Annotated in this window: 57 protein-coding genes (1 of these 57 running past the window's edge); 33 read left to right on the plus strand and 24 right to left on the minus strand. The window is 58.5% G+C overall.

Annotation, left to right across the window (positions count from 1 at the left end):
- Positions 1–74 precede the first annotated feature (74 nt).
- The 18 genes from ruvC to ACR0JF_RS10160 all read left to right on the plus strand — a co-directional run bounded on the left by ruvC (position 75) and on the right by ACR0JF_RS10160 (position 16489).
- Entirely contained in the window at positions 75–572 is a 498-nt protein-coding gene (ruvC, locus tag ACR0JF_RS10075) for a crossover junction endodeoxyribonuclease RuvC (RefSeq protein ID WP_170659933.1), read from the plus strand.
- Positions 569–1246, plus strand: a complete 678-nt coding sequence (gene ruvA / locus ACR0JF_RS10080; RefSeq protein WP_170659934.1) for a Holliday junction branch migration protein RuvA — start codon at positions 569–571, stop codon at positions 1244–1246. Before ruvC ends, ruvA begins: the two co-directional genes overlap by 4 nt.
- Before the next feature lie 4 nt (positions 1247–1250).
- On the plus strand, positions 1251–2270 hold the full coding sequence (gene ruvB, locus ACR0JF_RS10085) for a Holliday junction branch migration DNA helicase RuvB (protein ID WP_170659935.1): 1020 nt from the start codon (positions 1251–1253) through the stop codon (positions 2268–2270).
- 63 nt (positions 2271–2333) lie between these two features.
- Positions 2334–2957: a hypothetical protein gene (locus ACR0JF_RS10090; RefSeq protein ID WP_170659936.1), complete on the plus strand. Its 624-nt coding sequence runs from the start codon at positions 2334–2336 to the stop codon at positions 2955–2957.
- Positions 2954–3337: a tol-pal system-associated acyl-CoA thioesterase gene (ybgC, locus tag ACR0JF_RS10095; RefSeq protein WP_170472006.1), complete on the plus strand. Its 384-nt coding sequence runs from the start codon at positions 2954–2956 to the stop codon at positions 3335–3337. Before ACR0JF_RS10090 ends, ybgC begins: the two co-directional genes overlap by 4 nt.
- Before the next feature lie 107 nt (positions 3338–3444).
- A complete protein-coding gene (gene tolQ / locus ACR0JF_RS10100; RefSeq protein ID WP_170659937.1) occupies positions 3445–4140 on the plus strand; it encodes a protein TolQ in 696 nt (231 codons plus the stop codon).
- 3 nt (positions 4141–4143) lie between these two features.
- Positions 4144–4614: a protein TolR gene (tolR, locus tag ACR0JF_RS10105; RefSeq protein ID WP_170472004.1), complete on the plus strand. Its 471-nt coding sequence runs from the start codon at positions 4144–4146 to the stop codon at positions 4612–4614.
- Positions 4615–4629: 15 nt separating this feature from the next.
- Complete coding sequence (locus ACR0JF_RS10110) at positions 4630–5733, plus strand: energy transducer TonB (protein WP_170659938.1); 1104 nt, start codon at positions 4630–4632, stop codon at positions 5731–5733.
- Positions 5730–7049, plus strand: coding sequence for a Tol-Pal system beta propeller repeat protein TolB (gene tolB, locus ACR0JF_RS10115; protein ID WP_170489481.1), 1320 nt, complete (start codon positions 5730–5732; stop codon positions 7047–7049). The genes ACR0JF_RS10110 and tolB overlap by 4 nt, the downstream gene beginning before the upstream one ends.
- Positions 7050–7133: 84 nt before the next feature.
- Complete coding sequence (gene pal / locus ACR0JF_RS10120; protein ID WP_170377811.1) at positions 7134–7640, plus strand: peptidoglycan-associated lipoprotein Pal; 507 nt, start codon at positions 7134–7136, stop codon at positions 7638–7640.
- 4 nt (positions 7641–7644) lie between these two features.
- Positions 7645–8469, plus strand: a complete 825-nt coding sequence (gene ybgF / locus ACR0JF_RS10125) for a tol-pal system protein YbgF (RefSeq protein WP_170659939.1) — start codon at positions 7645–7647, stop codon at positions 8467–8469.
- The gene (gene tilS, locus ACR0JF_RS10130) at positions 8460–9719 is read left to right on the plus strand and encodes a tRNA lysidine(34) synthetase TilS (RefSeq protein ID WP_480669231.1); all 1260 of its coding nucleotides are present in this window, start codon (positions 8460–8462) and stop codon (positions 9717–9719) included. Before ybgF ends, tilS begins: the two co-directional genes overlap by 10 nt.
- Positions 9720–9795: 76 nt before the next feature.
- Positions 9796–11712 (plus strand): ATP-dependent zinc metalloprotease FtsH, encoded by a 1917-nt coding sequence (gene ftsH, locus ACR0JF_RS10135; RefSeq protein WP_170639309.1) that lies wholly within the window; start codon positions 9796–9798, stop codon positions 11710–11712.
- A 95-nt stretch (positions 11713–11807) separates the two neighbouring features.
- Positions 11808–12383, plus strand: coding sequence for an MOSC domain-containing protein (locus ACR0JF_RS10140; RefSeq protein WP_170660075.1), 576 nt, complete (start codon positions 11808–11810; stop codon positions 12381–12383).
- Between the two features lie 165 nt (positions 12384–12548).
- Positions 12549–14225, plus strand: coding sequence for a formate--tetrahydrofolate ligase (locus tag ACR0JF_RS10145; protein ID WP_170377819.1), 1677 nt, complete (start codon positions 12549–12551; stop codon positions 14223–14225).
- A gap of 60 nt (positions 14226–14285) precedes the next feature.
- A complete protein-coding gene (locus ACR0JF_RS10150; RefSeq protein ID WP_170659941.1) occupies positions 14286–14591 on the plus strand; it encodes a chorismate mutase in 306 nt (101 codons plus the stop codon).
- A gap of 51 nt (positions 14592–14642) precedes the next feature.
- Complete coding sequence (folD, locus tag ACR0JF_RS10155) at positions 14643–15533, plus strand: bifunctional methylenetetrahydrofolate dehydrogenase/methenyltetrahydrofolate cyclohydrolase FolD (RefSeq protein ID WP_170554688.1); 891 nt, start codon at positions 14643–14645, stop codon at positions 15531–15533.
- Positions 15534–15736: 203 nt separating this feature from the next.
- Positions 15737–16489, plus strand: a complete 753-nt coding sequence (locus ACR0JF_RS10160) for a LytTR family DNA-binding domain-containing protein (protein WP_170660076.1) — start codon at positions 15737–15739, stop codon at positions 16487–16489.
- Between the two features lie 24 nt (positions 16490–16513).
- On the opposite strand, the gene pdeM is transcribed toward ACR0JF_RS10160, so the two are convergent.
- The 15 genes from pdeM to ACR0JF_RS10235 all read right to left on the minus strand — a co-directional run bounded on the left by pdeM (position 16514) and on the right by ACR0JF_RS10235 (position 32133).
- Positions 16514–17176, minus strand: coding sequence for a ligase-associated DNA damage response endonuclease PdeM (gene pdeM, locus ACR0JF_RS10165; protein WP_170659942.1), 663 nt, complete (start codon positions 17174–17176; stop codon positions 16514–16516).
- A 41-nt stretch (positions 17177–17217) separates the two neighbouring features.
- A complete protein-coding gene (locus ACR0JF_RS10170) occupies positions 17218–19629 on the minus strand; it encodes a ligase-associated DNA damage response DEXH box helicase (RefSeq protein ID WP_170659943.1) in 2412 nt (803 codons plus the stop codon).
- Positions 19630–19669: 40 nt separating this feature from the next.
- Positions 19670–20977: an ATPase gene (locus ACR0JF_RS10175; RefSeq protein ID WP_170377831.1), complete on the minus strand. Its 1308-nt coding sequence runs from the start codon at positions 20975–20977 to the stop codon at positions 19670–19672.
- A 117-nt stretch (positions 20978–21094) separates the two neighbouring features.
- The gene (locus ACR0JF_RS10180; protein WP_170659944.1) at positions 21095–21640 is read right to left on the minus strand and encodes a prepilin peptidase; all 546 of its coding nucleotides are present in this window, start codon (positions 21638–21640) and stop codon (positions 21095–21097) included.
- A 3-nt stretch (positions 21641–21643) separates the two neighbouring features.
- Positions 21644–22495 (minus strand): tetratricopeptide repeat protein, encoded by an 852-nt coding sequence (locus tag ACR0JF_RS10185; RefSeq protein WP_170659945.1) that lies wholly within the window; start codon positions 22493–22495, stop codon positions 21644–21646.
- Positions 22496–22525: 30 nt separating this feature from the next.
- On the minus strand, positions 22526–23107 hold the full coding sequence (locus tag ACR0JF_RS10190) for a tetratricopeptide repeat protein (RefSeq protein WP_480669235.1): 582 nt from the start codon (positions 23105–23107) through the stop codon (positions 22526–22528).
- 10 nt (positions 23108–23117) lie between these two features.
- On the minus strand, positions 23118–24092 hold the full coding sequence (locus tag ACR0JF_RS10195; protein WP_170659946.1) for a type II secretion system F family protein: 975 nt from the start codon (positions 24090–24092) through the stop codon (positions 23118–23120).
- Between the two features lie 10 nt (positions 24093–24102).
- Positions 24103–25071, minus strand: coding sequence for a type II secretion system F family protein (locus ACR0JF_RS10200; RefSeq protein WP_170377839.1), 969 nt, complete (start codon positions 25069–25071; stop codon positions 24103–24105).
- Positions 25072–25082: 11 nt separating this feature from the next.
- On the minus strand, positions 25083–26513 hold the full coding sequence (locus ACR0JF_RS10205; RefSeq protein WP_170659947.1) for a TadA family conjugal transfer-associated ATPase: 1431 nt from the start codon (positions 26511–26513) through the stop codon (positions 25083–25085).
- A 24-nt stretch (positions 26514–26537) separates the two neighbouring features.
- The gene (locus ACR0JF_RS10210) at positions 26538–27773 is read right to left on the minus strand and encodes an AAA family ATPase (RefSeq protein ID WP_170659948.1); all 1236 of its coding nucleotides are present in this window, start codon (positions 27771–27773) and stop codon (positions 26538–26540) included.
- A 199-nt stretch (positions 27774–27972) separates the two neighbouring features.
- Positions 27973–28599: an OmpA family protein gene (locus ACR0JF_RS10215; RefSeq protein ID WP_170659949.1), complete on the minus strand. Its 627-nt coding sequence runs from the start codon at positions 28597–28599 to the stop codon at positions 27973–27975.
- A gap of 17 nt (positions 28600–28616) precedes the next feature.
- The gene (locus ACR0JF_RS10220) at positions 28617–30023 is read right to left on the minus strand and encodes a type II and III secretion system protein family protein (RefSeq protein WP_170659950.1); all 1407 of its coding nucleotides are present in this window, start codon (positions 30021–30023) and stop codon (positions 28617–28619) included.
- 193 nt (positions 30024–30216) lie between these two features.
- Complete coding sequence (cpaB, locus tag ACR0JF_RS10225; protein ID WP_170659951.1) at positions 30217–31125, minus strand: Flp pilus assembly protein CpaB; 909 nt, start codon at positions 31123–31125, stop codon at positions 30217–30219.
- 241 nt (positions 31126–31366) lie between these two features.
- Positions 31367–31597, minus strand: a complete 231-nt coding sequence (locus ACR0JF_RS10230; protein ID WP_170659790.1) for a hypothetical protein — start codon at positions 31595–31597, stop codon at positions 31367–31369.
- A gap of 299 nt (positions 31598–31896) precedes the next feature.
- Positions 31897–32133, minus strand: a complete 237-nt coding sequence (locus tag ACR0JF_RS10235) for a hypothetical protein (RefSeq protein ID WP_170659952.1) — start codon at positions 32131–32133, stop codon at positions 31897–31899.
- A 353-nt stretch (positions 32134–32486) separates the two neighbouring features.
- Between ACR0JF_RS10235 and ACR0JF_RS10240 the strand changes: the two genes are divergently transcribed.
- Positions 32487–33353 carry a lytic transglycosylase domain-containing protein gene (locus ACR0JF_RS10240; RefSeq protein WP_170659953.1) on the plus strand — a complete coding sequence of 289 codons (867 nt, stop codon included), beginning with the start codon at positions 32487–32489 and terminating at the stop codon, positions 33351–33353.
- A 33-nt stretch (positions 33354–33386) separates the two neighbouring features.
- Here the strand turns inward: ACR0JF_RS10240 and ACR0JF_RS10245 are convergent, their stop codons facing one another.
- The 5 genes from ACR0JF_RS10245 to tldD form a co-directional block, all read right to left on the minus strand.
- Positions 33387–34013, minus strand: coding sequence for a CoA transferase subunit B (locus ACR0JF_RS10245; RefSeq protein ID WP_170554670.1), 627 nt, complete (start codon positions 34011–34013; stop codon positions 33387–33389).
- Entirely contained in the window at positions 34013–34717 is a 705-nt protein-coding gene (locus tag ACR0JF_RS10250; RefSeq protein WP_170659954.1) for a CoA transferase subunit A, read from the minus strand. Before ACR0JF_RS10250 ends, ACR0JF_RS10245 begins: the two co-directional genes overlap by 1 nt.
- 101 nt (positions 34718–34818) lie before the next feature.
- On the minus strand, positions 34819–37470 hold the full coding sequence (gene topA, locus ACR0JF_RS10255) for a type I DNA topoisomerase (protein ID WP_170659955.1): 2652 nt from the start codon (positions 37468–37470) through the stop codon (positions 34819–34821).
- 179 nt (positions 37471–37649) lie between these two features.
- Positions 37650–38774: a DNA-processing protein DprA gene (gene dprA, locus ACR0JF_RS10260; RefSeq protein ID WP_170659956.1), complete on the minus strand. Its 1125-nt coding sequence runs from the start codon at positions 38772–38774 to the stop codon at positions 37650–37652.
- A gap of 239 nt (positions 38775–39013) precedes the next feature.
- Positions 39014–40435, minus strand: coding sequence for a metalloprotease TldD (gene tldD / locus ACR0JF_RS10265; protein ID WP_170659957.1), 1422 nt, complete (start codon positions 40433–40435; stop codon positions 39014–39016).
- Positions 40436–40611: 176 nt separating this feature from the next.
- Here tldD and coxB point away from each other — a divergent pair, with 176 nt between their 5' ends.
- From coxB to ACR0JF_RS10320, 11 genes are all read left to right on the plus strand, one after another.
- The gene (gene coxB / locus ACR0JF_RS10270) at positions 40612–41523 is read left to right on the plus strand and encodes a cytochrome c oxidase subunit II (RefSeq protein WP_170471948.1); all 912 of its coding nucleotides are present in this window, start codon (positions 40612–40614) and stop codon (positions 41521–41523) included.
- An 81-nt stretch (positions 41524–41604) separates the two neighbouring features.
- Positions 41605–42558 carry a heme o synthase gene (gene cyoE / locus ACR0JF_RS10275; protein WP_170659958.1) on the plus strand — a complete coding sequence of 318 codons (954 nt, stop codon included), beginning with the start codon at positions 41605–41607 and terminating at the stop codon, positions 42556–42558.
- Positions 42558–42719 carry a hypothetical protein gene (locus ACR0JF_RS10280; protein WP_170659959.1) on the plus strand — a complete coding sequence of 54 codons (162 nt, stop codon included), beginning with the start codon at positions 42558–42560 and terminating at the stop codon, positions 42717–42719. Before cyoE ends, ACR0JF_RS10280 begins: the two co-directional genes overlap by 1 nt.
- Complete coding sequence (locus ACR0JF_RS10285; RefSeq protein ID WP_170659960.1) at positions 42719–43294, plus strand: cytochrome c oxidase assembly protein; 576 nt, start codon at positions 42719–42721, stop codon at positions 43292–43294. Before ACR0JF_RS10280 ends, ACR0JF_RS10285 begins: the two co-directional genes overlap by 1 nt.
- Positions 43295–43316: 22 nt before the next feature.
- Positions 43317–44132: a cytochrome c oxidase subunit 3 gene (locus tag ACR0JF_RS10290; protein WP_170659961.1), complete on the plus strand. Its 816-nt coding sequence runs from the start codon at positions 43317–43319 to the stop codon at positions 44130–44132.
- A 154-nt stretch (positions 44133–44286) separates the two neighbouring features.
- Positions 44287–44964 (plus strand): SURF1 family protein, encoded by a 678-nt coding sequence (locus ACR0JF_RS10295; RefSeq protein ID WP_170659962.1) that lies wholly within the window; start codon positions 44287–44289, stop codon positions 44962–44964.
- A complete protein-coding gene (gene thrC / locus ACR0JF_RS10300; RefSeq protein WP_170659963.1) occupies positions 44961–46349 on the plus strand; it encodes a threonine synthase in 1389 nt (462 codons plus the stop codon). The genes ACR0JF_RS10295 and thrC overlap by 4 nt, the downstream gene beginning before the upstream one ends.
- Entirely contained in the window at positions 46346–47608 is a 1263-nt protein-coding gene (locus tag ACR0JF_RS10305; RefSeq protein WP_170659964.1) for a M16 family metallopeptidase, read from the plus strand. The genes thrC and ACR0JF_RS10305 overlap by 4 nt, the downstream gene beginning before the upstream one ends.
- Positions 47608–48192 (plus strand): GNAT family N-acetyltransferase, encoded by a 585-nt coding sequence (locus ACR0JF_RS10310; RefSeq protein ID WP_170659965.1) that lies wholly within the window; start codon positions 47608–47610, stop codon positions 48190–48192. The genes ACR0JF_RS10305 and ACR0JF_RS10310 overlap by 1 nt, the downstream gene beginning before the upstream one ends.
- An 84-nt stretch (positions 48193–48276) precedes the next feature.
- The gene (locus tag ACR0JF_RS10315; RefSeq protein ID WP_170659966.1) at positions 48277–49113 is read left to right on the plus strand and encodes an MBL fold metallo-hydrolase; all 837 of its coding nucleotides are present in this window, start codon (positions 48277–48279) and stop codon (positions 49111–49113) included.
- A gap of 38 nt (positions 49114–49151) precedes the next feature.
- On the plus strand, positions 49152–50567 hold the full coding sequence (locus ACR0JF_RS10320; RefSeq protein ID WP_480669244.1) for an FAD-binding oxidoreductase: 1416 nt from the start codon (positions 49152–49154) through the stop codon (positions 50565–50567).
- Positions 50568–50603: 36 nt separating this feature from the next.
- On the opposite strand, the gene ACR0JF_RS10325 is transcribed toward ACR0JF_RS10320, so the two are convergent.
- Together ACR0JF_RS10325 and ACR0JF_RS10330 are read right to left on the minus strand one after the other, a co-directional pair.
- Positions 50604–51086, minus strand: a complete 483-nt coding sequence (locus ACR0JF_RS10325) for a fasciclin domain-containing protein (RefSeq protein WP_170377886.1) — start codon at positions 51084–51086, stop codon at positions 50604–50606.
- Between the two features lie 169 nt (positions 51087–51255).
- Positions 51256–51795, minus strand: coding sequence for an adenine phosphoribosyltransferase (locus tag ACR0JF_RS10330; RefSeq protein WP_170477435.1), 540 nt, complete (start codon positions 51793–51795; stop codon positions 51256–51258).
- A gap of 323 nt (positions 51796–52118) precedes the next feature.
- On the opposite strand from ACR0JF_RS10330, the gene ACR0JF_RS10335 reads away from it, so the two are divergent.
- Positions 52119–52292, plus strand: coding sequence for a hypothetical protein (locus tag ACR0JF_RS10335; RefSeq protein ID WP_170659968.1), 174 nt, complete (start codon positions 52119–52121; stop codon positions 52290–52292).
- Here ACR0JF_RS10335 and ACR0JF_RS10340 read toward each other — a convergent pair.
- Positions 52289–52918, minus strand: a complete 630-nt coding sequence (locus ACR0JF_RS10340; protein WP_170659969.1) for a LysE family translocator — start codon at positions 52916–52918, stop codon at positions 52289–52291. The two genes, ACR0JF_RS10335 and ACR0JF_RS10340, sit on opposite strands and share 4 nt — an antisense overlap.
- A 167-nt stretch (positions 52919–53085) precedes the next feature.
- Between ACR0JF_RS10340 and ACR0JF_RS10345 the strand changes: the two genes are divergently transcribed.
- Entirely contained in the window at positions 53086–53922 is an 837-nt protein-coding gene (locus tag ACR0JF_RS10345) for an alpha/beta fold hydrolase (RefSeq protein ID WP_170659970.1), read from the plus strand.
- Positions 53923–53924: 2 nt separating this feature from the next.
- Here the strand turns inward: ACR0JF_RS10345 and ACR0JF_RS10350 are convergent, their stop codons facing one another.
- Positions 53925–54797 carry an S-methyl-5'-thioadenosine phosphorylase gene (locus ACR0JF_RS10350; RefSeq protein WP_170659971.1) on the minus strand — a complete coding sequence of 291 codons (873 nt, stop codon included), beginning with the start codon at positions 54795–54797 and terminating at the stop codon, positions 53925–53927.
- A gap of 218 nt (positions 54798–55015) precedes the next feature.
- Between ACR0JF_RS10350 and ACR0JF_RS10355 the strand changes: the two genes are divergently transcribed.
- Positions 55016–56379 carry the 5' portion of a SulP family inorganic anion transporter gene (locus ACR0JF_RS10355; RefSeq protein WP_170659972.1) on the plus strand. It continues 271 nt past the right edge of the window, so 1364 of the gene's 1635 nt are visible here — the first part of the coding sequence; it begins with the start codon at positions 55016–55018; the stop codon falls past the right edge of the window.

Genomic DNA, 56379 nt, shown 5'->3' on the forward strand with positions numbered 1-56379 from the left:
CGCTTGGAAAATGTTCACGCTTCGTGCTATCCGTTGAAAAAAGATCACAAAACCCGAGCGGGCTGAGGCGAAGCATGCGAATTCTGGGCATTGATCCGGGTCTTAGGACCATGGGATGGGGCGTCATCGAATCAAATGGCAGCCGGTTGAGCCACGTTTCGAACGGTTTGTGCAAATCTGACGGGGATGATCTGGGTGAGCGGCTGCTGTCTCTGCACAATCAGATTGTCGAGGTCATCGCCGAATTTAGGCCCGACCAAGCTGCGATTGAGCAGACTTTCGTGAACAAGGATGGTGCCGGGACGCTCAAACTCGGTCAGGCGCGTGGCGTGGCCTTGCTGACGCTGGCGCAGGCCGGGCTGCCGGTGGGCGAATATGCCCCGAACCGGGTCAAGAAAACCGTCGTTGGCGTTGGGCATGCCGAGAAAGAGCAGGTCCTGCACATGGTCAAGCTGCAGCTGCCAGGGTGTTTGCCCAAGGGCGCGGATGCGGCGGATGCATTGGCGATCGCGATCTGTCATGCGTATTACGGCAAGACACAACAGCCGCGTGTGAAAGAGGTGAGGGCATGATCGGTAAACTGACAGGGCGTCTGGACTATCGCGCCGCAGACCACGTCCTGATCGACGTGCGGGGCGTGGGTTACATCGTTTACTGCTCGGACAGGACCATGGCTGCCTTGCCGGGCGTGGGTGAGGCGGTCTCGATCTACACCGACATGGTTGTGCGTGAGGACCTGATGCAGCTTTACGGGTTTCTCTCACTGATCGAGAAGGAATGGCATAGACTGCTGTGTTCGGTTCAGGGCGTCGGGGCCAAGGTCTCGCTGGCCATTCTCAGCGCGTTGGGACCGGATGGGGTAAGCCGCGCGATTGCTCTGGGCGATTGGGGCGCGGTGAAGGCTGCCAAGGGGGTCGGTCCGAAGACCGCGCAGCGCATCGTGCTGGACCTCAAGGACAAGGCGCCGGGCGTTATGGCGATGGGCGGCACTGTGACCGAGGCGATGGATGGCCCAGCGTTGGAAGTTGTTGAACCCGTCGAGCCGCAACCAGCACCGAAACGGACCGCAAAACCGGCCTCGGGGTCGGCGGCGGCCTCTGCGGGGGCGTTGTCGGCCTTGTCTAATCTGGGATATGGCCCATCCGAGGCGGCCTCGGCCGTGGCGGAGGCGGCGGCCAATCTGCCCGACGCGGGCGAGGCTGAGTTGATCCGCGCGGCGCTCAAGCTGCTGGCTCCGAAAGGGTGATTGAATGGTAGACGCCGATCCCACGCTGCGGCCTGACCCTCTGCCCGAGGATAATGACCGCGCCCTACGCCCGCAGGGCTTGGATGAGTTCATTGGGCAGGCCGAGGCGCGTGCAAACCTGCGCATCTTCATCCAATCCGCCAAGCAGCGCGGCGAGGCGATGGATCATACGCTGTTCCATGGTCCCCCGGGTTTGGGGAAAACCACGTTGGCGCAGATCATGGCGCGCGAGTTGGGCGTGAATTTCCGTATGACCTCCGGCCCGGTTCTGGCCAAGGCGGGCGACCTGGCGGCGATCCTGACCAATCTGGAAGCGCGGGATGTTCTGTTCATCGATGAAATCCATCGCTTGAACCCGGCGGTTGAGGAAGTTCTCTATCCTGCGATGGAAGATTTCGAACTCGATCTGGTCATTGGCGAAGGTCCAGCAGCGCGAACCGTTCGGATTGAATTGCAGCCGTTTACGCTGGTTGGAGCCACCACGCGGATGGGTCTGCTGACCACGCCGCTGCGCGACCGTTTTGGTATTCCGACTCGGTTGCAGTTCTACACGGTCGGTGAATTGCACGAGATCGTCACCCGCAACGCACGCAAACTGGGCGCGCCAGCAGACGACGACGGCGCGCGTGAAATTGCGCGCAGGTCGCGTGGGACGCCTCGGATCGCGGGTCGTTTGCTGCGGCGCGTGGTGGATTTTGCCATCGTCGAAGGCGACGGGCGGATTACGCGCGAATTGGCCGATGGGGCGCTGACCCGCTTGGGTGTGGATCATCTCGGGTTGGACGGCGCGGACCGTCGGTATCTGAAACTGGTCGCCGAGAATTATGGTGGTGGTCCGGTTGGGATTGAGACGATGTCGGCGGCCTTGTCGGAAAGTCGCGACTCGCTTGAGGAAGTGATCGAGCCATATTTGCTGCAGCAGGGGCTGATCCAGCGCACACCACGCGGGCGGATGTTGGCGCAAAAGGCTTGGGCGCATTTGGGCATGGCTGCGCCAAAGGATCAGAGCGATCTGTTTGGTTGAAGGCAGCGCCCAGAGATTTTAAGCCTTCTGTGAGAGCATTGTTATAAAGATGAAAGGCTGGGCGTGACAACGGACGAGATCGAGGCGCTGTTTACGCGCGAAAGCGGAGAGTTCCTGTTTGCGCGGTGGGGTCGTCCCATCGTACCGATCGTTTTCGGTGTCGAGGATGAGACGCTGGCAACCGTCAAAGGCGCGTTCGAGGCCGTGGTGACGCTGGCCGGTCACAAGATGGCCGAAACGGACCCAGAGCTGGGCGCCAATTGCATGGTCTTTTTCTTCCGCGACTGGCAGGAACTGCTGGAGGTCCCGGATCTGGATCGCCTTATCCCCGATCTTGCGCCTTTGGTTGAGCGTCTGGTCGCGGCGGATGCCAATCAGTACCGGATCTTCCGGTTCGAAGAAGATGGCGCGATCCGCGCGGCCTTTGTATTTCTCCGCATGGATAAAGAACTGTCCAAAGTCCCGGCCGAGACTCTGGCGCTCAGTCAGGTGGTGCAGACCATTCTGCTGTGGTCGGACAAGGCGTTTCGAACCCAGTCGCCTCTGGCTGTGGCGGGTGAGGCGACGATCCTGCGTCCGGATATTGCAGGCCTGATCCGGGCCGCTTACGATCCGATCTTGCCGGGGGCGGCGCAGGATGCCTCGCACGCGCTGCGCCTGTTTGCCCGGTTGGAGCTGCCGCAATGAAGCATATCTTTCCGGTTCGCGTTTACTATGAAGACACCGACATGGGCGGTGTCGTCTATCACGCGAACTACCTGCGTTACATCGAACGTGCGCGCTCGGATTGGGTGCGCCGTTTGGGCAATGACCAGAACGCCATGCGGGATGAGGGGATCGTTTGGGTCGTACGGCGGGTCGAGGCTGACTACCTGTCGCCTGCCAAGTTTGATGACGAATTGATCGTCGAAACAGAAGTGACCGAGATTTCCGGCGTGCGCCTGACCATGGCGCAACTGGTGAAACGGGGTGAGACCGATATTTTCCGCGCTTCGGTCACGGCGGTTTGCATCAACAAAGACGGAAAGCCGATCCGCCTCCCGGCAGAGATTCGCGCATTGATGTAACATTTTCGCAGCCCGGGGTGGTTCTGTTGGCTTTTCAGCCCCAACTGCGTTAGCGTTTGGCAAAACAAGGCCAAACAAACGGCCATCAGGCAAAAAAGAGCAGGTTCATGGAAGCTGAAACGCTGGCGCTGGCGCAGGAGATCGATTTCTCCATGTGGGGGCTGTATGCCCGCGCGACCTTTATCGTAAAACTGGTGATGCTGATGCTGATCGCGGCGTCGATCTGGTCTTGGGGCATCATCATTCAGAAACTCATCAACTATCGCGCGGCCCGTCGTGAGGCGCAAAAGTTTGATGAGAGCTTCTGGTCTGGGAACCCTCTGGATGAGCTGTTTGGGCAGATCGGTTCGCAGCCCGATGGCAGTTCCGAGAAGATATTTGCGGCTGGCATGATCGAATGGCGCAGGTCGCACCGCACAGATGGAGGCTTGATCGCCGGGGCGACAGCTCGGATCGACCGGTCCATGGATGTGGCCATCGCGAAAGAGGCGGAGACACTGCAGAAAGGTCTGCCGATCCTGGCGACTGTCGGCTCAACCGCTCCGTTCATTGGTCTGTTCGGCACAGTCTGGGGCATCATGAACGCCTTTATCGAGATTGCCGAGCAGCAGAATACCAACCTCGCGGTTGTGGCGCCCGGCATTGCCGAGGCGCTGCTGGCAACTGGTCTCGGCCTGCTGGCCGCGATCCCGGCGGTGATTTTCTACAACAAGCTTAGCGCGGATAGTGACCGGATCGTTGGAGGCTATGAGGCCTTTGCCGATGAATTCGCCACCATCCTGTCGCGCCAGTTGGACAGCTAAGCGATGGGTGCGGCGGTTCAGCAAAGCTCGGGCGGGAACGGACGCAGGCGCGGACGGCGACGCGGTCGCGCTCAGCCTATGGCTGAAATCAACGTCACGCCTTTTGTCGACGTCATGCTGGTGCTGTTGATCATCTTCATGGTCGCAGCACCTTTGCTGACCGTTGGTGTGCCGGTTGATCTGCCCAAGACTGCAGCAAGCGCCTTACCTGGCGATAGTGAGGAACCACTGACCGTCACGCTGACCGCCGATGGCCGCATTCAGATCCAGACCACGGATATCGCGCGCGAAGAGTTGATTGGACGGCTGCGCGCCATCGCGGCAGAGCGCAGCAGTGACCGTGTCTTCCTGCGGGCGGATGGGGCGATCCCCTACGCTCAGGTGATGCAGGTGATGGGCGCACTAAATGCGGGCGGATTTTCCAATGTGGGTCTGGTGACGGATACCGGCGGGCCGACGCTGGACGATGGGTAAAGGTGGGGTCGCGCGGTGGATACCGGCACCAAGATTTCAGCGATTGCGCATGTCAGCCTGATCGGCTGGGCGTTGTTCGGCGGCACCTTCCGGTCCGAGCCGCTGCCGACACAAGTGCAGGATGTTTCCGTGATTTCGGCTGAGCAATTCGCAGCGCTCACGGCGCAGCGCGATGCGCCTGAGCTGCCGGAGTCTCCGGGCACTCTGGAACAACCCGACGCGCCAGAGCCTGAGGTCAGCACTCCTGAGGTGACACCGGAAGAACAGCCACGTCCTGAACCCGTAACACCCGAAGAGCCGGAACCTGAAACTGACCCCGAAACGGTCGAGGTTCCGCCTGAACCTGAGTTGCCCGAAGAACCTCCGACATTGACGGAACCGGAAACGGCCGCCTTGCCGGTGCCGCCGGGACCTGAAGCGCAACCCAGCCCGGCTGAGCGTGTCGCCCCCGAGGCCATCGCGCCGCCTCCGCCCGAGGCTGAACCGGATGAGGTGGAAACGCCCCCGGTTTCCTTGGACGAAGGCGCTGAGACGCAGCAAGAGCAGCAGGATCAGACGGCCCCGGAAGAAGCCGCGCCCGAGATTGTGACCGAGGCCGAAGAGACCAACGAGCCAGCGCCACTGACCTCTCCGCGTCCGCGTGTGCGGCCCAACCGTCCTGAACCCGCGCCTGAGGTTGCAGAAACTCCGGAACCGACCGCGGAAACCCCCACGCCAACGCCTGCGCCGGATAATAGTGACGCAATCAATGACGCACTGTCCGAGGCATTGGCGGGCGGAACTGAACCCGCCGGCCCACCGCTCACCAGCGGTGAAAAAGACGCGATGCGCGTTGCCGTGTCGCGGTGCTGGAATGTCGGATCGCTGTCGACCGATGCGCTGAACGTGGTGGTGACGGTTGCGTTCTCGCTCAATCGTGATGGCACGATTATCAGCGAGAGCATTCGGTTGCTGAACAGCTCTGGCGGTGCTTCGGGTGCCGAAAATCAAGCCTATCAGGCGGCCCGACGCGCAATTTTGCGCTGTGGCGCGCGTGGATATGATCTGCCTGCTGACAAATACGATCACTGGCAGGATATTGAGATTACATTCAATCCCGAGAGGATGCGGATCAAATGATGAAACTTCTGACCAGCCTCTTTCTTGGGCTGACCCTGGTGTCGGCCCCGGTTTACGCTCAGAACAGCCCCCTGCGGTTGGAAATCGACGAAGGCATCATCGAGCCGATGCCCTTTGCGGTTCCCAACTTCGTGCCCGACGGCCCAGCAGCGACGCAGTTCGCCAACGATATCTCGCGTGTTGTTGCGGCGGATTTGACCGGAACGGGGTTGTTCCGCGAAATCTCCTCAGACGCGTTTATCAGCCGAGTTAGCAGCTTTGACGCTCCGGTCCAGTTCGCAGATTGGAAAGCGATCAACGCACAGGCATTGGTGACAGGGGCGGTGAATGTTTCGGGCAAGCGGCTGACGGTTCGGTTCCGGGTCTGGGATGTGTTCTCGGGGCAGGAACTTGGGAACGGTCTGCAGCTGGCGGGCACCACGGATGGCTGGCGGCGCATGGCGCATAAGGTTGCTGATCAGGTTTACAGCCGTATCACCGGTGAAGGCGCCTATTTCGATAGTCGCGTTGCGTTCGTGTCAGAAAGCGGCCCGAAGAACCAGCGCCTCAAGCGTCTGGCGATCATGGATTATGATGGGGCCAATGTTCAGTATATGACGGATAGCGCGGCCATCGTTCTGGCCCCGCGCTTTTCGCCGACGGGCGAGCAACTGCTCTACACCAGCTACGAAAGCGGCAGCCCGCGGATCTACATTCTGGATGTCGGTCGTGTGCAGCGGCGCGAGCTGCGAACGCAAGACGGCACTATGAGCTTTTCTCCGCGCTTTTCGCCGGACGGGCGGTCGATTGTGTATTCACTGATTCAGGGTGGCAATACCGATCTGTGGCGGATGGATCTGGCCTCGGGTCAGAGTACGCGCTTGACCAATACGCCTGCGATCGAAACCGCGCCCAGCTATTCGCCAGATGGCAGCCAGATCGTGTTTGAAAGCGACCGCTCAGGTACGCCGCAGCTTTATGTGATGGCGGCAAACGGCGGCGAAGCGACGCGGATCAGCTTTGGTCAGGGGCGGTATGGTACCCCGGTCTGGTCGCCGCGTGGTGATCTGATTGCATTCACCAAGCAGAACAAAGGCCGCTTCCATATCGGAGTAATGCGCACCGATGGCAGCGAGGAACGCCTGCTTACATCCTCCTTCCTGGACGAAGGCCCGACCTGGTCGCCAAACGGTCGCGTCATCATGTTCACCCGCGAAACACAGGGCGCAAGCGGTCGGGCGACGCTCTATTCCGTGGATATCTCGGGTCGGAACCTGCGCCCCGTGCGAACGCCGGATGGCGGTAGCGACCCGTCCTGGGGGCCATTGCAGAATTGATCGCCGCCAATGCGCGGCAAAGTTCACAAGAAACAGTCGCTGTGATAGACAGGCGGCAACAAACAAAACAACGAGGCACTTGAGATGAACGTATTGGGCAAAATCCTGGCCTTGGGCGCGCTGAGCGTGGTCGCGGCCTGCACAAACAACGATCCTTCGGCTTTGGGTGGCGGCGGCGCTGGTGGTAGCGGTTCGATCGTGGCGGGTTCTCCTAGTGATCCGCGCTCGCCCGCGTATTTCCAGCAGACGGTCGGGGATCGTGTCCTGTTCGCGGTCGATCAGTCCACCCTGTCGCCGCAGGCGCAGACGGTTCTGCAAGGGCAGGCGGAATGGCTGCTGGCCAACCCGGATTACGTGGCAACCATCGAAGGTCACGCGGATGAGCAGGGCACGCGGGAGTACAACCTTGCGCTGGGCGCACGTCGGGCCAACGCGGCGCGTGAATACCTGATTTCGCGTGGCGTGGCGGGCAACCGTCTGACGACCGTGAGCTTCGGAAAAGAACGCCCGATCGAGATTTGCAGTACCGAAGACTGCTATTCCAAAAACCGCCGCGCGGTGACGGTGCTGACCGGTTCAACCTTGGGGTAAGACGATGAGAGTTGCAGGATGGGTTCTGGCCGCAGTTGTGGCAACAGCGGGCGTGGCGCAGGCGCAGGATCAGCAGACCCTGGCGGATATCCGTCAGGAGCTGACCGTGCTGCATGTCGAGATACAGCGCCTGAAGCGTGAGTTTTCGACCACCGGCTCTCCTGCGCCGAACCTGTCTGGTAGCTCGATCCTTGAACGCGTGGATGCGATTGAGGCCGAGCTGCAGCGCCTGACTCGTCAGACCGAGCAACTGAACCAGCGTGTCCAGAACATCGTGGCCGACGGCACCAACCGGATCGGCGATCTTGAATTCCGTCTGGTCGAGCTGGAAGGCGGCGATCTGTCGACACTGGGTGAGACCTCCACCTTAGGTGGCGAAGGGGAATCCACCGCTGCCATCACACCCGCTCCAACGGAACCGAACACTTCGGACCAGGGCGAACTGGCCGTTGGCGAGCGAGCGGATTTTGACGATGCGTCGCAGGCGCTGGCCGATGGTGATTTCCAGACTGCTGCCACGATGTTCGCACAATTTGACACTTCATATCCCGGCAGCCCGCTTGCGCCCGAGGCGCATTTGAACCGCGGCAAAGCGCTCGAAGGGCTTGGGGACACGCGCGAGGCCGCGCGTGCATTCCTCGCCAGCTTCACCGGAGATTCCGAAGGAGCTGTGGCGCCCGAAGCTCTGTTCGAACTTGGCGCTGCTTTGGGTCGCTTGGGCCAGACCGATCAAGCCTGTATCACCTTGTCCGAGGTTGGCGTGCGTTTCCCGGCCTCGGGTCAAGCCACCAGTGCAGTGCAGGAAATGGCCTCTTTGGGGTGTTCTTGACCCCGCCAGTCGACACACTGGCAACAGACCTGCGCGCCAGGTTGCCTGAACGGTTGCCAGAGCGTCTGGGCGTCGCGGTCTCGGGCGGAGGGGACTCTGTCGCACTTATGCACCTTTTGCACCGCATTGCGTTGGATGAGGGGGTGGAGCTATTCGCCGCCACGGTCGACCACGGTTTACGCGCTGAGTCCGCGGATGAGGCCCGAACGGTTGCAAAACAGGCCGCCGCGTTGGGTATCCCCCACGACACTTTGCGTTGGCAGGGCTGGGATGGTGCAGGCAACCTGCAGGATCAGGCCCGGCAGGCGCGGTATGCCTTGTTGACCGAGTGGGCGAAGAGCAACGACATCAGCGCTATTGCATTGGGCCATACGGCGGAAGATCAGGCCGAAACACTTCTTATGCGACTGGCCCGTTCGGCCGGGGTGACGGGACTGTCGGGTATGCCGACCATCCGAACCCGCGATGGGGTCGACCTGTTGCGTCCTATGTTGGGGGTCACTCGGGACCGGCTGCGGACATGTTTAACCGAGATCGGCGCGCAGTGGGTCGAGGATCCCTCGAATCAGGATACCCGCTTTGATCGGATCAAGGCGCGGCAAGCCGTATCTGATTTAAAGCCGCTTGGTATTTCGGCTGAAACCCTGACGCGCGTTGCCGACAACCTCACACAAGCGCGTGAGGCGCTGGAACGCTATGCGCAGGACTCCGCCCAACGGGTTGCCACGGTCGATGCCGGGTCCGTTGTGCTGGATCGCGAGGGCTTTGCCGCGCTGCCCGAAGAAATCCGCCGACGGGTTCTGGTCGGCGCTGTTTCATGGATCGCTGGTCCAGGTTACCCGCCGCGCCAATCGACTGTGGATCAGGCCTTGCAGGCCATCTTGAGCGGAAATTCCGGCGCGATTGGGGGCTGTTTGCTGTTTTCTCAGGTAGAAAAACAGTGGATATGCAGGGAATTCAACGCGGTTGACGGCCTGACCGCGAAAATCACGGGTACATGGGACGCGCGCTGGGTGCTGTCCGGCGCCGATAATCCGGGGGCCGAGATTCGGGCACTTGGTGAAAACGGCTTACAGATGCTGCCCGACTGGCGTGCCACGGGGCGTCCACGGCTTGCTTTGCAAGCGTCTCCGGCGGTTTGGAGGGGCGATATTCTTGAGGCCGCACCCCTAGCCGGATTCGCCAATGGCTGGCGCGCTGATCTGGCCCCTGATTGGCCTGAGTTTCACGCATCTTTTTTATCGCATTGAACCTCAGCCAATCCTCTCTATTTTAAGAAGCAACCCGGCAGGTCCTTGTCTGCCGAAATCTTTTAGGAGAATTTCCTTGGGCAACGCTCGTAATATCGCCTTCTGGGTCGTTCTGTTCCTGCTGATCCTTGCACTGTTCAACCTGTTCAGCGGACCGGGCGGGACACTTCAGGGCAATGAACGCACCTATTCCGACTTTGTCAGCGCCGTTCAAAGCGGTGAAGTCAAGAACGTCACGCTGGATGGTGAGCAAATTCGCTACACCACACAAAGCGGCGCGAATTACACCACGATCAAACCCGGTGACGCCGAGGTCACGAAGCTACTGATCGACGAACAGATCCCTGTCGAAGCGGTCAAGCAGCAGCAATCAGGCTTCCAATCGTTCCTGATCACTCTGCTGCCCTTCCTGCTGCTGATCGGCGTCTGGGTCTATTTCATGAACCGGATGCAGGGCGGCGGCAAAGGCGGCGCGATGGGCTTTGGCAAGTCCAAGGCTAAGATGCTGACCGAAAAGCACGGCCGCGTGACCTTTGATGACGTTGCTGGCATCGACGAAGCCAAGGAAGAGCTGGAAGAGATCGTTGAGTTCCTGCGCAACCCGCAGAAATTCAGCCGTCTGGGTGGCAAGATCCCAAAAGGTGCGTTGCTGGTTGGTCCTCCGGGTACTGGTAAAACGCTCCTGGCCCGTGCGATTGCGGGGGAGGCGGGTGTGCCGTTCTTCACCATCTCGGGTTCTGACTTCGTTGAAATGTTCGTGGGTGTTGGTGCGAGCCGTGTCCGTGACATGTTCGAACAGGCCAAGAAGAACGCGCCTTGTATCGTGTTTATCGACGAAATTGACGCCGTGGGTCGCCATCGTGGTGCCGGCTATGGCGGTGGTAACGACGAACGCGAACAGACCCTCAACCAATTGCTGGTCGAGATGGACGGTTTTGAGGCCAACGAAGGTGTGATCATTCTGGCCGCGACCAACCGTAAAGACGTTCTGGACCCGGCTCTGCTGCGTCCCGGCCGTTTCGACCGGAACGTGACCGTTGGGAACCCCGACATCAAAGGCCGTGAGAAGATCTTGGGCGTGCATGCGCGCAAGACGCCTCTGGGCCCTGATGTTGACCTGCGCATCATCGCGCGCGGTACTCCGGGCTTTTCGGGTGCCGATCTAGCGAACCTTGTGAACGAGGCCGCGCTGATGGCCGCCCGTGTGGGCCGCCGCTTTGTCACCATGGAGGACTTCGAGAACGCCAAGGACAAGGTGATGATGGGGGCAGAGCGCCGCTCGATGGTGCTGACCCAGGATCAAAAAGAAAAGACCGCGTATCACGAGGCTGGCCATGCTGTTGTTGGTCTGGAACTGCCGATGTGCGATCCGGTCTACAAGGCGACGATAATCCCGCGTGGTGGCGCGCTGGGTATGGTTGTCTCGCTGCCCGAAATGGATCGCCTGAACTATCACCGTGATGAGTGTGAGCAGAAGCTGGCCATGACCATGGCGGGCAAGGCGGCCGAAGTCATCAAATATGGCGAAGACCATGTTTCAAATGGTCCGGCGGGTGACATCATGCAGGCCAGCCAGTTGGCGCGCGCGATGGTGATGCGCTGGGGTATGTCGGACAAGGTCGGCAATATCGACTACGCCGAAGCCCATGAAGGCTACTCGGGCAACACCGCTGGTTTCTCGGTCTCTGCCCATACCAAAGAGCTGATCGAGGAAGAGGTGAAGCGCCTGATCCAACAGGGCTATGAGCGCGCCCACCAGATCCTGACCGACAAGAGTGAGGAATGGGAGCGCCTGGCGCAGGGCCTGTTGGAATACGAAACCCTGACCGGCGACGAGATCAAGCGGGTCATGAATGGCGATGCGCCGACCGAAGGCGATGACGAGGGCGACAGCCCGGATCAGGGCAGCGCGCCCAGCGTCACGGCCATTCCCAAGACCAAACCCAAGAAATCTCCGCCCGAAGGTGGGATGGAGCCGGAGCCAACCGCATAGACAAGAAAAACCCGAGGTCCAAACCTCGGGTTTTTTCTTTTCATCCGCCAACTGCTGGTCATTATGCGGGCAGATGGATGAAGAAGGAAAACCCCATGCCGTTCCTGCGTGAAACCGAATACTCTGCCGAGGTCGTCTGGTTGGGGCGCGTCCCGGCCGGTGAGTCGCTGCGCGCTCAGCCCGTTGAGGGGTTGGAGTTTGGCTTTGACGGGGTGCAGGGCGCACGGCACGAGGGGCTCAACCGTGCTTCCTGCGTGCGTGTCAGCAATGTTTACCCGAAAGGCACCGAGATTCGGAATGTCCGTCAGGTGTCGATTCTGTCAGCCGAAGAGCTGTCGGAGATCGCCGCCGCGATGGAAATGGACAAGCTTGATCCATCCTATCTAGGGGCTTCGATCGTGTTGAAGGGTATTCCTGATTTTTCCCATATCCCGCCGTCTTCGCGCCTTCGGTCCGAGGCGGATTTGACGATTACCGTCGATATGGAAAATGCACCTTGTGTCCTACCCGGACGTGAGATCGAGGCGGATCACAGCGGCTACGGTGCCGCCTTCAAACCGGCCGCGCAGGGGCGGCGGGGGATCACGGGATGGGTCGAACGGCCCGGAGTTCTGCATATCGGCGATCGTTTGCAGCTGTTTGTTCCCGATCAGCCGCTCTGGCAGCCATAGCGCTCATTCGTTTCCGATTGGAAACGCTTGAAATCGGGCGACGCCGTTTCGCGGCACGAATATGTCGGAATCCTTAGCCACTGCTTGGGTATGCAACTGTATGGGTTTGACAGCACCGACGCGCCGCGTCGGTTTTGCACGGCATTCAATCAGGGACCCTGCCCAATGAGCTACAAATCTGACATCGAAATCGCGCGCGAAGCGAACAAGAAGCCGATTCAGGAAATCGGCGCAAAGATCGGTATCGAATCTGCCGATCTGCTGCCTTACGGCCACGACAAAGCGAAGGTCAGCCAGGACTTCATCAACTCGGTCCAGGACCGCGAAGATGGCAAGCTGATCCTGGTCACCGCGATCAACCCGACCCCTGCGGGTGAAGGCAAGACCACCACCACCGTGGGTCTGGGCGACGGCCTGAACCGCATCGGCAAAAACGCGATGATCTGTATCCGTGAAGCCTCGCTTGGCCCGAACTTCGGCATGAAGGGCGGCGCTGCGGGTGGCGGTTACGCTCAGGTTGTTCCGATGGAAGAAATGAACCTGCACTTCACAGGTGACTTCCACGCGATCACTTCGGCGCACTCGCTGCTATCGGCGATGATCGACAACCACATCTACTGGGGCAATGAAGCTGAGATCGACGTCCGCCGCGTTGCATGGCGTCGTGTGGTCGACATGAACGACCGTGCTCTGCGTCAGATCACGGCGTCGTTGGGTGGCGTGTCGAACGGCTTCCCGCGTGAAGCAGGCTTTGACATCACCGTTGCGTCCGAGGTTATGGCGATCCTGTGCCTTGCAAACGACCTGAAAGACCTGGAAAAGCGTCTGGGCGACATCATCGTTGCTTACCGCCGTGACAAGACCCCGGTTTACTGCCGCGACATCAAGGCAGAAGGCGCAATGACCGTTCTGCTGAAGGACGCAATGCAGCCGAACCTGGTGCAGACGCTGGAAAACAACCCGGCCTTCGTCCATGGCGGCCCGTTTGCGAATATCGCGCACGGCTGTAACTCGGTCATCGCGACCAAAACCGCTCTGAAGGTTGCTGACTATGTCGTGACCGAAGCCGGTTTCGGTGCTGACCTGGGTGCCGAGAAGTTCATGAACATCAAGTGCCGCAAAGCCGGTATCGCACCGTCGGCCGTTGTTTTGGTCGCCACCGTGCGCGCGATGAAGATGAACGGCGGCGTTGCAAAAGCCGATCTGGGTGCCGAAAACGTCGACGCGGTTCAGTCTGGCTGTGCCAACCTCGGCCGTCACATCGAGAACGTGAAGTCCTTCGGTGTGCCGGTTGTTGTCGCCATCAACCACTTCGTCACCGACACAGATGCTGAAGTTGAAGCGGTCAAGAGCTACTGCGCCGAGCACGGTGTTGAAGCGGTACTGTCGCGTCACTGGGAGCTGGGCTCCGAAGGCTCGGCGCCTCTGGCTGAGAAAGTTGTTGAAATCGTTGAAGGTGGCACCGCGAACTTCGCGCCGATCTACCCCGACGACATGCCTCTGTTCGAGAAAGTCGAAACCATCGCCAAGCGCATCTACCGCGCGGACGAGGTTCTGGCAGATAACAAGATCCGCAACCAGCTGAAGGAATGGGAAGCAGCCGGATATGGCAACCTGCCGGTCTGCATGGCGAAAACCCAATACTCGTTCTCGACCGACCCGACCCTGCGTGGCGCACCCACCGGCCACTCGGTTCCGGTACGTGAAGTTCGTCTGTCCGCAGGTGCCGGCTTCATCGTGGTTGTCTGCGGTGAGATCATGACCATGCCGGGTCTGCCGCGCAAACCTGCCGCTGAGACAATCCGTCTCAACGAAGAAGGTCAGATTGAGGGCTTGTTCTAAGCCGATTTTTGAACCATCTCGTGGTCCGGGGATTACACCCCGGGCCATGAGGAGATCACGATGCCCACTCTGACACCGCCGCAAGACTGTGAGACGATGCAGGACTTGCGCGTTCAGATCGACAAGCTGGACCGCCAACTGATCGAGATGTTGGTGATGCGCGCGGAATATATCGATCGCGCCTCACAGTTGAAGCCAGGCGAAGGCCTTCCGGCCCGAATACCGGACCGTGTCGAAGAGGTGGTGCAACGTGTGCGCGCAAGCTCGGATCAGTTGGGCATGGACCCGGATCTGGCCGAAAAGCTTTGGCGCATTTTGATTGACTGGTCGATTGCCCGCGAAGAGCGCGTGATTGGCCCTGACTGAACACCCGGGCGCTCTGCGCCCGATCCGTTTTTGGAAAGAAGGGATCACAGGATGGTAGCCCAGGTTATCGACGGCAAAGCCTTTGCGGCGAAAGTGCGCGCGCAAGTGGCCGATCAGGTTGCAAAGCTGAAAGAAGAAAACGGCATCACGCCCGGTCTGGCAGTGGTTCTGGTGGGCGAAGACCCGGCAAGCCAGGTATATGTGCGCTCAAAGGGCAAGCAGACCGTTGAGGTCGGCATGAACTCGTACGAGCACAAGCTGGACGCCGACACCTCGGAAGATGACCTTCTGGCGCTGATCGACAAGCTAAACAACGATCCTGCGGTTCACGGTATTCTGGTGCAGCTGCCTCTGCCCAAGCACCTGAACGAAGATCTGGTGATCAACTCTATCGATCCGGCCAAGGACGTTGATGGCTTCCACATCTCGAATGTGGGTCTGCTGGGTACCGGTCAGAAGTCGATGGTTCCCTGCACCCCTCTTGGCTGCCTGATGATGCTTCGCGACTACCACGGCTCGCTGTCGGGTATGGATGCGGTTGTGATTGGCCGCTCGAACATAGTGGGCAAGCCGATGGCGCAACTGCTGCTAGGTGACAGCTGCACCGTGACCATCGCGCATTCGCGCACCAAGGACCTTCCGGACGTTGTACGCCGCGCTGACATCGTTGTCGCAGCTGTAGGCCGCCCTGAGATGGTTCCGGGCGATTGGATCAAAGAAGGCGCAACCGTGATCGACGTGGGCATCAACCGCATCGAGCGTGACGGCAAAAACAAGCTGGTCGGTGACGTCGACTACGCCAGCGCCGCTGAGCGCGCAGGCGCGATCACTCCGGTTCCGGGTGGCGTGGGTCCGATGACCATCGCCTGCCTGCTGGCCAACACTCTGACCGCGTGCTGCCGCGCGAACGGCCTGCCAGAGCCTGAAGGCCTGACAGCCTGATCCACGACGTCGTCGGACCGTGCCTTGCGGTCCGACTCTGACGAGACGCGGGCCGGGGTCAGCGGCCTGCGTTCAAGCCCATGCATGAATTGTGTTTTACAGGACCTCAATTCATGATATCCGTTATTTCCCAGTCAGTTGCCGAGTAAATACCGTGGCTGTCCAAGATGTCCTGACTGGGTCTTGGGCGCTGTTCTGTGAGTATGACGTTATACATCGGGCTATTGCGTTCTCATTGCACCCCACAGCGGGTGGTCGCAGGCGTTGTGTTCCTGCCCTTGCTTGCCTACGTATTCCCCCCTTTTCTGGCTGCAGAGCTGTCTTTTCCCCTGCGTTTGCTGTTTTGGGCCGGCGTTTTGGTTTTGGCATTGGCCGCCATTTGGGCGGCGCGGAATGTGATTGAACGACATCAGGTTTTGGAGCAGCTGCCCGCACGAGATCTGGCCTATGCGGTTGTGATTCTTGCGATGTTCACTCCGACCCTCTGGCTTTTGGCGTGGTTGCTGTTCACCTGGGGTGGTCATATGGCGCCTGAGATGGCTACTGTTGCCAGTTACGGCATATTGTTTGCCACAGGCCTGTTGCTGGTGCGTCGGGCCGAATGGCATGATGGCAAGGTCGAAGCCGAACCTGAGCTAAAGCCGATGCCACGGCTTGCGCGCCGTCTGCCCGAGAGTTTTCAGGGTGAGTTCTACCGCCTGACCGTGCGCGACCACAATGTGGACGTTGTTACATCCGAGGGAACTTTTACGATCCGCTCTCGTTTTACCGATGCCATTGATGAGATGGAGCCTGTTGCGGGCCATTGCTCGCACCGGTCGCATTGGGTTTGCGATGATGCCGTGGCGGGTGTTGAGCGGTCCGAGGGCAAGATCTTCCTGCGTCTGGTCAATAGCGATCTCGTCCCGGTCAGCCGTAAGTATCGGCCGATGCTGGAAGAGGACGGCTTGATCTGAGGCGCTGCACGATGCCCGACCGTCTTAGCGAGGCATCGGGATCATTTGCGGTTTAGATCCCGTCATGATCGCTAGCGCCTTCGGCTTCATCAGAGCGGTCAAAACCTGATCCGAGCTGCGCAACCCGCCTGTGTAGGTGCCAAAGGCGGGCAGGATCAGACGATTTGAATCGAACAGAAAGGCCGGGCGCGTGATGCTGCGGCCACTCGCGCGCAGCGTGGCCTTTGGATGATAGTGACCCGAAATCTCACCTTTTGCACCGGACTGCGCGATATGGCGAAAGGTGAGCGTGTCGCAAGTCCACTCGGCCAGATGCGTTCCGCCGAGTTCAACCGGGCCGGGGTCGTGATTGCCTTCGATCCAGATCCAGCGACGCCCGGCTTGCAGGGTGGCAATGCGCAGCCTCTCGGCGCCGGGCAGGGACAGAGAGGCGTCCAGATCATCAAAGCTGTCCCCCAGGCAGATTACGGTTGCGGCCCGCGTAAACTCCAGATCTTTGGCCAGCCTGTCCAACGTGTCCTGACTCTCATAGGGCGGCAGGATCGCACCACCGCGCCGGGCCATGCGTTCGGACTTGCCGAGATGGAGATCGGATACACACAGCAATTGCCGCTCAGGCCACCACAATGCGCCGGAGGGTAGGGCGCTCAGGTTCTGCCCTGCAAAGGAAAATTCAACCTTGTTCATGGAACGTTCTTCGCGCGTTTTGCGCGCGTGCGCAAGGTGGATCAGAGGGTATCCAGCCCGGCCGCTTGCAGCATTCGCGCACTTTCCTCCGCCAACAAACGTTCTTCGCCGGCCCCTTTTACCGGAACTTTTCCAACTTCTAGGAACAAGGGTGCGGCGAGAGGTGACACGCGGTCCAGCCGAACCAGATCAATCCGGTCGCCAATCCGTTCCACCATTGCTTCGATCCGGCCAAAATCGACGAGGCCGCGCATGGCCTCTTCACGGGTGATCTGCATCAAAATGTGGTCGGGGTCGTATTTCAGCAACGTATCGTAGAGGATATCTGACGAAAAAGTAGCCTGCCGTCCGCTCTTGCGTTGCCCGCCTGTGTTGCGCTCGATCAATCCTGCGATGGTGGCCGAGGCGCGGAAGGTGCGCTTCATGACGGCATTGCCAGCCAGCCATGTGTCCAACCCGTCGCGCAGCGCATCGATCCGAAACAGAGGCGTTGGATCGGTCACTGCGTCCAACCCCCAGATCAGAGTCGCGTAGTCGGTGGCAACAAAGCCAAGAGGGGCAAGGCCTGTTTCCTCCATGCGTTTGGTGAGGAGTAGGCCCAAGGTTTGTTGCGCATTGCGTCCGGCGAAGCCGTAGACACAAATATGCTCGCGCCCGTCGCTGGGAAAGCTCTCGACCAGCAGGCGGTTGCGTTGGGGCAGGCGAGAGACATGCCGCTGCAACTTCAACCAGTCGGCCGTGTGTTGCGGCAGCTGAGGCCAGTCGGTCTGCGCGAACATGCGCAGGATACGGTCGCTCAGCTGCGTTGAGGTGGCGAACTTGGTCCCCGCAAAAGTGGCGATTTTGGGCTTCTTGTCGGCACGGCGGCTGACTTCGACCACAAGCTCGCGCAGGCCTTCGTAGCGCACGATCTGACCGCCGATCAGGAAGGTATCGCCGGGGGTCAAAGTGGCTGCAAAAGCCTCCTCCACCTCGCCCAATGGCTTACCGCCCCGGTTGCGCTTCAGGCGGACTTTCAGGGTATCGCTGTCCTGAATTGTGCCGAGGTTCATCCGAATCCGGGCTGCAGCGCGGGGGTCCCTTAGCTGCCACAAACCGTCGGCGCGTTGCTGCAACCGTTGCCATCGGTCGTAGGCTCGGAGGGCATAGCCGCCGGTCGCGCAGAAATCGAGGCAGTCGTCAAACTCGGGCCGTGTCAATTGCGCGAACGGCCCGGCCGAGGTCATCTCGGTAAACAGTGCATCTGCATTGAATGGCCCCGCAGAGGCTGCGATCAGGATATGTTGGCACAGCACGTCTCGGGGGCCTGCGCCGCGCGGCTCTCCGTCCAGATCATGGGCTTTTGCGGCCTCAAGGGCGGCCACGCATTCGACCACTTCAAACCTGTTGGCAGGTACCAGCAAGGCTTTGGACGGCGCGTTGTAGCGGTGATTTGCCCTTCCGATTCGCTGCACCAGCCGCTTGACGTTCTTGGGCGCGCCGATCTGGATCACCAGATCAACATCGCCCCAGTCGATGCCTAAATCGAGAGAGCCGGTGCAGACGATGGCGCGCAGATCACCTCGGACCATGGCCGCCTCGACCCTTTCGCGCTGCTGGCGATCAAGACTGCCGTGATGGATTCCAATGGGCAGGCTGTCTTCGTTTGCAAGCCACAGATTGTGAAAGAAAATCTCGGCCTGCGCGCGGGTGTTGTGGAAGATCAGAGTCGTCTTGTGTTGGCGAATTTGGTCCAGCACCGCGGGTATCGCATAAGCTGCACCTCCGCCCGACCATGGCGGCATCTCGGCAGTTTCCAGCATCGCGATATCGGGATCGGGGCCGGGATCGGCTTGAATGATGTGACACGGATCGGGGTGACGGGCCAGAAAGCGGGCAATGGCCTGAGGGTCCTCGACCGTGGCCGACAAGCCCACACGGCGCATGTTCGGGCACAGAGTCTGAAGCCGCGCCAGCGCCAGCATAAGTTGATCCCCGCGCTTGCTTTCGGCCAAAGCGTGGATTTCATCGACGATCACGCGCTGCACCCCATCAAACATGCGCGGAGCGTCCTCATATGAGGTCAGAAGAGCCAGACTCTCGGGCGTGGTAAGTAGGATATGCGGCGGGTCGGCGCGTTGGCGTTTTTTCCGCGTGGCCGAGGTATCGCCGGTGCGGTCCTCGATGCGGATGGGCAAGCCAATCTCTTCCACGGGCGTGCGCAGGTTCCGTTTGATGTCTGCTGCAAGGGCCTTGAGGGGCGAGACGTATATAGTATGCAACCCGGCACGTGTACCGTCCGCCAACTCGGCCAATGAGGGCAGAAACCCCGCCATCGTTTTGCCGCCGCCCGTTGGCGCAATCAGTAAAGTGGCCGGGTCTTGCGCCCGATCGAACATGTCCTGCTGATGAGGGTGGATGGTCCAGCCCTTGGTGTTGAACCAAGTGCCGATCCGGGCGGGAATCTGCGTCATGTGCGCAGACTACCCCTGTCACTCCGGAAATGGCACGGCGTTATTTGACGATTTTCTCGTCTTTGACGAACATGTTGGCCCAGGCACGGTCGATCAGGTCGGGGCTCATCTGATAAGGAATGCCCTCGAACTCACAGATCGAGATCATCTGGTCGATCAGGAAGATTGGCTGGTAGTTCGCATAGATGTTGTCGATGGTCGGGTATTTCACCTTCAAAAGATGCACCAACGCGGCCTCATCCAGCGGCATGCCGCGTTTGCGGGCGACCATTGCGAAGATCTTCAGGAAGTTCTCTTGGTTCGGACCATCAATCTTGATCTTGAAGAAGATCCGGCGCAGGGCCGCTTGGTCGAAGATCTCATTCGGGTGGAAGTTGGTCGAGAAGATGACCAGCGTGTCGAAGGGAACCTCGAACTTTTCACCCGATTGCAGGCCGAGGATATCCTTGTTCTCTTCCAGTGGAACAATCCAGCGGTTGACGAGGGCTTGAGGGGGTTCGGCCTGTCGTCCAAGGTCGTCCACGATAAAGATACCGCCGGTCGATTTCAGCTGCAGTGGGGCCTGATAGGTCCGCGCGGTGGGGTTGTAGACCAAGTCCAGCATGCTCAGCGACAATTCACCACCAGTCACCACGGTTGGGCGCTCGCACTGAACATAGCGCGAATCGAACCGCTTGCGGCGGCGCAGGCTGTTGGGGTCGTCAGGCTCCTGCTCAATCGCGGTATGTACGATCGGGTCATAAACGGTGATCACCTGACCGGCATATTCGATAGCGTAGGGGACATAGACATTGTCACCCAATGCATCCCGAATACCGTTCGAGATCGAGGACTTACCATTCCCCGGAGGGCCATACATCAGGATCGAACGGCCTGCGCTGACCGCGGGGCCGAGGTGATCCAGCAGGCTGTCGGGCAAAACCAGATGGCCCATCGCATTGGTCAGTTGGTCTCGCGTGACCTGAATATTGCGGATCGACTGGCGTTTGACCTGCTCGCGATACACATCCAGTGGTACGGGCATCGCACCGAAATACTCCGACTGGCTGAGCGCGTCCAACGCACGGGCCTTGCCGGCGTCGGTCAGCTGATATCCCATCTCATTGCCGCTATTGGCGTTCAGGGTGCCTGTGGCTTCAAGCAATTTTTGGTCACGCGCAATGTCGATCAGTTCCTGCGTGACTGAGCCGGGCAGGCAGATAGCCTCGGCCACTTCGGTCACGGTGCTGGCATTCTTGCGAAAGATCGTCTTCAGCAAAATGTCCCGCATCATCACAAGCGGGAGCTGCATTTCACCCAGGCCCTTCGGGGCAGGGGGCGCCATAACTGCTGAGGTCTGCATATTCATGAGCGGGACTCGTCTGTTCTGATGTCACACCAAAAGCCCCAAAGCGGGCCAGTTGTGTGAAATCTGGCGCAGCTTTGTGGCGGGACCAAGGCAGCGACAAGGCGCGCAGATGATAGTTTACGATCCGAGAACAGTCCCAAGAATCAGATACATGGCAAGCGAACCGGACAGGGCCAGCCCCATCGGGAACTTTTTGCCTTTGTCCCAACTATCCCAATGTGGGGCAATTGTGCGCAGCCTTGTGTGCTTGGCCAAACGGTGGGTCGCTACCGCCCCCAAAGTACAGGCCATCAAAATAGCCATGAGCAGAACCATATCTGCGAACCAGATGAACGGAGCGGCTGCGGCCAGAAATTTGGCATCGCCGGCGCCCATCGCTCCGGCGGCGTTCAGGATGATACCGGCAAGCAGAACCACGAAGATATGCAGGAATTGCCAGACATAGATAGGCAATGCGATATCAAGAGGGCCGATCTGACCTCCAATCAGCCCCGTCGACCACGGAGGCAGCACAAACAGCCCAACGACGATATAGACCAGAACCAACGCCGTTACGGCGTGGTTCTTGATCTTCATTTCACGCATATCCGTGAACGCGACGTAAAAGCAGATCGGCAGCACAAAGGGCAGAAACCATGCTGCCACATAGGCCGGTATCGCCATGTGTCAGCTTTCCTCGAGTGCGCGAAGCGAGCGGACAGCTTCATCGAAATGCTGGGGATGGGTCGCAATCGCTTCGCGGAGGAGGTTCTTGCCGGTTGCCATATCCCCTTGTTTCACAGCGGAAATTGCCATCGTGTTCAACAGCCGAGCGCGCTCAACCTGTGTCATGGGCACCACTGGCAGGCTGTAATTCCCCTGCGCCGACCGGGCCAGAACCAGATTGTTCTTGGCTGTAAACAGGCTCTTGTCCTGGCGGACGGCTTCGGTGAACAGGCGTTCGGCCTCGGCATATTGCCCGCGGGTCAGCTTGGAATAGCCCCAGTTGTTCATCACTCCACCTGGGCGCGTGGTTAGGCCCACGGCCGTTTCATAGAAGTGATCGGCGCGTTTCCATTCCTTGCGGGAATCTGCGACGACGGCTTCAAGCCGGTAGCGCTTGAACGACTCATGAGTCGGTGGGACCGAGTTCAAAACGGTGTGGGCTGTGTTCCAATCCCCATTGCGCACCAGCGCATCCGCGTATTCGACCCGGTCGGCCGCATTGGCACCGTTCATGGTCGTCACGCGTTTCCACGCAGCGGCCGCCTCGGTCGAGCGTTTGGCGCGACCCAGCGAGATCGCAAGCCCGCGCTGCAGGTCGATCCGGTCCGGGTTTTTGGCGGCGGCATTATGGAAATAGGTGACTGCCTCGTTGGGGTCGGCCGCGGTCAGAAGCACGTCGTTCAGGTTGGTTTCGTCAATGACGTTCACTTCCTGAAATGTACGTTCAACCTTTTCCTCTTCGGTTTCTTTTGCACAGGCGGACAGGATCAACCCAGTGACCACGAGTGACGGAATCAAGAATTGTTGGCGCATTTTTGCGTCCTTTTACTGCTCTTGCCTCGGTTACTGGATTTTGCGTAGCGAAAATTGCCCGTCGCCTAGCTGCTCCAGCGTATATTCTTGTTCTTGGTCAGTATTATTAACAGGATTTTCCATTTTTGCGATAGCTAAGCGAAGATTGTCGCGGATTGCGTCACTTTCGCCATTGTCCAACGCAAAGGCCCGGCGAAACACCTGTTCTGCTTCGGGGTATTGTCGGGTTTCCATCAGTAGAACACCCAAATTGTTCCAAGCGATGGGCCAGTCCGTGTCATCCTCGACCGCGCGGCGTAGAAGGGTCTCGGCCTGCCCCAACCGACGCAGCCCCAGATTTGCGGTCCCCAATGATGTCAGAACCTGCGGCGTCATCCCTTGTTCCAGCGCGGCGCGGGTAAAGCTGTCGAGGGCCAGCTCGTATTCTCCGGCGGCCATTAGGCGGTTTCCTACGGTGATGTTGTCTTCGGCCTGTCCCATCGGATCTATACCCGGCGCATCGAGTTCATCCGACAGGCTCCCTTCCGTGCAAGAGGCCACCATGGCGAAAACCATGATGGCCTGAAAACTTCGGCGAAGCCTACGCAAGGCACAGCCTTTTTCTGGTTGCATCGAAGCTAAATCATCCTCCGAACTCAGCAATCACACCTGCAGACGGCCCGACCAGAATGACAAGCAACGGTGGTACCGTCAGCCCCATTGTGACCAGAGTCATCTTGGTAGGCAACTTGTTTGCGGCTTCTTCCGCGCGCATCACACGTTTGTCACGCATTTCACCGGCATAGACCCGCAGAGCTTCGGCAATGGAAGTACCGAATGTGGCGGACTGGATCATCACGGTCACAAAGGCCCGAACATCTTGAACCCCGCAGCGGGTTCCGAAATCACGCAGGACTGTGTCTTTGTCTTTACCGGCCTTCATCTCGTAGGCCACAACCTCGAATTCTTGCGAAATCTCGGGGTAGGAACTTTTCATCTCGGCCGCCACTCGAACGATCGCCTGATCCAGGGATTGACCGGCTTCAACACAGACCAGCATCAAGTCCAGAGTGTCCGGAAAGGCCGCAGTAATGGCTTGTTTCCGTTCTTCCACGCGGCGTGTGATCCAATATTTGGGGATATAGTAGCCAATCGCGCCGGGGATCAGAACGCGGATCAACAATTGAGTTCCAGTAAATTCCTGACCACCCGAGAACACCGTTACCCACAGCACTCCGAACAAAATGCCTAGTATGCCAAGCGCGAACTGCGCAAAGTGATAGAAACGAACGGCATCTTTCGACTGGTAGCCAGCCTGCCGCATTGTCAATTGAACAGCGGAAAGTTCTTCTTCACTTTTGGGCTCTAGAAAGGTGGCGAATTTCTCGAGCTGTTCATTCCGCCCGCCGTTACGCAGTTGGTCTTTTTTGGGTTTTTTCTCTTTCCGCGGAGCCGTCGTGCTGCGTTGCAGCTTCTTTAGTGGATCTTCTGGCTGGTTCAGCATCAGCAGAACGGCCACGGCAATCAACACGAAACCAAGTACACCGACCACGATCAGAGGGCCGAACTCACCAAGGTGTTGCGTTAGGACATTGTTGATGGAGGTTAGGAATTCCATTGAACTGACCTCAAACCTTGATGTTGGTAATGATCTTCATGACGATCAGGTTCAGTGTCAGCATGATGCCGACAAAGAAACACAGCGGTATGAACCACGGGTGATCCAGAACTTCGTCATAATAGCCGGGGTCTTTGACCAGAATGAAGACGAGGCACGCTACTGGGAACCCCGACAGGAACTTTCCGGACCATTGCGCCTCGGCGGTGATTGCCTTGACCCTGCGGAATAAGCGGAAACGGGCGCGGATCACCTGTGCCAGGCCGGCCAAAATTTCAGCCAGGTTACCACCTGACTGTTGCTGAATACCGACTGCGACCGCGAGAAAGCGCAAATCCTGCATGTCCAAACGCTCGGCCATGTCTTTGAGCGCCTCGCCCACATCTCGACCATAGGCGCATTCATCGGCGATGATGCCCAGTTCGGTCCCAAGGGGATCCTGAACCTCGTTCGCCGCGATCTGAACCGAAGATACGAAAGGGTTACCGACCCGCAGCGAGCGGACCATCAGCTCGACCGCATCGGGAAGTTGCTCTTCGATCATGCTCATGCGTTTATTGGCTTTTCTGCTGACCCACATGAAAACAGCACCGACGCCGATGGCAATTGAAATCGCCGTACGCAAGACAGTGTCGGTTGCCGTACCAATGCTGAGAGCTACAAAAGCCGCGGCCGAAACAAGACCCATGATCATGATCAGTTGTCTTGGCGTAAACGCGATGGCGGCCTTTTGGGCCTTGTCTGCAAGCAACGAATACAGAGGGATGCTCTGCGTTTTCATATGCTGCTGCATTTCCTTGCGCAGCTGTTCCAAAACTTGCTCGCGGCCCGCGCCCTTGTCGAGCATGTCTAGGCGTCGGTTGACTCGGCTGTTCAGGCTGATGGATTTGCCGAACGCCACAAGATAGATGCCTTCCACCAGGGCAAGGACACCCACGAAGATGGCGACATAGATGAGAGCCTCCATAGGCAATTGCATGTCGTGATCTCCTACATTGTGGTTGGGTCGTAGATGGACGAGGGAAGGTCAAAGCCCCACAGGCGGAAGCGCTCAGAATAGTGGCTGCGCACGCCGGTGGCGGTGAAGTGACCGATGATTTTGTTATCGGGTGTCAGGCCAACGCGTTGGAAACGAAAGATTTCTTGCATCGAAATCACATCACCTTCCATCCCGGTAATTTCGGTGATCGAGGTCATGCGACGCGAGCCATCCTGCAAACGGCTGGCCTGAACGATCAAGTTCACAGCGCTTGAGATCTGGCTGCGAACTGCCTTGATCGGCATTTCGATCCCCGCCATTGCGATCATGTTCTCGAGACGCGAGATACCATCCCGCGCCGAGTTCGCGTGGATTGTGGTCATTGAACCGTCGTGGCCGGTGTTCATCGCCTGGAGCATGTCGATCACCTCGGCACCACGGGTCTCACCCACGATGATGCGGTCGGGACGCATCCGCAGAGCGTTTTTCAGACAATCGCGAGGGCTGACCTCACCTTTTCCTTCAACGTTTGGCGGGCGGCTTTCCATCCGGCCAACGTGAGTCTGCTGCAGTTGAAGTTCCGCCGTATCCTCGATGGTCAAGATACGTTCCGCGTCGTCAATAAAACTCGAAAGAGCGTTCAGAGTGGTGGTTTTACCGGAGCCCGTACCGCCCGAGACGATGATATTCAGGCGCGTCGAAACTGCGGCTTGAAGATAGGCGGCCATTTCTTCGGTGAACGCGCCAAAATTGACCAGATCATCGATGCCCAGCTTGTCTTTTTTGAACTTACGAATCGAGACCAGCGAGCCGTCAACAGCGATCGGAGGGACCATCGCGTTGAAACGCGAGCCATCGGCCAGACGGGCGTCAACATATGGGTTGGATTCATCAACACGACGACCCACGGCGGACACGATCTTGTCGATGATCCGCATCAGGTGTTTTTCGTCCTTAAACGTAATATCGCTGAGTTCTAGCTTACCCGCACGTTCGACAAAAATCTGTTGCGGGCCGTTCACCAGAATATCGTTGACCGTTTCATCGCGCAGCAAGGTTTCAAGTGGGCCGAGGCCAGTGACCTCGTCATAAAGCTCTTTGTTCAGCTGTGTGCGATCGTCTCGGTTCAAAACGATGCTTTTGGCTTCCAGAACCTCGCTGGCAATTGCGCTGATCTCGGTGCGAAGCTCGGCCTCACCCGCGTTTTCAAGGGCGGCGAGGTTCAGGTTTTCCAGTAGCTCCCGGTGCAGCTCAATCTTGATCTCACTCAGGCGCTCTTTCCGTTTGCGGTCGCGGTCGGCGCTCGTGACCTCGCCTGCTTTCTTTTGAACGGGCTTACGTGCAACTGCTGTTGCCGTTGGCGCTGCGGTGGCCGCTTCGGGCGCTTTGGCCGGAGTCTCAACCGGCTGCGCATCAGTCGCTTTCTTATATCTGGAAAACATGGCGGCTCTTCCCTTGGGGTTGTGTTATGCGGCCTCGGCGTCGTTGCTGCCGAGGCTGTGGAGCGACTTTGCAAGTTTGGCAATTTCGCGACGCAGTGGATTTTTAGCGGCCGAACTGGCCAATGGCAGGCCATGATCGCCGCTTTGCATCACCGGCTTGCCGCCATCGGGCAATTGCAGGTCGATCGAGATTCCGAGGCTTTCGCCCATACGTTTAATGCGCCCCTTGCCGTTCAGATCGGTGAATTTCGGGGCCCGGTTTAGGGCGAAACGCAATTTGTTGAACGGCAGCTCTTCGGCCTGCAAGGCGCGTTTCAGACGCAATGCGTTCTGAGCCGAGCGCATGTCCAGTTCGATCATGGCGAAATAAACATGAGCAGCCTGAAGAACGGTTTCTGACCACAAAACCAATGTCTTGGGCATGTCCACGACCACATAGTCGAAATGCTTGCGCGCCGTATCTATCACGCGCTGGATGTCCTCGGGTGTGATCAAATCCAACGGCACCATGTCGGATGGGGCCGTCAAAACCTGCATTTTTTCTTCATAGCTTTGAAGGGCTTGCGAGAAGACCTCATCATCCATTGACGCTGTGTCGGACAGCATCTCGAAAACGGTTTCACGGCGTGGCAGGTCCAAATAAGTCGAGACCGTGCCGTATTGCAGATCCAGGTCGATCAGACAGACAGAAGGCGCATCTTTGTCCGAGATCGTGGCTAGTTCCCAGGCAAGGTTCACAGCCAGTGTCGTGGAACCAACGCCGCCCGCCAGACCTTGTACAACGAACAGAGCGCCTTCTTTTGATTCGCCACTGGTCAGATTGGCAGCGGCTGCTTGTGCTGCAACCACGGGATCGGGCTTGTTCATCCGCTCAATCGCTTCGTTCAGTTCGCCTTCGGGAAGCGGGTAGGGGACAAATTCATCCGCGCCTTTGCGCAGGAGCTGATGCAACGAGGCGGGGGTCACGTCCTCGGCAATAAGCACCACTTTGATCTTCTTGTCTTTTGCCTGGGTGATGATTTCGCCCATCAGCGAGAGGTTGTCTTCATCTTCACCATCAATGGCCAGGGCAACGAATTCCAGTGTTTCCGCTTCGGGTTGGCTGAAAAACGCGAGAGCTTCGGCAAAGCCAAGATCGCCCCAACGCTCACCCAGAATGGTTTCCATGTCTTCGATCAATAGATCAAAGTTCTGGACATCCCGGCTGATCGTGCAGGCCAGAATTCCCGAGTCGTTGTCTTGCGGCGTCGCGCTACTCATATACACAATCCTCGTAGAGAGGGCTTGGCATTTCTTGCGAACGTTTACGCTCGGGTAGATTTGCTGTCGCCCCAATGCGGTCAATTTTGGCCGCAGGTCACCCTATTGTTCACAATGTTGCTTGGAACTTGGGCGAGAATTTGGCGCAAAAGAACCAATTGTAGGGAAACGGGCGACGATGTCGCCCGTTCAGATGGGATTATCCACCACCACCACCAGTTGCATCGACCTGCTCGACACTCGATCCTGCAGCCGCGCTTTCAACGTATTCGCGGTAAATGATCTCGGCGTACTTACCATCCAGAGTCTGCGGCGCGCGGTCTACAAAACCCGAAACCTCTGTCACTGTCCGGCGATTCCGGCGGTCGCGATTTGTTGTCGCAACCAGTGGACGCGTTTTGCCGAAAGAAACCACCGCCTCTAGGCGGGACCGCGAGATTCCCTGTTGGGCAAAGAAGGACACAACTGCTTGTGCCCGGCGCAAACCAAGGCTCTTGTTGTAGCTGGCAGAGCCGACTGCGTCAGTATGGCCATAAACACGAAAACGTGCTTCGGGGAATTGTTTGATCCAATCCGCCTGCTGCAACAGAATACGCTGCGCAGCTGCATCGAGCTGTGAACTGTTGAAGGCGAAGTTCACTTGGCTGGGCACTTCGGCCGCGAACCGGCGGCTCAGAATCTGAGCGTATGTCAGTTCACCGTTCATGACCTGCGAGTTGTTCAGTGTCGCATTGCCAAAGGTGCCCGCATCAATTTCATACCCGGCTTCGCGCGTACATGCGGTGACTGCGACCGAAAGACCTAAGGTGAGTATCAACGTTTTCATTGGTCCTAACCTCCTCATCAATCCAGAATGTAGCCGTAGGAGCTGCCAAAGTCTTGCTTGGCCACTTCCGATGCACCACCAGCGCCTGCGCGTTCGGTTCTAGCAACGCGACCGTTGATAAACAGATCAAACTCGCTGGGGGGTTTTACTCGATCTGTCGGCAAAGCAAGAGTTTCCCCTCGGGTCGGCGAGACCAGATGGGCGGTGATGATGATAACCAACTCGCTTTGTTCGCGCTGGTACTGCGCGCTGCGGAACAGGGTGCCCAGAACAGGAACGTCTCCCAACCATGGCACTTGATTGCTCAGATCCGTGAAGTCATCCTGAATCAGGCCTGCGATCGCAAAGCTTTCACCATCGCGCAACTCAATTGTTGTTGAGGTCTGGCGGGTAATGAAGCTTGGAACCGAATCGCCGTTGATCGTAAAGTCCGAAGACGTATCAATACTCGATACCGCTGTACCAAGTTCCAAGTTGATAAGATCACCGTCGACTACGCGTGGAATGAAGTCGATTTCAACACCGAACGCGCGGTATTCGATTGCAACAACACCATCATCCGCCGGCACTGGGATTGGAACTTCACCACCAGCGAGGAAGGTCGCCTGTTGACCCGAGAGGGCGGAGAGGTTCGGTTCGGCCAGAGTGCGTGCAAGCCCTTTGGTTTCCAAGGCTTCAAGGAGAAGTCTTACTTGCGTTGATCCAGCCCCAAAACCGAACAGAATGGCGCCGGTATTTTGTTGTGCGATCGGAATGTTGTTGGCCAGCGCATTACTCAAAGCACCCTGGGTGTTGAGGGTGTTGAAACCCGCCGTGACGTCACTGCCACCAAAGCCAAGCGACGTTGATAGGTTTTTGGCAACCGAACGGTTCATCTCAGCGAAACGCACCTTCAGCATGACTTGCTGAACGCCGCCAACCGACATCAGGTTTGACACCCGATCCGGGGCATAGCGTTCCGCCAGTTCCAGAGCGCGCGCAAGCTTGGCTGAGCCCGAGACTGTCCCGGACAAAACGATTCCATCATTAGCTGTGCGCACTTCGATTTGTTCATTAGGCAGAATCTGCCGCAGGCGTTCTTTGAACTCTGTAATGTCTGGAGCTACGCGCACTCTGACATTGGCCAGAAGCATGCCCGCGCCATCGAACAGAGTCAGCGTCGTCAGACCGGGCGCCTTACCCAAAACATAAATCGTGCGATCTGAAAGCGACGAGATGTCGGCAATGCCGGCATTCGCAATACTCAGTTCGGCAAACGGCTCTTCACTTTCAACAACGATCGCGCGGTTTACAGGTACTTCCAGCGTTTCCACTGTGCCCTTCTTCACCACGCGAAGAGTTTCGGCCCAAGCGGCATCGCCGACTGGGCTTACAACGAGCGACAACCCCAGCAGGGTTGCGCTGATCCAGGAACGTATTTTCATGTGACCTGCCTCTCCGATCACGCCTCGTTTTTATGGGTCTTATGCCCTATAGGCGAAACTCTGCGCGAAAACAGAATTTATTGCAATAATCAAGGGTTTCCGGAAGTTTCCTTATGTGGGCAATTGGCAACATAAGAATGAAAAGAGCCGCGCTTAATGCGCGGCTCAGCAGGTGTAAGGTCCTGAATAGGCGTCAGTTTGTGCAGGCGATTACGTCATCTGCTATGTCACTGCCGCCGCGACGGATTCGAGTTTTACACACCGGTTGTTCTACGCGTTCTGGGACCGGGGCAGCTTCTTCCTCGACAACCCCGAGCAAAGCGCGTTGGTCGATCTCAATAACTTCGGATGACACGGTTTCGTCTTCGATTCCGACAAGGGCAAGCGTAAGTCTGCCAGTGTTCTGCGCCTGAGTGAGTACAGCAACCTGTTCACGTGTAACCGCAACGGTGATCGTGCGTGCGATGGTCGTTCCGGTTACGTCCGTGCCTGCGATTTGGTCAATGGCGATCAGTTCAACTCGGGGCTGAATCAGGCGAGTAATCTCGCCGTTCGCTTCGGCGGTAGTCCCGCGACGCGAACCAGTCCAATAGACATCAACAAAGTCTCCGGGGCGCAAGAAACCGGAAACGCCCGAAGCCACGTCAACCCGAATCGCGAAAGCACGCATGCCTTTGTCCAGTTGAGATGTCAGGCCCGCCCCTTCACCAGGCTTCGTGATTTTGACCTCCATCAAGGCTTCGTCTTTCTCCATCGTGCGAAGAACGAAACGGTCTTTGCCGCCAGTCGCAGGGAACAAAACTGCAAGGTCGGTAAAGCTGCCTTCCGGTATTGCATTTTCTGGCCAGTCAACGACGCGTACGTCTTCTTCTACCAGGCGTTCTCCGTATTTCAGAGTTCGATTGGAAACAATAACACCGACTGTCGGGATTACTTCAATCTCAGCGTTTTCGGCTGCAGCTGCCTCCAACGCGGCCGCTGTCGCCTGCCGCTCACGGGCGAGTTCGTCCTGATAGGCAGAGATATAGTTCCGCGCCATGTAGACAGCGCCGCCAGCCAGAGCTAGCCCAACAATCAGGACAAGTCCGAATACCGCTCGCATACATCCACCTCATATTTCTGTCTGGCTTTGCTTCCAAAGGCCAGGGGGTCAAATTTGTTCATCGTATTCGTAAGATGGAATTGTGTCGAAATGTGGGACAAATCAGACTTTTCGTGCAGATTTTTCAAGCCATGTCGCGCCAGTATCTGGCCGCGAACGACCGCAGCAACGACATGTACAAAAGTCAAAATCGCCATCCTTTGATGCCGATTTGTTTGATTGATTGTTGAGTTGAGTGCGGTCAGTTGCCGCCAGCGGTGCCTTCTGTTGCTATACCGCCTCCGCCACCGGTGGACGTTCCCGTGCTAATGGTTGCGCTGCTGAGAGCTTGGCTCGTGTTCCCGCTCAGGCCAATCGTGGCCGTTTGGATGGCAAAGTAGAGAAGCGTGGCCAGACCAATAATTAGCGCAGTCAAAACGACCCAGTCGACAGTGACGGCACCCTCTTCAGAGGCTCTAAATGTCCTAAACATCTTTTTCATCTCATACCTATCGACGTCGTCTTGTATCCGCTTTGCCTTCCGAGCGAACAAATCCGAGGACGTTTCTTGCTAGCACCTGATTTCAATGTTGGCGTGCCGGAATGGCGTGAATTTGGCGAAAAAGTGATTTGTCCGCCGCATTCTTTGCCGGATTTGTACCACCACACAAAAAGTAGAGGGGCGGGAAAATATTGATTGAATGGACACCCTATGCATTTCGTAAGGCCCCAAAAAAACGTCGCGCCGATTTCCGGCGCGACGTCAAGTTTTCAAGACTAGATAGTCTTGTATTAGTTAGTGTTCTCACCAGCGGTTACGATACCACCTGCGGTGCCGTCGTTTTCACCAGTGCTGATGGTCGCGCCGGACAGGGCAGCGTTAACGTCAGTCGCCATGCCAACTGCACCGTTCGAAATCTGGGTGTAAGCAACGGTACCCAGGCCGATGACTGCTGCGGTCAGAACAACCCAGTCAACTGTTACTGCGCCGTCTTCGTCTTTGCGGAAGTTCTTGATGAACTTGATCATGTTACGTCCCTCCTAAAGGATCTAAAAAAGTCTTCTAAACCTCGGCGTCTTCCAGAGCTTTCTCTCTCAGTCCGCTCCCGATCGTCTCGGTATGCATCTATGTTTGCCTGTTGTGCGTGGCAGGAATTGGGCCAAACAGGGAAAAATTCGCCCGACGCTTAACTTTTTGGTTATCAAATGGGTAAGTCATTGAAAATAAGTGTTTAAAAATGCCCTTGGTTTTTTGCGGAAACCCCAGAGCGATGCAAATTTGCGGCAAATGAGGCGAAACTGCCCCAATTTGCTTGGTTTTTCTGGCTTTACGCGAAGATTCGGGGTTCAAATCAATCAAAACGAAAACATGAGGCAGGCAAATGAATCTCCGGGACGCAGTCACATGCGCCGGCGTATTGGCGTTTCTGGTATGCACGCCAGACACCGTGCGCGCCGATGAGGTCGAACCGCGTGGTGTCTATAAAAGAATCAAGGCGCCTCAGCCAGGTCAAAGGCCAAAGATCAACATCCAGATTTCTGCTGAAGAACATGCCTCCAGACCCTCGGCCCCGAGCACGGGATCTGAGCTTGTGGTCCCCGATATCATCAAACGTGCCAAAGTGCCGCCGTCGACCACGCCCGTAGTTGCGACCAAGACCCCACCGAAAGGTGCTTACAAAGCCTTTTGGGAGAAGATCTCGCCCGAACTGGCACAGGCCGGGCCGGGACGGCTGGATTCTGCGATCGACGCCCTGGCCGCTACAAGCGTCTCGACACCCCGTTTGCAGACCCTACAGGGCATCGTGAACAATCAGGGGCGCGATATCCTACGCTCGACCATTGGCACCAATGTTTCACCTGCGCTGGTGCTGGCGGTCATCTCGGTTGAATCAGCTGGACGGGCCGACGCGGTCAGCTCAGCCGGGGCCCAGGGATTGATGCAGCTGATGCCAGCTACAGCCGAGCGGTTTGGCGTGCAGGACAGCTTCCAGCCCTCTCAGAATATCTCGGGTGGGGTCAAATACCTGGATTGGCTGATGGGTGAGTTCGACAATGACCCGATATTGGCGCTTGCCGGGTACAACGCCGGTGAGGGGGCCGTTCGCAAACACAGCGGTGTGCCGCCATATGCAGAGACGCGGGACTACGTGCCCAAGGTGCTCGCGGCTTTTCAGGTCGCGCGCGCTCTATGTGCGACGCCGCCGGTATATGCCTCGGACGGGTGCGTATTTCAGACGCTGAACTAGGGCCTGCCTGTCACGGCAGGCCCTGATTTTGGTTTAGTTGACGATGTTCGCCTCGGTTGCGGCACGGATCTCGTCTTCGGTGACGCCTTCTGCGATCTCGACGATCTTCAGACCGCCTTCGACCACATCCAGAACCCCGAGGTTGGTGATGATGCGATTCACCACCTTTTTTCCAGTCAGCGGGAGGGTGCATTTTTTCAGCAGCTTGGATTTGCCGTGTTTGTTGGTGTGATCCATCACCACGATCACGCGGCCGACACCCGCCACAAGATCCATCGCTCCGCCCATGCCCTTGACCAGAACACCGGGAATCATCCAGTTGGCAAGGTCACCTTCTTCATCCACTTCCATAGCGCCCAGAACCGCCGCAGCAATCTTGCCGCCCCGGATCATCGCGAACGAGGTCGCGCTGTCGAAATATGCGGTGCGCGACAGCTCAGTAATGGTTTGCTTGCCCGCGTTGATCAGGTCGGGGTCTTCTTCACCTTCGAACGGGAAAGGGCCCATGCCGAGCATGCCGTTCTCGGATTGTAGAGTGATGTCCTTGTCGCCCACATAGTTTGCCACCAGCGTCGGGATACCGATGCCGAGGTTCACATACATGCCGTCTTCAAGCTCTTGCGCCGCACGGGCGGCCATCTGGTTCCGATCCCAAGGCATTATGCTTCCTCCTTCTTACGGGTGGTGCGCTGTTCAATGCGCTTTTCGTGCTCGCCGTGAATGATCCGATGCACATAGATGCCCGGCAGGTGGATCGCATCCGGGTCCATTGAGCCTCGGGGCACAATCTCTTCGACTTCGGCGATGCAGATCTTGCCGCAGGTCGCCGCAGGCACGTTGAAGTTTCGGGCGGTCTTGCGGAAGATCAGGTTGCCGGTGTCATCGGCCTTCCAGGCTTTGACAATGGCCAGATCGGCAAAGATGCCTTCTTCCAGAATGTAGGTCTCGCCGTTGAAGTCTTTGTGCTCCTTGCCCTCGGCGATCACGGTGCCCACGCCGGTTTTGGTGTAGAAACCAGGGATGCCTGCGCCACCTGCGCGCATCCGTTCGGCCAGAGTGCCCTGCGGATTGAATTCCAGCTCAAGCTCTCCGGCCAGGTACTGACGCATAAACTCCGCGTTTTCGCCGACGTACGAGCTGATCATTTTCTTGACCTGCTTGGTCTGCAGCAGGATGCCGATACCGAAATCGTCGACGCCTGCATTGTTTGACGCAAAGGTCAGGTTCTGAGCACCCGATTCCTTGATCGCCTCGAGCAGCAGTTCCGGGATGCCGCAAAGGCCGAAACCGCCCGCCGCGATCATCATGCCATCCGACAGCACTCCGTCGAGCGCGTCAGAGGCATTGGCATAGATTTTCTTCATGGAAAACTCCCCCAATGACATGGTGATGGGCAGGTTGTGCCGCCGCGTCAGGGGGAAGTCAACGAATCCAAGGGGCTGGTGGTATTTCTACCTATCCAACCCTAGCTTGCCGTTTTCTTCGCTGTTTTCTTGGCAGCGGCCTTCTTCTTTGGGGCAGCCTTTTTCTTCGTTCCCTTCTTAGCAGCGCGTTCGTTGACCAGTTCGATGGCCATTTCCTGCGTCACATCTTCGGGCTTGATGTCCTTGGGAATGGTGGCGTTGACCTTTTCCCACTTCACATACGGCCCATAGCGGCCATCAAGAACCTGCATGGCACCACCATCAGGGTGTTCGCCCAGCTCTTTGAGGGGGGCTGCCGCCGCGCGCCGACCACGTCCCGGATTGGCGCGTTTTTCTGCCAGCATCTCGACGGCGCGGTTCATGCCGATCTCGAACACGTCATTGGGGTCTTTGACATTGACGTAGACCGGTTTCGCCTCTTCCGGCAGTTGGTGCATGATATACGGCCCGAACCGCCCGAAGTTCGAACTAATCATACCGCCTTCGGGGTGTTCACCGATCTGGCGGGGCAGGGACAGCAGGGTCAGGGCCTTCTCAAGGTCCATGTCATCCTTGCTCCACCCACGGGGCAGAGAGGCGCGCGGGGGTTTCTTGTTCTCTGGCGTCGGCTCTCCGCGCTGGACATAGGGACCGAACCGGCCGGATTTCAGCCAGATCTCATCGCCTGCATCCTCACCGAGAAGACGTTCATCTCCTTCGGCCCCCTCGCCCGCGATGGGGCGAGTATAGGTGCATTCGGGATAGTTGCCGCAGCCAACGAACCCGCCGGTACGAGAAGTTTTAAGATGCAGTTGCCCCGTCCCACATTTCGGGCAAATGCGCGGGTCCGATCCGTCCTCACGAGGCGGATACAATTGCGGGGCCAGCGCCTCGTCAAGCTTGTCCAGCACTTCCGAGATTCGCAGCTCAGACGTCTCGCCAATCGCGGCCGAGAAATCGCGCCAGAACTTGCCCAGCAGATCTTTGTAGTCACGATCGCCGGCACTGACATCGTCCAGCTCTTCTTCCAGATTCGCCGTAAACTCATAGCCCACGTATTGGCGGAAGAAGTTCAGCAGAAAGATGGTGACGATCCGGCCCTTTTCTTCGGGGATCAGGCGGTTCTTGTCCTTACGCACATACTCCCGGTCCTGAATCGTAGTCACGATCGAGGCGTAGGTCGAAGGACGGCCGATCCCCAGTTCCTCCATTCGTTTGACCAACGTGGCCTCGGTATAGCGCGGAGGCGGCTGCGTGTGGTGCTGCAGCGCCAGAACAGATTCGTTTTCGGACAGAATTGCTTCTTTCGCAGATTTTGCGCCTTCGGTGACCTGAACCTCACCTGTCGCTTTTTCGAATTGGCCAATCAGAGAGTCCTTGGCAAACCGCGCAGGATCGCCCTGCATGATCTGAGGCAGGCGCTTTTCATCGTCATCAGCCACATCGTCGCGGCCTTCTTCGTAGACGCGCATGAAGCCGTCAAACAGCACCACCTGACCGGTCGCGCGCAGGCCGACCTGAGCATCGTCGCTGCCGATTTCAACGGTTGTACGTTCCAGACGTGCTGCGGCCATCTGGCAAGCAATGGTGCGCTTCCAGATCAGATCGTAGAGCTTGCGCTGATCTTCATCGGTCACCTTCATCTCTTTTGCATCGCGCGTCATATCCGTCGGGCGGATACATTCGTGGGCTTCCTGCGCGTTCTTGGCCTTGTTCTTGTAGATGCGCGGGCTGTCCGGCACATATTCAGTGCCAAAACGGTCCGAGATCGCGTCGCGTGTGGCGGCAACCGCTTCGGGGGCCATATCGATACCGTCGGTTCGCATATAGGTGATGTAGCCTGCCTCATAGAGACGTTGCGCCACCTGCATCGCGTGCCGCGCACCCATACCGAACTTGCGGCTGGCCTCCTGTTGCAGGGTTGAGGTCATGAAGGGCGCGCTGGGGTTGCGTGCCGCAGGTTTCGCCTCGACCGAGGTCACGCTTAGCGCGCGGCTGGTGATGGCCTGAACAGCCAGCTCCGCCTGTGTCGCGTCTTTCAGATCGTGTTTATCTAGTTTCTTGCCGGCATAGGTAACCAGGCGCGCCTCGTAGGTTTGGCCGCGTGGCGTTTCGAACAGGGCCTTGACCGACCAGTATTCAACCGGCTTGAAGGCCTCGATCTCCATCTCGCGTTCGACGATCAGGCGCAGGCAAACCGACTGCACCCGGCCTGCCGATTTTGCGCCGGGCAGCTTGCGCCACAGAACCGGCGACAGATTGAAGCCCACCAGATAGTCCAGCGCGCGGCGCGCCAGATAGGCCTCGACCAGCGGCATGTCGACCTCGCGCGGGTTTTGCATCGCTTCGGTGACGGCTTCTTTGGTGATCGCGTTGAAGGTCACGCGGCTGACCGGCGTATCTTTCTTGATCGAGCGCCGCTTGGTCAGCGCTTCCTGCAAGTGCCAACTGATCGCCTCCCCCTCGCGATCGGGGTCGGTTGCGAGGATCAGGGCGTTGTCTTCTTTCAGCGCATCGGCAATCGCTTTGACGTGCTTCTTGCTGTCATTGCCGACCTCCCACTTCATCTCGAATTCGTGGTCGGTATCGACTGATCCGTCCTTGGGCGGCAGGTCCCGCACATGGCCATAGGAGGCCAGAACCGTGTAGTCGGGGCCGAGATACTTGTTGATTGTTTTTGCTTTGGCCGGAGATTCTACAACAACTACGGGCATTTAAGGGGAAACCTCGCTCGACGAATAGGGCGCCTGTTATGGTCGTGCAAAATGTGTGGGGCAAGACCGGAATGTCAATGCGTTCCTTTTGCAGTATGAAAAACCCCAAGATTTCAGCGCCCTATACGCCTTTGGGGCAGGCGAAGCCTTACAGGGTGCCGCGTGGCGATACGCCCTTTTCAGCTCGCTAGAGACAAAAGCCCACCGGGTTGGCGCTGGATTCGGCCCTCAAGTTCCAGATCTACCAAAGCTGGACCAAGATCGCCGGCCGAAGCTGAGATATCGCGCAGCAGTTGGTCCTCGGCGATGGGCGATGGGCCGAGTCGTTCCAGAATTTGATCGTGTAGCGCCACAGCGGGTGTCGGTATCGGTGTAACAGGAGGCTCACTGCGTGTTTGGAAGAGGTCTTCTCCTTTGGGCAGAGCTTCGATCACATCTTCAGCAGACCGGATCAAGGTCGCGCCGTCCCGAATCAACATATTGCATCCGGAGGCCCGTGCATCGAACGGATGACCGGGAACGGCGAGGACCTCGCGCCCCTGGTCCAGCGCGTCCCGAGCGGTGATCAGGCTGCCTGATTTAGCTGCGGCCTCAACCACTACGACGGCTTGCGCCAGCCCCGAGATAATCCGGTTGCGGCGCGGAAAGTGGCGGGCTTGTGGTGTCATCCCCATAGGTTGCTCCGACAGGCGCAGTCCTGTTTCGCCGATCTTGTGCGCCAGCTCTGTGTTCTCGGCCGGGTAGATAACATCGACCCCTCCGGCCATCACGGCGATTGTGCCGGTGTCCAGCGACGCCAGATGGGCCGAAGTGTCGATCCCTCGGGCAAGACCAGAGACAATGACATGGCCGAGATCCCCGAGTTCTTTCGCCAGACCACGGGCCATGCGCGCGCCGAGCGAGGAACAATTGCGCGCGCCCACCATTGCGATTGCGGGTTTCTGCAGCATCATAAGATCGCCAACGGCCCAAAATAGAGGCGGCGCGTCAGATACATCCTGCAAAGCTTTTGGAAAATCTGCGGACCCAAGGCACACAAGCCGCGCTTTGGCGGCTTGTGCGGCCTTGAGTTCCGCCTCAATCACGCCGGGGGGGCAGGTTTCATACCCTTTTATTCCGGCAGCGCGTGCCATTTCAGGCAGCGCGGCCAGCGCGTTCTGCGCCGAGCCATGTTCGCTTAGCAGCCGACGAAACGTCGCCGGACCAACTTTGCGTGAGCGCAACAGGCGAAGCCACGAAAACCCATCCTCTTCCGTGGTGGGTGGGAGTGGGGGGTGATTGGAAGAATGCTGCTCTTCGGTCATCCGATGCTCCGCCTGATTGCAGAACTGGTTTACGGGTGTCGGGGTTAACATCATGTAAATCGTTGAAAATTAGATGCAATTTTCTAGGCGTGCTCTCCGGAGAATGCTGTTAAGCAATTGAAATATAGAAATAAAAATTCCGCCGAGGTGAATGATCCGAAATTCCAATTGACCTCAGTCACTCTGGCAAAAAAGCGCAGGGTTAACCCCGCGCCTTTCTAACGTCATGTGATTCCGACTCAGGCGGCTGAACCTCCAACGGTCAGTCCGTCCATCAGAACCGTTGGCTGGCCGACGCCTACCGGCACCCATTGACCATCCTTGCCGCAAGTTCCCATTCCCGGATCCAGCGCCATGTCGTTGCCCAAACCACGGATGCGGTTCAGCGCAGAGGGGCCGTCCCCGATCAGCGTCGCGCCCTTGACCGGAGCGCCGATCTTGCCGTTTTCGACCCGATAGGCCTCGGTACAGGAAAAGACGAATTTGCCGTTGGTGATGTCGACCTGACCGCCACCGAAACCCACGGCCCAGATCCCGTCCTTGATATCAGCAACCAGAGCGGCCGGGTCGGCATCGCCGCCCAGCATCACCGTATTGGTCATGCGCGGCATCGGTTTGTGTGCGTAGCTTTGCCGTCGTCCATTGCCGGTAGGGGCGACGCCCATCAGGCGCGCGTTCTGGCGGTCTTGCATGTACCCAGTCAGGATACCGTCCTCGATCAGCACAGTCCGCGAGCTTGGCGTTCCCTCGTCATCCACAGTGATCGAGCCGCGCCGATCTGCAATCGTGCCATCATCCACTACGGTCACGCCCTTGGAGGCAATTTGCTGCCCCATCAGACCTGCAAAGGCCGAGCTGCCCTTGCGGTTGAAATCCCCCTCCAGCCCGTGCCCGATGGCTTCGTGCAGCAGAATACCGGGCCAGCCGGGGCCTAAGGCGACCTCCATCACTCCGGCAGGGGCGGGGACGGCTTTGAGGTTGACCAGCGCGATCCGCAGGGCCTCTCGCGCCTTGTTCTGCCAGTCGGCGGGGTCGATCAGTCCGCTCAGGCCGACGCGACCTCCTCCACCCGCCGAGCCATTTTCACGGCGGCCATTCTGCTCGACAATGACCGAGACATTCACTCGAGTCATCGGCCGCACGTCGCGCACCAGCACACCGTCGGGGCGCAGGATCTCCACCTCTTGCACCGCGGCGGCGATGGTCGCGCTGACTTGCACGACGCGGGGGTCCAGATCACGCACGAAGGCGTCGATCTCGCGTAGGGTCTCGACTTTGACCGGAAAGCTGGCGGTTTCGATGGGATCTTCATCGGTATAGAGGCGTTTGTTTGTTGCCATAGGGGGCTCGGCCAAGGTGCCCCCTCCGTCGCCAACGGCCAGCCGAGCGGTCTCGGACGCGCGTTTCAACGCGGGAATCGAAACGTCTGTCGAATGTGCATAGCCCGCTACGTCGCCCTGAACGGCCCGCAGCCCGAATCCCTCGGACGCATCGTAGGATGCGGTCTTCAACCGACCATCGTCAAAGACCAGAGACTCGGATTTCCGCCGTTCGACAAACAATTCTCCGTCCTCGGCCCCGGCGGTCGCCGATTGCAAAATGGAGAGCGCTTCATCATGCGGAAGAGCGCTTTCAAAAGGGCGAAACGGGGCCTGAGTCATGGGTTGTGACCTTTCCGGTTTGATCCAGATCAAAAATAGCGTCTGTTTGACGCAAGCATTTTGCTTTATCTACCCGCAGGAATATGGTTTTTAACGCGGCCAAAGACAACGGGTGTGGTTTCACCGATTCATACCTTTTCGCCAGAGACGCAAAGATCAAACGATCAGGACAAGACATGAAGAATGCTTTGATGCTTTCCGGGCTTGCTACGGCCCTCTCCAGCCTTCCCGCCATGGCTCAGGAGCTTGAGATAATTGGCAAGCCGGTTGACGGTGGAATGGGCTTTCAACCCGCAGCGACCAGCCTTGCAGACGGGATTCACAGGCTGGACGCGATGATTCTGGTGATCATCACCGTGATCTGCCTGTTTGTTGCTGCGCTGCTGGTTTACTGCATCGTGCGCTACAATCAACGCGCCAACCCTACACCGGCGCGGTTCTCGCACTATACCCCGGTTGAAATCGCGTGGACTTTGGGTCCGATCCTGATTCTGGTATTCATCGGCGCTTTCTCTTTGCCGGTTCTGTTCAAGCAGCAGGAAATCCCCGAAGGTGACGTGGTTATCAAAGTGGTCGGCAACCAGTGGTACTGGACCTACGAATATGTTGATCACGATTTCGCATTCGACAGCTACCTGCTTGGCCACCCGGCTACGCTGGATGAGGGTGCACGCCCTGCGGATGCGGACGTGACCCCCTTCGTTCTGGATGACGCCATGCGCGCCAAACTGGCTGATGCGGGCTACAGCGACGATGAATGGCTGCTGGCCACAGATACCGCTGTTGTGGTTCCGGTTGGCAAGGTCATCGTGATGCAGGTTACAGCCTCTGATGTGATCCACTCGTGGACGATCCCGTCCTTCGGCGTGAAGCAGGACGGCGTTCCCGGTCGTCTGGCTGAGCTGTGGTTCGAAGCTGACAAAGAGGGCGTCTATTTTGGCCAGTGTTCTGAGCTATGCGGCAAAGACCACGCTTACATGCCGATCACCGTCAAAGTGGTCAGCGAAGAGGCCTATGAACAGTGGCTGAACGGTGCGATCGAAGAATATGCGGGCACGCCGCAAAACTTCCAAGTGGCCTCGAACTGAGCGTAGACTGGGCGTTCGCGCCTTAGAATACTCGTTAGCTGCGCGCTAAACCGCGCAGCTTGCGCCCCAAAAGGACCCGAGATGACCGACGCAAGCATCAATGCCAGCACATCGACCGCCAAGGCATACGCGGATGAGGCCAGCTTTGGCGATTATTTCGCCCTGCTGAAGCCGCGTGTGATGTCTCTGGTTGTGTTCACGGCTTTGGTCGGTTTGCTGGCCGCTCCGGTGTCGGTGCATCCTTTCGTGGGCTTCTGCGCGATCCTGTTCATCGCCATTGGCGGCGGTGCATCTGGTGCGCTGAACATGTGGTGGGATGCGGATATCGACCGGGTGATGAAGCGGACCAAAAGCCGCCCGATTCCCGCCGGTAAAGTACAGGAAGGCGAGGCGCTTTCCCTGGGCCTGGCTCTGTCGGGCCTGTCGGTGATCATGCTGGGCCTTGCGACCAACTGGTTTGCAGGGGCGTTTCTTGGCTTCACCATTTTCTTCTACGTTGTGGTCTACACGATGTGGCTGAAACGCTCGACGCCGCAGAACATCGTGATCGGCGGCGCGGCAGGTGCGTTCCCTCCGGTGATCGGCTGGGTTGCCGCAACCGGGTCAATGACGCTTGAGCCGTGGCTGATGTTTGCCTTGACCTTCATGTGGACGCCTCCGCATTTTTGGGCATTGGCGCTGTTCATGCGCTCGGACTATGACGATGCGGGCGTGCCCATGTTGACCGTGACCCATGGTCGTCGCGCGACCCGTAAGCATATTCTCGTTTACACCGGCCTTCTGGCTGTTCTTGCCGTTGGCACCGCTTTCTCAGACATCGGTGGGCCTATTTATCTGGCAGTTGCCCTGGTGCTGAACGCCCTGTTCCTGCGCGGCGCATGGCAGATCTCGCGCCGCACCGAAGACGACGCGGAAGCGGACAATTTCAAGGTCGAGCGGAGTTTCTTCAAGCTGTCTCTGCTGTACCTGTTCCTGCATTTTGGCGCGATTCTGGTTGAGGCGCTGCTGAAACCCTACGGCTTGGGAGGGTGGTGATGAGCCTGCGCAAAAGTCACGAAATTCACGAACGTCGTTTCAGCCGAAATCTGGGTGTTGGCCTGACACTTGCGGCCTTCATCGTGATCATCTTCGGCCTCACAATCGTCAAGGTCTCGGGCACCAGCCTGGGACAACCCGTGGAGGAGGTGCAGAACTGATGGCTCTGTCCGGTCCTCAGAAAACTGTTGTGCAAACCGTGGGTGTTGTTGTCCTGATGGGCAGCCTCGCCTGGGCGGCTGTGCCGTTTTACGACTGGTTCTGCCGTGTTACCGGATTCGGAGGCACCACCGGCGTCGCCGAAGCCGCGCCTGATGATATCCTCGACCGCAAAGTGACGGTCCGTTTCGACGCATCCAAAGCCAAGGACATGGCGTGGGAGTTCAAGCCCGTCGAGCGTGAGATGGAGGTGCGCATCGGTGAAACCGGGCTGGCCTTCTATGAGGCCTACAACCCGACCGATCGCCCGATTGCCGGGCAGGCGTCCTACAACGTCGCGCCCTATTCGGCAGGTGGGTATTTCCAGAAGATCGCCTGTTTCTGCTTCGAAGAGCAGGTTCTGCAACCCGGTGAGCGAGTAGAGATGCCGGTCAGCTTCTTTGTTGACCCGGAAATGGTCGAAGACCTTGAAGCGAAATATGTGCATACGATTACTCTGTCGTATACATTCTACGAAATCGACCTGCCCGAGGGCTATGCCGCCCTTGAAACGCAGGAAGACAAAAACACGAACTAACGCCTTTAGGTGAGGGACGCTGATGGCACACGCAAAAAACCATGATTATCACATTCTGGCCCCGTCGATCTGGCCGCTGATCGGCGCTATCGGTGGCTTTGTGATGTTGTTCGGAGCCGTCCTTTGGATGCACGGTGTGACCCCGTGGCTGTTCTGGGCCGGTCTCGTTGCCGTGCTGTACACCATGTTCGCGTGGTGGTCCGAAGTCGTTGTGGAAAGCCGTCAGGGCGACCACACGCCGGTTGTGCGCATCGGTCTGCGCTATGGCTTCATCCTGTTCGTGATGTCCGAGGTGATGTTCTTCTTCGCCTGGTTCTGGTCGTTCTTCAAACATCGCATGTACCCGATGTACGACTATGCGGGCACCGAATACATCCAGCCGGATATCCACGCGGTTGATCCGTTCCACCTGCCGCTGATCAACACTCTGGTCCTGCTGCTGTCGGGCTGTGCGATCACCTGGGCGCACCACGCTCTGGTTCACGACAACGATCGCAAGGCGCTGATCAACGGTCTGGCCATCGGAATCGTGCTGGGTATCCTGTTCACGGCGCTTCAGGCGTTTGAATACTATGAATTGCTGGCCCATGAGGACTGGCAGTTTGGCGGTGACCAGTTCTACTCGAACTTCTTCATGGCAACCGGCTTCCACGGCTTCCACGTAGTGATCGGTACGATTTTCCTGACAGTCTGTCTGATCCGCGCGCTGAAAGGGGACTTCACCCCCGAGAAACACGTCGGTTTCGAGGCCGCAGCCTGGTACTGGCACTTCGTTGACGTGGTCTGGCTGTTCCTGTTCTTCGCAGTCTACATCTGGGGACAGGCGCCGCTGTTCTAAGTGACACTGGTTTTTAACTGCAAAAGCCGCTCTTAGGGGCGGCTTTTTTGCATTTTCGAGTGCAAGATTGCGCCCCATACAATTGCGTGGTTGCATTCCCGTGCTTGCCCCCCTTAACAAGACGCCGGTTCCTGCAACGAGCGATAGTCCTGCCATGCGCCGCACTCTGTTTCTGCTGATCTTCAGTCTCGCCGGTTTGGGCGTCCTGCTGTGGCTTGGTACGTGGCAGGTCCAGCGTCTGGCTTGGAAACAAGAGAACCTGTCCGAGATTGACGGCCGCATCGCGGCTGAACCGGTTCCTCTGCCACAACAGGTTTCAGAGGATGAGGACAAATATCTGCCCGTAACAGTCTCGGGTGATATGGAGCCGGGCGAGATCCACGTTCTGGTCTCGGTCAAGCAAGTAGGGGCCGGGTATCGCATCATCCAGTCGTTCAGCACCGAGGATCGTACCATTTTGGTGGACCGGGGTTTTGTGCCAACCACGGCCAAGCAGACTTACCGTTTGACCGGCCCGATGGAAGTTACAGGCAACCTGCATTGGCCCGATGAGATCGACAGCTACACGCCCGATGCCGATATCGACAGCAACATCTGGTTCGCCCGCGACGTACCCAATCTGGCCGCCGCTCTGGGGACTGAGCCTATCCTGCTGATCGCTCGGTCTCAGACCGACCCGGGCGTGACCCCGCTACCGGTCGACACGGCCGGGATTCCCAATGACCACCTTCAATATGCAATCACATGGTTTGGACTGGCCCTCGTCTGGGCTGCAATGACCGGATACTTCCTGTGGCGCAATCGCGCCCCTTCTGAGAGTGACCCGCAATGAAATACATCTCGACCCGTGGCCAAGCGCCGGAACTGAGTTTTGAAGAGGCGATGCTGACCGGGCTGGCCCGTGACGGTGGCCTGTACCTGCCCGCTGAAATCCCAACGCTCAGCCATGACGAGATCGCCGCCATGGCCGGGCTTTCCTACGAGGAGATCGCGTTCCGCGTGATGTGGCCCTATGTCAGCGGTTCCTTCGCAGAGGATGAGTTCAAACAGATCATCGCCCGCGCCTATGAAGGCTTCGGCCACGACGCCCGCGCGCCGCTAAAGCAGTTGAACGAAAACCACTTCTTGTTGGAGCTGTTCCACGGGCCCACTCTGGCCTTCAAGGACTTCGCCATGCAGCTGATCGGTCAGCTGTTCCAGGTGGCCTTGAAACGCCGCAATGACCGCGTGACCATCGTCGGCGCGACCAGTGGCGATACTGGTTCGGCCGCGATTGAGGCATTCCGTGGCCTGGATGCGGTGGATGTGTTCATCCTCTATCCGCACGGACGGGTGTCCGAGGTGCAGCGCCGCCAGATGACGACGCCAGCGGACAGCAATGTCCACGCGCTCGCCGTGGATGGCGATTTTGACGATTGCCAGGCTGCGCTGAAAGACATGTTCAACGATTTTGACTTCCGCGACAGCGTGAAACTGGCAGGCGTGAACTCGATCAACTTTGCTCGCGTTCTGGCGCAGATCGTCTACTACTTCTCTGCCGCCGTCAGCCTCGGCGCGCCACATCGCGAGGTCAGCTTCACCGTGCCAACCGGCAATTTCGGGGACATCTTTGCGGGGTATCTGGCCAAGCGCATGGGTCTACCCATTGACCGTTTGGTTGTGGCGACCAACCAGAATGACATTCTGCATCGGTGTCTTTCGGGAGAGGGGTATTTCAAAGGCGACACCATCCCCTCAATCAGCCCGTCGATGGATATTCAGGTCAGCTCGAACTTTGAACGCGCGCTGTATTATGCCTATGGCGAGGATGGCAGCGCCGTCGCCCAGTTGATGGATGAACTGAAGACCGGAGGTTTCAACGTCAGCCAAGGGGCGATGGAAGCGCTGCGCGAAAGCTTCGACTCGGGCCGCGTGTCCGAAGATGAGACGCTGGAGACGATCAAACACACGTTGGCTCACAGCGCTGAACTGGTCTGCCCGCACACGGCCATCGGTATCAAAGTGGCCGAGCAGCATCGCGCGGCAGATGTGCCGATGATCACTCTGGCCACGGCACACCCCGCGAAATTCCCGGCTGCGGTCGAGAAGGCGAGCGGCGAACATCCGCCTCTTCCCTCCCGCATGTCTGATCTGTATGAACGTCCGGAACGGGTGACGCGGATTGCCAACGATCTGGGTGCCCTTGAGGAACATATCAAAGGGCATATCGCCGAGTGACTGTCAGACAAGACCAACTGAAGAACGGCTTTCGTATCGTCAGTGAACATATGCAGGGGCTGCAATCGGCGGCCATCGGCATCTGGGTGACCGCCGGAGGGCGGCATGAGCGGATCGAACAGAACGGCATCGCGCATTTCCTTGAACATATGGCGTTCAAGGGAACCGCACGCCGTTCCGCGTTGCAAATCGCCGAGGCGATCGAAGATGTGGGCGGGTACATCAACGCCTATACCTCGCGCGAGGTGACGGCCTATTACGCCCGCGTTCTGAAAGACGATGTGGCGCTGGCCATGGATGTGATCGGCGACATCGTTCTGAACCCCGTCTTTGACCCGCGCGAGATCGAGGTTGAGCGCGGCGTGATCCTTCAGGAGATCGGTCAGGCCTATGACACGCCCGACGATGTGATTTTCGACTGGCTGCAGGAACAGAGCTATCACGACCAGCCGCTGGGCCGCACCATCCTCGGTCCGTCTGAACGGGTGAGTTCCTTCTCGCGAGAAGATCTTTCAGGCTTCGTGGCCGAGCACTATGGCCCTGAACAAATGATACTGTCTGCGGCGGGTGCTGTGGATCACGACGCGCTGATGAAAATGGCCGAAGAGATGTTTGGCCACTTGCAACCGCGCAAGGGCCTGATCCCCGAAGCCGCTCGGTTCACCGGTGGTGAGGCGCGGCAGGAGAAAGATCTGGAACAGGCGCATTTTGCTCTGGCGCTGGAAAGCCCCGGTTATCGCGACGATGAGATCTATACCGCTCAGATCTATTCGACAGCGTTGGGCGGCGGCATGTCCTCGCGCCTTTTCCAGGAGGTGCGCGAGTCGCGCGGGCTCTGCTACACGATCTTTGCGCAGACCGGGGCCTATGCGGATACTGGCACCACCACGATCTACGCGGGGACGTCTGCCGATCAAGTCGCAGAGCTGGCAACCATCACAATAGACGAGATGAAGCGCGCTGCTGATGACATGAGCGAAGAAGAAGTAGCCCGCGCCCTTGCGCAGATGAAAGCCGGGATGCTGATGGGTCTGGAAAGCCCCTCGAACCGAGCTGAGCGTCTGGCGCGTCTGGTGCAGATCTGGGGACGAGTACCTTCGCTTGAAGATACCGTCGCCAAGATTGATGCCGTCAGCACCGAGGATGTCCGGGCCTTCGCTGAACGTATGGCCGTTCAGGCCCCGGCAGCTTTGGCTCTCTATGGTCCGGTCTCGGGCGCGCCATCCTTGGTAGAACTGCAGGAGAGGCGTGCGGCGTGATGCTGTTAGGCAGGCGCAAGCTGAGACTTGAAACTGCGCGGCTAAGGCTGCGCCCGCCTGTGCATTCCGACTTCAACGAATGGGCCGCTCTGCGCCGCGCCTCAGAGGAGTATTTGACCCCCTGGGAGCCGATCTGGGCGCAGGACCATTTAAGCCGCAAGTCTTTCACCAACCGGGTCTATTGGGCGCAGCGCTCGGTCGCCAGCGGAACCGCAATCCCGTTGTTTCTGTTCCGCCGTTCAGATGACGTGCTGGTGGGGGCGGTCACACTGGACAACATCCGCCGCGGTCCTGCGCAGGCTGGAACCCTGGGCTATTGGACCGGGCAGAGCTTTGCGCGCAACGGCTATATGCGAGAGGCCATCGGAGCGGTCGTTCATCACGCCTTCTCCCGTCTGGACCTGAGCCGGATTGAGGCGGCCTGCTTGCCCGAAAACAAACCCTCTCGCGGGCTGCTGGAAAGCTCGGGTTTCAAATACGAAGGCGTGGCGCAGTCCTATCTGCAGATCAACGGACGGTGGCGGACGCATGTTCTTTACGCCAGCTTGCGGTCGGACCGGCGGGGCAGGACGGACGCGGGGTAGGGGGCTCTGCCCCCGTCGCGGCACGCCGCGCCTCCCGCGGGATATTTTTGGCCAGATGAACAAGGGGAATGACTTGGCGGAGGGATGCGCTACACTCTTCCTATGCGCTGGATTGTGGCTGTATTGATATTTCTCTCGGGTGCGGCTGCGGCGCAGGAGCGGCGGCCGAGCCATTGCATAGCCATAGCTGATGCAGCACCTGGGATTGAATATCTGCACAAGGTAGCGTGGCAAAATCCGGTGCCGGAGTTTTCGGTGCGGATCAGCTATATCGCGCATGCCTCCTTTCTGATTCAGACTGCGGGTGGGCTGAACGCGGTCACGGATTTCACCGGGTTCATCGGCAGCGCTGATCTGATCCCCGATGTCGTGACGATGAACCATGCGCACAGCACTCATTGGACGGCGCACCCGGACCCAGCCATTCCGCATGTGCTGCCGGGGTGGGGTGAGTTCGGGCAGGGGATCGACCATCATCTGGATCTGGGCGAGATGCTGGTGCGCAATGTCTCGACCGATATCCGGTCGTCCTATGGTGGGGTAGAGGAGAAGGGAAACTCGATTTTCGTGTTCGAGGTCGAAGGGCTGTGCATCGGTCATTTGGGACACTTGCATCACGTGCCCTCGGATGAGCAGTTTGCCGCGCTGGGGAGGTTGGATGTTGTGATGGCGGCCGTGGATGGCGGGACAACCATGCCTCTGCCCGAGATGATCTCGGTCCTCAAGCGGCTGAAAAGCTCGGTGATTATTCCTATGCATTGGTTTTCCGGTTTCTCGCTGGATCGCTTTCTCGTCGATATTCGCAATGACTTCCCGGTTGTACGCGAAGGTGTGTCAGAGCTGACCGTCTCGCTGCGCAGTTTGCCGGACCGGCCCACAGTTGTCGTGCTAGAGCCGCAATATCTGATCGATCTGGAATAGGGCTTGCCGGTCGCGCGCATGTTGGGCAAGGAAGGCGAATGGATTTGAACCCCGCAGATGCCAAGCTTGCTGACTCCATTCGCGCTGAATTGGGCGATGATGTGTTGCGTCCGGTTTCTGAACGTTACCTGGAAGAGCCGCGCAACCGGTTTGCAGGCGAAATTGGGCTGTTGGCCCTGCCGCGCAACGTGCAGGACGTGGCGGCGCTGGTACGGCTTGCTTCGGATGCGCGCGTGCCGGTTGTGCCCTATGGCGGCGGCACGGGCTTGGTAGGTGGGCAGGTCATGACCTCCGGTCCGGCACCGTTGTTGATCTCACTGGAGCGTATGGCTGCCATTCGTGCGGTTTATCCCACCGAAAACGTTTTGATTGCCGAGGCTGGGGCCGTTCTAGAGGACGTTCAGGCCGCGGCAGAGGCGGCGGACAGGCTGTTTCCCCTGTCTCTGGCCGCGCAGGGGTCGTGCCGGATCGGTGGCAACCTTGCGACCAATGCCGGGGGCGTCAACGTGCTGCGATATGGTAATGCACGTGATCTGTGTCTGGGGCTAGAGGCGGTGTTGCCCAGCGGTGAAATCTGGCATGGGCTGAGCCGGTTGAGAAAAGACAACACGGGCTATGATCTGCGCAATCTGTTGATCGGGTCCGAGGGGACGCTTGGGATCATCACCGCGGCCTCTCTCAAGCTGTTTCCTCGGCCTACCAAGGTCGGGACAGCGATGTTTCAGGTGGCCTCACCCGAGGCTGCGATCGACCTGCTGGCCCTGACGGGCGATTTGGTGGGTGAGACGGTCAGTTCGTTTGAACTGATCCACCGGCAAGGGTTGGATTTCCTGACCGAGGTGCTGGCCGATGTGCGCCAGCCATTCGATACGCCACCCGAATGGAGCGTTCTGATCGAACTTGGATTGGCGGCCGGACAGACCGCGTCTGAGCGTTTGGAGGCGATTTTCACCGCTGCGGAGCCTCGGGGCTTTGTCCACGATGGCGTGATTGCTCAGAGCGAGGCGCAGCGCCGCGCGCTGTGGGCTGTTCGTGAGCGTATCCCTGAGGCCAACCGCCTGATCGGGTCCGTCTCAAGCCACGATATCTCGGTCCCGATCTCGACCATCCCCGAATTCATTCGGCAAGGGGCCGAGGTGATCGGCGCGTTAGGTCCGTTCCGTATCAACTGTTTCGGGCATTTGGGCGATGGCAACCTGCACTATAATGTCTTCCCGCCCAAGGGTCAGAGCCGCGATGCCTTTGATGGCCACCGCAAAGTGGTGAAGAGCGCGGTTCATGATCTGGTTCACGCGTTTGAAGGCTCGGTCAGCGCGGAACACGGGGTAGGGCGGTTGAAGGTCGAGGACCTAGAGCGCTATGGCGATCCCGTCAAACTTCAGGCGATGCGAGGGATCAAGGCTGCGTTGGACCCAAAAGGGATTATGAATCCCGGAGCGATCCTGAAGGCGTAGACACGGCCCGAACGGTCCGGACCGTGTCTGATTGCTTTATGACGCGGGCAGAATGACCTTGTCGATCACGTGGATTACACCGTTTGATGTCTCGATATCAGCCTGAACGACGTTGGCGTCATTCACCATCACGCCCGAATCTAGATCAATCGTGATATCGCCGCCCTGTACCGTGGCCGCGGTCATGTCGTCGGACAGATCGCCCGACATCACTTTGCCCGGCACCACATGGTAGGTCAGCACGGCGACCAACTGGTCTTTGTTTTCGGGCTTCAGCAGGTCGGCCACTGTGCCTTCGGGCAGAGCTGCGAACGCTTCATCCGTAGGGGCGAACACGGTGAAGGGACCTTCGCCTTTCAGAGTGTCTACAAGTTCGGCGGCCTGAACGGCGGCGACGAGGGTTTCAAAGCTACCGGCTGAGACGGCGGTATCGACGATGTCTTTGCCATGACCGTCTGCCATTGCGGATGTGCCCAACAGGATTGTTGCGACGCTAGCGACTGCGAGTTTGCGGAACATTTTATGGTCTCCCAAATTAGAAATGCTTCAAGCAGCATCAATCGGGATACGGCGATCTGCGCATACGGATCACGCGTTTTGCGCAAAGAATTGCCTTGAACAGTCGCGAAACAGCGCTAAGCCAACGCTGTTTCAAATTTCAATACAATAATATGTGAGTTTTTTCGGCTCACAGACCTTCGAATTCACATAGGACATGAACATCCATGCCCATATCCTCAAGCACTTTGCGCCCGCCCAGTTCCGGGAGGTCCACAATAAACGCGCAAGAGATGATCTCGCCCCCCAACCGTTCGATCAGTTTGATGCCAGCGCCAGCGGTGCCGCCAGTTGCCAGCAGGTCATCGACGACTAAGACCTTTTCGCCGGCTTGGATGGCGTCATCGTGGATCTCGACGATCGCCTCGCCATATTCCAACTTGTAGTCTTGGCTGATCGTGGTGCCGGGCAGCTTGCCCTTTTTGCGGATGGGAACAAAACCGACGCTCAACTGGTGTGCAATAGCGCCGCCCAGAATAAAACCGCGCGCTTCAAGCCCGACGACCTTATCGATCCGCTCGCCCGCATAGGGGTGCAGCATCTGGTCGATGGCCATGCGAAATCCGCGCGGATCGGCAAACAGGGTGGTGACGTCGCGAAACATGATCCCTTCATGAGGGAAATCGACGATGGTTCGGATGTAATCCTTGACCGAGTTGTTTCTGGACATGAGGCACCCCTTTGGCATCAGAACACGCGGGGTGTTTGGCCCATTGGCGTCAACCTTGCAAGGATAGAATGCTGCCTGCGCCTATCTGCGCCGGTTCGGAACGGCCTTTGCTAACCCGTAGTACCGGTACAGCGTGGCGGGCAGCCACGACAGGTGAGGTTTGCGCCAATTGCGCTGGTCTCTCAAAAGAAATGCTTGAGCCGCATGAAGGTTCATTGCCAAAATCCTTTTTTTGTTGTTAGGTGCCCGATATCTACATCCTATATGCTATGTATATACATTGCATCGCGGAGAGAATCAAGTAGTTTGCGGGATTAAGGCGCGTGGCGAAGAAAGACGGTAAGGGTTCTACCAAGAAAAACAGTCAGTTGGTGTTGCGTCTGGACAAGGACGAACGTGATGCCTTTGTCGAATTGTGCAAAGAGCTGGACACGTCAGCTGCACGCGAAATCCGCCGCTTTATCCGCGGGTTCATGAAAGAAAACGCAGACGACTAGGCGGGCCGCCGCAGAACAGCCGTCGCAACGCCCATTCCGATCAGAGCCAGACCTCCGAACCGTGTCATCGCGTTGATCACGCTAGCGCGCCCGATCATGAGTCGCAGTCGATCGGCCAGAAGCGCGTAAGCCAGCGCGTTCAGCCAGGCGAGGCCCACGAAGGTCGCAATCAGGATCGCGAATTGAGGGCCCAGGGGTTCGGCTGGGCGCAGGAACTGCGGGACGAAGGCGATGAAAAATGCGATTGATTTTGGGTTTAGGGCGGTAACTGCTGCCGCATGTCCGAAAACCCCGCGCGCGGTAACATCACGCCCTGTTTCAACCGGGTTCAACCCACCCGATGGCGCGCTGCGCAACAGTTTGATGCCCAACCAGACCAGATAGGCGGCTCCGATCCACTTCAACACAGAAAACAACGTGGCAGAGGCCAGAACTAAAGCGCCCAAACCCAGCAGAGACGCTGTCATCGCGACAAGATCACCAACGGCAACCCCGGTGGCCGAGGCAACCGCCACGCTGCGCCCTTTTGATAGCGCATAGCTGAGAACCAGCAGCACGGTCGGTCCGGGGATCAGCAGCAACGCGGTCGATGCGGCCACGAAAGCCAGCCAGAGTTCTAAAGACATGGTCCATCCTGTTCCTGTTCGCCTCGCAGCAAGCCCTCACACGGGGCAGGCGTCAAGCGGTTTCAGCCTCGCCCAGTAATTCTAAAGGCCGGATTAAGCCTGATACATCTCTCTTGAATCCCGCGCATCGATGCCCAGACTGATAAGACGGATGAACGGAGGCCCCGATGGAGCAGACTCAGAAAATGACGCACGACCAGACAGCGCGGCTGAGAAAAGGCGCGTTTGTCCTGATTGCGGTGATCGCGGCGCTCTATGTGTTGGCCGTGGTTTATATGTATGTGAATCAGCGCGATCTGCTGTTCAAACCATCCGGCGCGTTGCCTGAGCCCAGCTCGGTCGGTTTGGCGGATGTCGAGGTCCTGTCGCTGCCCATGCCGGATGGCACCGACCTGGCGGTCTGGTCCGCGCCTGCAGTGGCTGCGGGTGCGCCGACCGTTCTGTTTTTCCATGGGCAAAGCGGCAATCTTGGGGACCGCGCCGACCGGCTGCGCGAAATCCTGAACAGCGGCTTTGGTCTGCTCGCGCCCAGTTATCGAGGGTTCCCCGGCAGCGATGGCACTCCGTCCGAGGCCGCTTTCGTCGCTGACGGTCTGGCCCTCTATGACCAACTAAGCGCGCAGGGCCAACCCGTTGTGCTCCACGGTCAGAGCCTTGGAACCGGCGTCGCAGCGGCTGTTGCCGCGCAGCGCCCCGACGCGGAGCTACTGGTTTTGGAGGCACCGTTTACCGCAACCGTTGATGTCGCGGCCGAGCGCTACCCGTGGTTACCTGTCTCACTTCTCATGCAGGACAAGTTCGCCACACGCGACATTATCGGCCAGATCGAGGTGCCGACGCTAATCTTCCACGGCACCGAGGACATCGTGGTCCCGCCACATCACGGAACAGCGCTTGCCGAAGGAAGCGAAGCGGAATTGTTCATTATCGAGGGCGGCACCCACAATGATCTCTGGTCGCATGGCTTGTGGCAGACCGTACAGGACAATCTGCCCCCACTGTAAGACTACAGAACCCGGCCCGCCACCGCGTCCAGCTTTGCCAGCACGGTCAGGTCGCGATCTTCCGGGGCCGTCAGGATCGCGTGGTCCAAGGCCCTGTCACAACCATGCGGGCAGGGCGTGCGGATCGGGCCCAACAAGGCCGGTAGTCCTTTTACCAAAGCTCGACCCTTTTCTGCATTCACGGTGAGGGTTGCAATGATCGAGGTCACGTCGACCTCGCCATGATCAGGGTGCCAGCTGTCATAGTCAGTCACCATCGCGATCGAGGCATAGCAAAGCTCGGCCTCGCGGGCGAGTTTCGCTTCTGGCATGTTGGTCATGCCGATCACATCGCAGCCCCACTGTTCGCGGTACATCTTGGACTCGGCCAGGGTCGAAAACTGCGGCCCCTCCATCGCCAGATAGGTGCCGCCGTGATGCACGGTGATGCCGGCGGCTATTCCGGCCTCTTCGCAGGCATTCGACAAGCGCGGGCAGGTCGGATGCGCCACGCTGACATGGGCGACGCAGCCGGTTCCGAAGAAGCTTTTCTCACGTGCAAAGGTCCGGTCGATGAACTGATCCACGATTACGAAATCACCGGGCGCCATATGCTCTCGGAAAGATCCGCAGGCCGAGACCGAGATCACATCCGTCACACCCAGCCTCTTTAACGCGTCGATATTGGCGCGATAAGGCACTTCGGTTGGTGAATGGATGTGTCCACGCCCATGGCGCGGCAGGAACACCATATCGACCCCTTCCAATGAGCCGGTCAAAACCTCATCGGAGGGCGCCCCCCATGGCGTATCGACCCGAACCCACTCCGCATTTTCCAGCCCGTCGATGTCGTAAATGCCTGATCCGCCGATGACGGCGATTTTTGTTTGGGTCACGTTGGGTCTCCGCTGCTCAATCCATGCGGGAAAACTCTGCGGGTCACAGACGAAATTGGCAAGTGGTCTCAGCCATTTGCACCTTTTCCCTGCGAGTCGCTCTGTAAAGCTATGCGATGAACGCATATCAGGGTCCCGCTGGGCGCGGTATCTCTTGGGTGCTTTGACAGGTAAAAGGCCCCCTTTCGCGCGAACATAAAGACCCATAGGACCGTCCCATGCCCCGAGCCATGCTGGCAAGCTTTGCCAACCGTATTGCCAAGCCCGATCTCCGTTGGGTGCCAGATGAGGGCCTGACCGTGTCGCGCCTGCGGATTGAGCTGCTGTCGGGCCTGACCGTCGCCCTGGCGCTGGTGCCCGAGGCCGTGGCCTTCGCCTTTGTCGCGGGCGTGCATCCTCTTGTGGGTCTCTACGCGGCCTTCATGGTTGGCCTGATTACCGCGCTGATCGGAGGCCGCCCCGGCATGATCTCAGGCGCAACAGGTGCGCTGGCGGTCGTTATGGTGGCTCTGGTCGCGCAGCACGGGGTCGAGTACTTGTTTGCAACCGTTGTTTTGATGGGCATTTTGCAGGTGATTGCCGGCGCGATGCATTGGGGGCGTTTTATTCGCCTTGTGCCGCATCCGGTGATGTTGGGGTTTGTGAACGGTTTGGCGATTGTGATCTTTCTGGCGCAGATGGGCCAGTTTAAGGTCCCCGGAACCATGGAAAACACCGGCCACGGGATGAGCGGGGGCGAGTGGCTCTCGGGCATGCAGCTTTATACCATGTTGGGTCTTGTCGCTCTGACCATGGCGGTGATCTGGGTCATGCCACGGATCACGCGTATCATTCCGGCCCCGCTGGCCGGTATTCTGGTGGTTGCCGCGCTCGTGATCGGCTTTGGTCTGGATGTGCCGCGCGTCGGTGATCTGGCCTCGATCGAGGGCGGCTTGCCTGCCTTCCACATCCCGATGGTACCGCTGAACTTCGAAACGCTTGAGATCATCTTGCCCTACGCGGTCATTCTGGCCGCTATCGGGCTAATTGAATCCCTGCTGACTCTCAATCTTGTGGGCGAGATCACGAACAAACGCGGGGGTGCCTCGCAGGAATGCATCGCTCAGGGCGTCGCAAACGTCGCCACCGGCTTCTTCGGAGGCATGGGTGGTTGCGCCATGATCGGCCAGTCGATGATCAACGTGAAATCTGGCGGCCGCACCCGGATTGCGGGTATCGCGGCTGCTCTTTTCCTGCTGATCTTCATCCTGTTCGCCTCGCCGCTGATTGAGCAAATCCCGCTGGCCGCGCTGGTTGGCGTGATGTTCATGGTGGTGATCGGGACCTTCGCCTGGAACTCATTCAAGATCATGCGCAAGGTGCCTTTGATGGACGCTTTCGTGATTGTTCTGGTGACTGTCGTTACGGTGATGGAAGACCTTGCGGTTGCGGTTGTCGTCGGCGTGATCGTTTCGGCCCTGGCCTACGCCTGGAATAACGCCAAGCGTATTCATGCCGTCACCCGCGACTCTGAGACGGAAAAGGGCGCGAAAGTCTATGAAATCCAGGGGCCGTTGTTCTTTGGCTCGTCGGACGGATTTGT

The sequence above is a fragment of the Ruegeria sp. BG11 genome (assembly GCF_056538565.1).

Bases quoted from the DNA above. Each gene is read 5' to 3' on its own strand.
- ruvC (WP_170659933.1), top strand. From the start codon at position 75: ATGCGAATTCTGGGCATTGATCCGGGTCTTAGGACCATGGGATGGGGC.
- ruvA (WP_170659934.1), top strand. From the start codon at position 569: ATGATCGGTAAACTGACAGGGCGTCTGGACTATCGCGCCGCAGACCAC.
- ruvB (WP_170659935.1), top strand. From the start codon at position 1,251: ATGGTAGACGCCGATCCCACGCTGCGGCCTGACCCTCTGCCCGAGGAT.
- ybgC (WP_170472006.1), top strand. From the start codon at position 2,954: ATGAAGCATATCTTTCCGGTTCGCGTTTACTATGAAGACACCGACATG.
- tolQ (WP_170659937.1), top strand. From the start codon at position 3,445: ATGGAAGCTGAAACGCTGGCGCTGGCGCAGGAGATCGATTTCTCCATG.
- tolR (WP_170472004.1), top strand. From the start codon at position 4,144: ATGGGTGCGGCGGTTCAGCAAAGCTCGGGCGGGAACGGACGCAGGCGC.
- tolB (WP_170489481.1), top strand. From the start codon at position 5,730: ATGATGAAACTTCTGACCAGCCTCTTTCTTGGGCTGACCCTGGTGTCG.
- pal (WP_170377811.1), top strand. From the start codon at position 7,134: ATGAACGTATTGGGCAAAATCCTGGCCTTGGGCGCGCTGAGCGTGGTC.
- ybgF (WP_170659939.1), top strand. From the start codon at position 7,645: ATGAGAGTTGCAGGATGGGTTCTGGCCGCAGTTGTGGCAACAGCGGGC.
- ACR0JF_RS10140 (WP_170660075.1), top strand. From the start codon at position 11,808: ATGCCGTTCCTGCGTGAAACCGAATACTCTGCCGAGGTCGTCTGGTTG.
- ACR0JF_RS10145 (WP_170377819.1), top strand. From the start codon at position 12,549: ATGAGCTACAAATCTGACATCGAAATCGCGCGCGAAGCGAACAAGAAG.
- ACR0JF_RS10150 (WP_170659941.1), top strand. From the start codon at position 14,286: ATGCCCACTCTGACACCGCCGCAAGACTGTGAGACGATGCAGGACTTG.
- folD (WP_170554688.1), top strand. From the start codon at position 14,643: ATGGTAGCCCAGGTTATCGACGGCAAAGCCTTTGCGGCGAAAGTGCGC.
- ACR0JF_RS10160 (WP_170660076.1), top strand. From the start codon at position 15,737: ATGACGTTATACATCGGGCTATTGCGTTCTCATTGCACCCCACAGCGG.
- pdeM (WP_170659942.1), bottom strand. From the start codon at position 17,176: ATGAACAAGGTTGAATTTTCCTTTGCAGGGCAGAACCTGAGCGCCCTA.
- ACR0JF_RS10170 (WP_170659943.1), bottom strand. From the start codon at position 19,629: ATGACGCAGATTCCCGCCCGGATCGGCACTTGGTTCAACACCAAGGGC.
- ACR0JF_RS10175 (WP_170377831.1), bottom strand. From the start codon at position 20,977: ATGAATATGCAGACCTCAGCAGTTATGGCGCCCCCTGCCCCGAAGGGC.
- ACR0JF_RS10180 (WP_170659944.1), bottom strand. From the start codon at position 21,640: ATGGCGATACCGGCCTATGTGGCAGCATGGTTTCTGCCCTTTGTGCTG.
- ACR0JF_RS10185 (WP_170659945.1), bottom strand. From the start codon at position 22,495: ATGCGCCAACAATTCTTGATTCCGTCACTCGTGGTCACTGGGTTGATC.
- ACR0JF_RS10190 (WP_480669235.1), bottom strand. From the start codon at position 23,107: ATGCAACCAGAAAAAGGCTGTGCCTTGCGTAGGCTTCGCCGAAGTTTT.
- ACR0JF_RS10195 (WP_170659946.1), bottom strand. From the start codon at position 24,092: ATGGAATTCCTAACCTCCATCAACAATGTCCTAACGCAACACCTTGGT.
- ACR0JF_RS10200 (WP_170377839.1), bottom strand. From the start codon at position 25,071: ATGCAATTGCCTATGGAGGCTCTCATCTATGTCGCCATCTTCGTGGGT.
- ACR0JF_RS10205 (WP_170659947.1), bottom strand. From the start codon at position 26,513: ATGTTTTCCAGATATAAGAAAGCGACTGATGCGCAGCCGGTTGAGACT.
- ACR0JF_RS10210 (WP_170659948.1), bottom strand. From the start codon at position 27,773: ATGAGTAGCGCGACGCCGCAAGACAACGACTCGGGAATTCTGGCCTGC.
- ACR0JF_RS10215 (WP_170659949.1), bottom strand. From the start codon at position 28,599: ATGAAAACGTTGATACTCACCTTAGGTCTTTCGGTCGCAGTCACCGCA.
- ACR0JF_RS10220 (WP_170659950.1), bottom strand. From the start codon at position 30,023: ATGAAAATACGTTCCTGGATCAGCGCAACCCTGCTGGGGTTGTCGCTC.
- cpaB (WP_170659951.1), bottom strand. From the start codon at position 31,125: ATGCGAGCGGTATTCGGACTTGTCCTGATTGTTGGGCTAGCTCTGGCT.
- ACR0JF_RS10230 (WP_170659790.1), bottom strand. From the start codon at position 31,597: ATGTTTAGGACATTTAGAGCCTCTGAAGAGGGTGCCGTCACTGTCGAC.
- ACR0JF_RS10235 (WP_170659952.1), bottom strand. From the start codon at position 32,133: ATGATCAAGTTCATCAAGAACTTCCGCAAAGACGAAGACGGCGCAGTA.
- ACR0JF_RS10240 (WP_170659953.1), top strand. From the start codon at position 32,487: ATGAATCTCCGGGACGCAGTCACATGCGCCGGCGTATTGGCGTTTCTG.
- ACR0JF_RS10245 (WP_170554670.1), bottom strand. From the start codon at position 34,013: ATGCCTTGGGATCGGAACCAGATGGCCGCCCGTGCGGCGCAAGAGCTT.
- ACR0JF_RS10250 (WP_170659954.1), bottom strand. From the start codon at position 34,717: ATGAAGAAAATCTATGCCAATGCCTCTGACGCGCTCGACGGAGTGCTG.
- topA (WP_170659955.1), bottom strand. From the start codon at position 37,470: ATGCCCGTAGTTGTTGTAGAATCTCCGGCCAAAGCAAAAACAATCAAC.
- dprA (WP_170659956.1), bottom strand. From the start codon at position 38,774: ATGACCGAAGAGCAGCATTCTTCCAATCACCCCCCACTCCCACCCACC.
- tldD (WP_170659957.1), bottom strand. From the start codon at position 40,435: ATGACTCAGGCCCCGTTTCGCCCTTTTGAAAGCGCTCTTCCGCATGAT.
- coxB (WP_170471948.1), top strand. From the start codon at position 40,612: ATGAAGAATGCTTTGATGCTTTCCGGGCTTGCTACGGCCCTCTCCAGC.
- cyoE (WP_170659958.1), top strand. From the start codon at position 41,605: ATGACCGACGCAAGCATCAATGCCAGCACATCGACCGCCAAGGCATAC.
- ACR0JF_RS10280 (WP_170659959.1), top strand. From the start codon at position 42,558: ATGAGCCTGCGCAAAAGTCACGAAATTCACGAACGTCGTTTCAGCCGA.
- ACR0JF_RS10285 (WP_170659960.1), top strand. From the start codon at position 42,719: ATGGCTCTGTCCGGTCCTCAGAAAACTGTTGTGCAAACCGTGGGTGTT.
- ACR0JF_RS10290 (WP_170659961.1), top strand. From the start codon at position 43,317: ATGGCACACGCAAAAAACCATGATTATCACATTCTGGCCCCGTCGATC.
- ACR0JF_RS10295 (WP_170659962.1), top strand. From the start codon at position 44,287: ATGCGCCGCACTCTGTTTCTGCTGATCTTCAGTCTCGCCGGTTTGGGC.
- thrC (WP_170659963.1), top strand. From the start codon at position 44,961: ATGAAATACATCTCGACCCGTGGCCAAGCGCCGGAACTGAGTTTTGAA.
- ACR0JF_RS10310 (WP_170659965.1), top strand. From the start codon at position 47,608: ATGCTGTTAGGCAGGCGCAAGCTGAGACTTGAAACTGCGCGGCTAAGG.
- ACR0JF_RS10315 (WP_170659966.1), top strand. From the start codon at position 48,277: ATGCGCTACACTCTTCCTATGCGCTGGATTGTGGCTGTATTGATATTT.
- ACR0JF_RS10320 (WP_480669244.1), top strand. From the start codon at position 49,152: ATGGATTTGAACCCCGCAGATGCCAAGCTTGCTGACTCCATTCGCGCT.
- ACR0JF_RS10325 (WP_170377886.1), bottom strand. From the start codon at position 51,086: ATGTTCCGCAAACTCGCAGTCGCTAGCGTCGCAACAATCCTGTTGGGC.
- ACR0JF_RS10330 (WP_170477435.1), bottom strand. From the start codon at position 51,795: ATGTCCAGAAACAACTCGGTCAAGGATTACATCCGAACCATCGTCGAT.
- ACR0JF_RS10340 (WP_170659969.1), bottom strand. From the start codon at position 52,918: ATGTCTTTAGAACTCTGGCTGGCTTTCGTGGCCGCATCGACCGCGTTG.
- ACR0JF_RS10345 (WP_170659970.1), top strand. From the start codon at position 53,086: ATGGAGCAGACTCAGAAAATGACGCACGACCAGACAGCGCGGCTGAGA.